The following is a 57,671-nucleotide window of genomic DNA, read 5'->3' as shown; positions in this document are numbered from 1 at the left end:
TTTCCTGCGGCAGCGTCAGCGAGACCTCCGTCCACGCCGCCCTTCTTGCCAAGGGGCGCCTGGAGCAGGTCTACGTCGCAGGGGAGCGGTACCCGAAACAGTAGTCGCAGTATGCTGGTCGCTTCAAAAGAAGAAAAGCCCTCGGAAACCGAGGGCTTTTCTTTTATCAGGTTGCGCTGACGTATGACTTTCAGGTGGTCTTTCTTTCGTAGAAGAGCACACCAACCCGCCGAATGTGGTCAAGCAGTTCGGTATTCGCGATCTCCCGCATTAGTGAGAGGTCGATCTTGTAGGGTAGTAGCAGGTCGTCCAACTCGTTTTCGATGTTGAGCTGCAATAGCACGCGGGGTCGACGGCAAGGCGAAACTGAAGAACGAACTACGGGTGGCGAAATAATCGTTCCTTTTACCCCTGTCTTTTTCCGGGGTGATCTGCTACTATCATTCCCTATGGGCGAACACGAGAAGTTGATCTGCAACAACAAGAAGGCCTTCCACGATTACTTCATCGAGGAGCGTTACGAGGCCGGGATGGTGCTGCAGGGGACCGAGGTGAAGTCCCTGCGTAACGGCAAGGCCAACCTGAACGACTCCTTTGCTATGGTGAAAAACGGCGAAGCCTTCCTGCACAACTTTCACATCAACCCATACGACTTTGGGAACCGGGAGAACCACGATCCGGACCGGATGAGGAAGCTTTTGTTGCACAAGAAAGAGATCGTGAAGCTTTTTGCCAAGATACGCGAGCAGGGGTACACGCTGATACCCTTGAGGGTTTACTTCAAAGAAGGCAAAGTCAAAGCCGAATTGGGGTTAGCCAAAGGCAAGAAGAACTACGACAAGCGTGAAGTCATGAAAGAAAAAGACATGCAGCGCGACATAGCCCAGGGGCTGAAAGACAGAAACAGAGGTGCTAGAGACAGGGATTAACGGCCGTTCAACGTTCGGCGTTCAATCGGACTTGAACCAATGGCGCCTGAACCTGCGACTGCACGTAGCAAAAGAACCAAGGGAGAGCAGGCTGGAGCCGCGGCGAGATGTGGAACGCCAGGCGATAAAGCAGGCGAACATTGAACCTAGAACGCTGAACGTTTTTTAGATTTTAAGGGGGTGTAAAGGTTTCGACGGGGGTAATAAGCAAAGGTTGCATGCCGAGGTCCGGGTGGCTCGTTAAACAATCCGGGACGCATTTAAGCGCCGACAATTACGATTACGCTTTAGCAGCTTAATAACCTGCTAACGTTCTACCTGCCTTCTCCCACGGGGGAGGATAGAACGTCATTCAGTGGGATAGTTTCAGGGAGAGTCCGTGGCCCTGCGGCGAAATCAAGCGGAATCGCCGATCAGAAATCCCGGCCTGTGGAGTTCTGAGAGGTTAAATTAAAAACAGGTATAAGCATGTAGACGCCTTTAGTGTACGACTTTCGGACGCGGGTTCGATTCCCGCCACCTCCACCAATTATCTGAAATCATTGTAGTTTCAGAGACATGAGCCTCGGTTTTTTTCTGTGTAACACCTTTTGCTACACACAGGAAATCGAGGCTTATGTATACCTACCTGCTGAACAGACGCGGACACTACCACTTTCGACTACGTGTCCCTTCTGACCTGTCCCAAGTTATCTCATCGGCCGAGTTAAATAAGTCTCTAAAGACGAAGGATCTCAAAGAGGCACATCTCTTAGCTCGCCACTACCTCCAACGCATCCATACCATTTTCTCACTTTTCCGGGCCGGATACCTTGACCATCAGCATGTCAAAGAACAAATAGACTGTGTTTTGGGGCGTACCCGGAATAAGCCTGAATCCCTCAAAGCTACAGCTGAAGTGCCAGCATCTCTCTCCACCTACCCCACTCATAGACTTTCATCTATCATTTCCAGCTTCATCTCTGACAAGCAAATGGGATGGAGCCTTAAGACTAAAATGGAAAATGAGGCATCTCTTCGGCTTCTGCTGGACGTCATTGGCGATGGTGCCATAGAGAATATTGACCGGAAGACGGCGAGTCTACTCCGCGATGCGCTATGCATCCTTCCAGCGAACGTGTACAAGGTTCTCCCTGGGATTCCGGTTAGTCGGGTTCTGGAGGAGCTGAAAACCGGATGTTCTAGCCATCCTCCCATGAGCACCACCACGGTCAATAAACACCTATCTCGTTTTTCAACGCTTTTGGCGTACTGTGTGAGAGAAGGAATCCTGCGCTCAAACCCGGCAGAGGGGATGACCCTGAAGCGAAAGCGGAAGGCAGATGAAGAGCGCAAAGCTTATTCACCTCAAGATCTTAAGATGATTTTTGAAAATCTGCGATACCACGATAGTGAGCCTGAGAGGTACTGGATACCTATCCTTTCGATGTACACAGGCTTGCGCTTAGACGAGCTATGCCAGCTATACACCGAGGATGTGACGGAGTATGACGGGGTACACTGTATTAGCGTTGCAGACACGCAGGATAAAAAAGTTAAGACACTGTCGAGCCGACGGATAGTTCCGGTTCATCCGAGGTTGGTGAAGCTCGGGTTTCTTGCATATGTCCGAAAGGCAAAAGCAAATGGCCAGCTCAGGTTGTGGATGAATCTGAAACGTAGAGACGCTGATGGTTACGGGAGCGCATATGGTAAAGTCTTCCAGAGATTCAACAGAAAGTACATCACGAATGATCCTCTCAAAACCTTTCACTCCTTCCGTCACACCTTCGCTAACTCCCTAAAACAGCAAGGTGTTCAAGAGTCGCTGATAGCAGAAATCCTGGGGCATACTAATCCCTCCATCACTACTGGCAGATACGGAAAAAGGTTTCAGCCTAGGGTTTTGCTGGAAGCCATCAAAAAATTAGAATTTGAGCTGGATTGATTTCTGGACGGTGGGGATTGCTATCTTCTTGTCCATGGTTCTTTTGGTAGAAAACTATCTTTTTATAGATAACTTTCTTTTTATAGATAACAATCCTTTTACAAATTGTTAATTAAAAAAAATATTATATTGCTTCTCGCTTGGCCCTTCTTTGGGTATATTCATGCGCAACCGGGCCATAGTAAACCACAATACATCGCCACATACCCACTTAAAGGAGCTAACGGTGAAGAAATGGACATATGAAACTGTGACATCCGTACTAACGGCCAATGGATTAGGATTCGCTGTAAGCGAGGTCAACAACGGGCTGAAGTTTTGTCTCCCAGAGGGCACCCCGCTGATCCTTTACACCAGTACCGGCAGAGTAGTGGTCCAAGGTAAGGTCTGTGCAGAAAGGACCCTTGCCACGAGTCTCTTCTCTGCTGACGAAATGCCTGCAGCATCTGAACCGACGCCCTCAAAGCTATGGCTCAAGTTGGCAGGAGCGAAGCGGGAGATTCAAGAGGTTATGGATGAGTTGAAGGTCGAACGCCTAGACTCGTTTACTCAAAATTAGGGCGCTGTTGCTGGCTCTCATTTGGGCCGATGTGGCTACTCTGCCCCGGGTTTGACTCTTGTTGAACCAGCCGTAAGTTCAGCAAGTATCGCATGCACATCCCCTTTTTATCGGTCATTAGCGGGAAAGGTGTTCCGGTAACCAGGAGGAGGCAGAATTGCGCCACTGCTAAGTGGTGGCGCAATTCTGCCTGTGCAACAACCAGAAGCCATTTAGGTCGCGCCGGACCAGCAAGCATCGTGAGTTCCGGGGACGGATCGCTCAGGTACTGCCGAGAGAAGAGCGGCATACCTCGAACCGGGAGCGTTGCGAGACGTAGCCCCCGTCCAAAGGTCGGAAGTGCCGGAATCTGATGTGAGTAAGATGCTGGCAGGACCCCATAAAGTTAGGTTGATTCGTAAGTAAGGTCACATCAACAACGATCTCCCCCGTTCCTGTCCTAACGGCACCTTGGGCCGGTGAGACTATCGACAACTGGGGTTCTTAAACTGATCCTTGTTTCGGCCACGCTTGCCGGGCGCGACCGGGAGGCAAGAAGCCAGCGAGACAAAACTACAAAGGCACGTGCACGATGCCTGAAAATTAATGATAAGGACGGGCTGTCACTGTAATGGGCTATCGTAAATCTATTAAATTCAGTCATTACATCGTCACTGATCCTGACCCGTATGGCGAATTGCTTGGATATATAAGACCACAGTTAAAGGATCTGTCGTCTTTTAAATACTGGAAACCGATCCACGATCGCCATTTGCTCCTAATATTGCAGAATTTGCACCTTGGATATCAGATATCCCCTGAGACATATGTGGCCTACTCCAGGAACAAAAATGACTACTCCAAGCAGGAGGTGCCTGTTCCGCCTGTCAAGGTTGCATATGGCCCCACGACGAGGATCATCGATGGCCTTGCTAAATTCGGATTAATAGAAGGAACCAAAGGAATCTACTATCCCGATCAGCACGTGGCATTCCGAGCCAGGATGCGAGCAACCTCTGTGATGGCCAGTTTTTTTGCGCGAATAGGAACAGGTAACCTCCAACTTAAAGCTAGACACCAACTGATTGTCCTTCGCGACGAGGAGGGGAGGAACCTCCCTTTTGAAGAAACTGAGGAAACATTCCTGATGCGCCGAAACCTCCAGTTCATAAATTCCATAAACCAGCGCCACTTCGTAGGCCTTTGCGTCTACGATGAAGTCTTTGACGAGATCTTTCATCGCATCAATAGTAGTGATACCGGGGGGACTGCGAGCACCGAATTGTACTTCGGAAACACGGATCTCCACCGGTGTTTCTGCAACGGTACATTTTCAGAAGGGGGACGGTTCTATGGAGGCTTCTGGCAAAACCTGCCGAAAGAGTACAGAAAGTTTATCAGGATAGATAACAAGATCATTGTCGAACTGGATTATTCCTGCCTCCATCCAACGTTGTTGTACCTGGAAGATGGCTTGCCTGTTCCAGCGGGAGATATGTATGAGGTTCCCACCTTCCCGCCAGAGGCTCGAAAGTTACTGAAGGTTTCGATGAACATAATGCTGAACGCAAAAAATAGAGCTTCTGCAAAGAAGGCCCTTATCGCAGAAATGAGAAAAAATCCGAACTTTCCCTTACTGCCTAAGGGGTTGAGTATCGATCAGCTATTTGACGGTTTCATGGAGAAGCACAACGGCATAGGCAAGTATTTCTTTTCATCAGCCGGAAGGAGGTTACAACGAGTGGATTCTGATATCGCTGAAGCAGTGATGCTCAAGTTGGTGAAGAAAAATATTTGTGTCTTGCCGCTTCATGATTCGTTCCTTGTAAGCCGTCTCCATCAAAATGAGCTTTCTTGTACAATGGACAGAATAGTGTCAGCAAAGTACGGGACTGAAATCAAAGTGAAAAGGGATAAAACTTCGTGGGATCTGATCTACGACCTTGACATTCAAGACGAGTACCATCACGATATCGAAGCCTTCGAAAGAGAAGCCATCAGGAACGCAGATAATGGTTTCAGCAAGTACCACATTCAGTATAGGAAGTTTGAAGCGAAGGAGGGCGAGCAAAAACGCAAGGGCGTTTCATTGCAATAAGTAGGCCTCTCGCTCACCGAAAAAAAGATTTCTTCGTCTTGTTTTCCCACTACTTACGCACTAGCTCAATCCGCCATATTAGCAATATAGACCAAAGAGGTGACACACAACACCACCACCCAGATTCGGGTCACTGCTGCTCTACATGACTAATACACATTGTCTCGGTTGCTGCCTCTAATGTGTTGACCTGTCCTGTCATTACCGAATTGAAAGCATCCCCGCATTGGTTCTCCCGACCCCATCACATTAGCCGATTTTCTTTGTGGTCTCTTCCCAGCGGTCGTCGCCAAGTGGGCTGGGTTTGGTCATACTTCAAAGACGTTAAATATAAGTGAATATAATGGAATACTAATCCGCAGGAGGGCGAGAGGCCAAAAAACGCAGCACCGGGAGGCTGTTAATGTGCAAAAGCTCAACGCCCGTGCTCGCTCTGTCCCTGTCCCTCGCCACCGCAACCACCGTAACCACCGACGTCGACGCCCTAACCATCGTCAGCAGTTTCCAGGGCAGAACTCCCGTCAACTCCAGGTGGGCTTCACAGCAGCCGCAGCGCAATGGGAGAAGGCCATCCGCGACCCCTTCACCCTGACCCTCAACTACGGGTGAGTCGCCATAGACAGCATGGGGAACCACTTCTCTCATTGCGCCGGGCAGATCACCAAACAGGGAAAAGGAGGGGAATCGTCCGGTTCGATACCGCGTCGAACCCGACCTGGAGCTTCTTCCTGGACCCGACCCCGACCCTCTCCGAGGAGTTCTTCGGCTACCGTGACTACTCGGGGGATCTCGGTGGTGGGATCATCAACACTGGCAGGGGGGATGATCGCTCCACACTGCCAAGTCCCATCATCGACATCTTCTCGGTGGCCCTGCACGAGATCGGGCACGCGCTTGCTGCCAGCCTGGGGAACTGGTCCTGGGTAGCGGAGGCGGCAACTGACGGCGACATTGACATCATGGCACCCGGCATCACTCAGGCACTGCAATTCCAATGAGCTACAACAACTACGGCGTCAGCACCAACTTCCTGGGGATCGAAAATGTGCGCCCCGTCATGTCGGGCCTGTGGTCGGGCAGGTCGCTTCTGTCCGAGTTGGACATCCTGGCGGTAGGCAGGTGGGTCACTTCAGCGATCTTGACTACAACCCTTATGACGGCATCGAGCCGCAACCGCCTGAGCCTGAGGTACCACCTGAGTCAGCACCGGTACCTGAGCCTAGCACTTGGGCGCTAATGACAGTCGGGCTGCTCTTCAGTTTTACCTGGGCGCACAGCAGGAGATCGCAGCGGTAAGACATTAATCTGAAACAGAACTAAATATCTGACACAGAAAAGGTGACACGCTTTATAACCGGGGTCACCTTTTCAAGTTTGACCTAGAAGAAGACGAGCCATGCTACTTAGGATGATAGTGGCCTGCACAGACGCCATCGGGGAGCCGGACATTTACTTCCTGAAGCACGCTGGAGCAGTACGACAACGGCGAGCACTACGGAGCTGCGAAGGAGAGCGCGGACGTTGTGGATATCTGCTCAGCGGGGACCGAAAAAGCATTACTATATCGATAGCCGCGTTAACATTACAGGGAAGCGGCGGGAGTTCGAACGCTGAACAACATGATGGGAGGGTGATATGAATGCACCGTTTACAAAACATGAGGCCCCGTCCTCGCAATGGGAACCCGCCCAGGAGCCTGAACAACCTATGACCGTTTGCTACAACTGTGGGTGGCTGAGGACTGAACACCAGCTTTGCCACAAAATGTCAGCGTCAATCGCGCTTGGCGCAGGAAGACCCTGAGAACTTGAGCGATTTGCTTGAGGTTGGTGAGATCGCGGATCTGGGTGAGAAGTGAGGCGAGATGCCAACTACGGAGGTATAAGCCATGTCCAAAGAAACCTGCACCATAAGGTGCCACCACAACCTGGACTTCAACTACCCCACCTGCTGGCCGAAGCAGGCAGGCATCTGCCCACAACACGACATTGGTCAGTGTCCCGCACAGGTGAACGTGTGTGCCACTGCGGGAAGACCATGGTCGGCTGAGCTAATAGGAGGTAAGCCATGGGAACCTATCTCTACGAACAGACCAGCAAAAAGATCAAGGTGCATCGCCACGACTACGGGGTGATCACCATCAACGAGATCAAATACTACTGCAAGCCGTACTGGGACTTGTGGGAAGGATCTACACCGTTGAACGAGCAGGAGAAGCGCATAGCCGCCGAGTACCGGCGCAAGCAGGCCGTCGCTGCTAAAAGGACGCCCAATGAGTACGTCATGTTGAGCAGTAAAGACGGCACCTATGTGGTCTACAAATGGCGCGATGACATCACGCCGCCCATACTCTTCAGCGACGACGACAACTTCGGGATCAATCTCTTGCGACTGGGGAAGCTGGGGAAGCTGTCTAACGGACACTGGTTTTTCGAGGAGGATAAGCCGAAGCCGGACGCCCAGGCGCAAGCCTTGGAACAGCAGCTAAAGCGAACGTACAAGAAGTACCTGGACTCCATCAGGGAGTCAGGGCGCGTGAACATTTTCGGTGCAGCGCCATACCTCAAGCAGGCGTTCCCGGATTTGTCGGACGCGGACTGCAAGAAAATCATCATCAATTACGTGGACGAAGAGGTGAAGCCATGACCGGGATCGAGATCGAAAAAGATGCGGCAAGATACCGCTGGCTGAAAGAGGCGCTGCAAGTGGCATACGACGGCGAGAACCTTGACTATGACGGCATCTCCGTTTCCTGCCGGATGGCTTTCGGGCGCGGAGAGTACCGGCGCGTCGAGGCGCAGATCAACTTCGGAGACAAACGGGGTGAGGCTATCGACCTGGACAGCGCCATCGACCGGGTGATGCCCCAGGGTGATTCCCTGCCTGTACGAGTTGGACGAGACGGGGGTAAGCGCCAGGCACGGGGATTCCCTTCTGCTCCGCTGACTGCCGGGAAAAGGTGGCGAGTACGACACACCAGAAGTGAGAAAGGGCGCGTGTCTGGTCGGAGACTTCGGGCTCACCCCTCAGTGTAAGGAGTGCGGAAAGGAGGTAAGCCATGCAGGAACCTGAAATAAAAGAAGGTGACTTAATCACCTTCCGCGCCAGTCTGCCGCTGGAGAACCCGACCGATCACCAGATTTAAGCTTTAACGGTCCTGCAAGTAAAATTTAATAATTGGCTCCAGTTTTTTCGCAAAGTCCACTGCGTCTTTTCTACGTGCGGCTGCTGCTTCACTCTTCGACAGCGACTTGTACTTGGGGTTCAGGCACTGGGGATTGCCCCATCTTGCACCTTTGGAGTTGCGGTAGTCGGGGTCTTTGAGTCGGGCCTGGATCGCGGCTGAGGTCCGGGCGGCGATCACCCGCGCCTCGTGCTCGGCGAAGCTGGCCATGACGTGGAGGATGACCGGCTGTGACTCGGGAAAGTCCAGGGCGATGAAGTCGGGGTTCTCCTCCATCAGCGTTGCGATGAACCGGACGTTCCTGGCCAGACGGTCGAGCTTGGCTATGAGGAGCGTGCCTTTGACCTTCCTGACCAAAGCTAGAGCGTCGGCAAGACCTGGGCGGTTGCCTTTCTTGGTGCCTGATTCGACCTCGGTGAAACAGGCGTAAAGCACAGCCCCTTCCTGGCGCTCGATGAACCTCGTGACAGCATCCCTCTGCGCCTGGATGCCGAGGCCGCGTTCGCCCTGCTTGTCGGTGGATACGCGGTAGTAGGCTATATATAGTTTAGGGGTCATCTTCTTGCCCTCCGCTTCGCGTCGAATACCGCGTGCATCCTCTCGCTCGACTGCCGTTCATGTTCCCTTATCTCCTGTTGATATTCCCATTCCTTCTCGTCTATGTAGCCTCTGATGACGAGCCAAATGAAGACGTAGACGGCGATCCTGAGCCACCCCGCTTGCTCGCTGATCCACCAATCCCCGAAGAACATGGCGAGGGTGCTTGAAATCAGAATGTCGAGGATGAACAAGAAGAATGACCCGAAGATGAACGCCCAAAGACAGAGGTTCGGGTACTGGCTGGAAAAGCTAGGAGGTCGATTTTCGCGGCGCAACCTGCTCCCTTCCTGCAACATCTGAGTGGTGATGCTGGCGAGGATGGAAGAGCCGGATCTGGTGATGGGTATGTAGAGTCTTCTTCTGGGTGTCATTTTCCTTCCTCCTTAACCACGGCGGCACTTTGGTGCCATACGCTGCTATCGTTCACGCGCTCCCTCATTGTTGATGCCATTTTTCCCATTCCTCTCTTACTTCCCCTTCGGGAGGTCTTTCGTTCCCATACGACATTGCTATGATCCTCCTCGCCTCGGCCCTCCTCTGATCCTCTGCCTTATCGCGGATCTGCTTCAGCTTGGCCCGGTCTCGATGGTTCAGGTAAGCCATGAGGCTCAGGTAGGTGACGGTGCATGAGCCGTACGTGAGCCATCCCGCTGGCTCGGTTCTCCACCACGCGAGGTGCTGGCCCAGGAAGGCTGCAATGTTAGAGAAGACGAACATGAAAATGAACCAGATGAAAAAGTAGATCCCGAGGTGCTCTGGACAGTCGTCGTAGTACGTCTTTTTCTGGTGGGTGCGTGCGCTCTGCTGCCAGAGTTGGGTCGTGATGCTGGCAAGGATGGAGGAGCCGGATCTGGTGATGGGTGTGTAGAGTCTTCTTCGTGACATGGTGCACCTCCTGTTAGGTTGGTGCCCCCCTGTGTGGATAACAATTCAGTTTTGCTGCTGCTACTGCTACTGCTACTGCTACTGCTACTGCTACTGCTACTGCTACTGCTACTGGTTGCTGCCCTGCTCGGTGGCCGTACTGCTCGGTTGAGCAGTTTTACTGAACAGGATTACCTCCTGACGGGCGAAGGCCAGTGCCTCCGATTCCAAGGAGCCACCGGGGCAGGGACCGTTGCCGATCCAGGAACGCTCCTGGTAACGCTGGAGGCAGTGCTTATAAAGATGCGCGGCGTCAAACAGTACATCCCAGAACCTCCTGGTGGCGGTCACGGTGACGTGGAGGGTTGCACCTGTTCTAGTGCATTTAGCTGCTGCTGTTTGTCCGGTTTCGTTGAAGATCAGGTCCACAGGTTTATTTAAGTCATGCCTGTTTTTTAGAAAAACGAGGAACCTTATGCAGAGATCTTGTCGCTTGGTGATCATGATTTAGCCTCCTTCCGTCAACCAGTTCGTTGTCCTTTAGCTTTCGATTTCGCGGCCAAAAACTTAGGGACCACCTCTCGGGCGAACCGTATGGCGTCACACTCTGTCTTCCCGTATTAGGATATCCCTTTTTAGCAGCCTAATCTGTTTCATCTCCAATAAAGCTAAAAGCTCCTCAACCGGCGACCCCTTTGGTCCGTGCCCTGAGTGTGCCGACCGAAACACCGAGTAACGACGCCTTTCTATGCAGGCAGTTGCCGAAGTGCTCTCTAAACTTCACAGGTGTGGGGAACATTCTGAGGCAGTAGCTGCAGGTTCTTTTTTGTTCTTCTATCGTGGTCATGGTTCAGCCTTGCTGATCGAGACGATGATCTCGACGGTCTTGATTACCAGACCCTGATCGTTGTTCCGGTAGCGCACGGCTAAAAGGTCTTCGCCGTACTTCTGATACTCCCGCAGGGTTCCCTTCTGCCCAGGCTTCCTCCCAGCCACGCCAAGCAGTTCTTCACCCCGGTCGGCGTCAGGTTACCTTGCCGGTCAATGTGGGGTGCTGTAAACGGGTTAATTCCTGCGCGATCTTATGCAAAACTGCTGTTTAGAACCGCCTCCGTCTAAAAAACAGCCAACGATATTTAATACGGACCCTGACGGGAAAGTGTCTGGCTGGGTTAGCCAAGTGTAGAAAGGGATGGGACTTTACCCCCGCCGCTAGTTATTGGCAATCCGGTCACCATTCCTGTATCATCTCTAGTAAATGAACCTCCACAAGACTTGTGACAGCGGGATTGATACTGCACGGGGGGGAGCCATGGTAACCAATAAATTCGTAAGCTACATCCGTGTTTCTACAGCTAAACAAGGGACCAGCGGCTTAGGTTTAGAAGCTCAGCGAGAAGCCATCGGTCGTTTCCTATATGAAGGCCAGTGCGAGCTGTTGCAAGAGTACCGCGAGGTCGAAAGCGGAAAGAAAGCAGATCGCCCCGAGCTTGCAAAGGCGTTGAGGCATTGTCAGGTGACTGGTGCAACGCTGGTGATCGCGAAACTAGATCGACTGAGCAGAGATCCGGACTTTCTCGGTGTATTGATGAAAGCAGGGACTGATTTTGTGGCATGTGACATGCCCGACGCTAATAAGCTGACAATCCGTATCATGGCCGCCTTTGCCGAGCACGAGAGGGAAGCGATAAGCCAGCGAACAAAACTTGCCCTACAGGCTGCAAAGGCACGCGGCATAGTGCTTGGACGGCCAGGAAACCTCAGCAAGCAAGCAGCCGACAAAGGGCGGAAAATGGGGCGTGCGGCAAAGCTCGCAAAGTCTGCAGAATTTGTCGCACACGTTCGCCCGTTGATAGAGGCGATGCGTCCTGATACGAGCCTTAGGCAGATCGCTGTACGTCTAAATCAGGATCATGTGAAGACAGCAACTGGCAAAGGAAAATGGACAGCAACCGCAGTCATGAAAATACTCAAATAGACGATGGCGTTATTAAACCCTTTTATTGTCGTGGGTGTGACGACTCCCCCCGGTGCAGTCAGCATAATTTTTCCAATTACTGTAATTTGTGCTTGAAAAACTCCTTACGGAGGTCTATCGTGTGTACGTTTGGTAATGTTTGGAGGTTATAAAAGATGACACAACTCGTAACTCTTGCTGAAGCTGCGTCTTATTTGGGGGTTAGTAAAGCCACATTACGGAACTGGGACAAGGAGGGGAAACTCAAGGCACACCGACATCCATTGAATCGGTACCGGGCTTATGACTTAACTGAGCTTCGCGCATTGAAAGAACAGGCATCACTACTCCCGGAGTTGGAACCTACACCAGCGGTGGCTGATGGCACTCAAATTGTTGACCTACGCAGCGTCAAAAGGGTTGTAGCACGTCTTCATGCAATCCTTCGTAATACAGATGGTGATAGTAGCATTATCCAGAGATTTGATGAACTGACGAAACTACTGTTCCTGAAGCTAGTTGCTGAACGAGATGACGAACCGATCTTTGACATTAACTCGAACGAAGATACGGTCAGTTACGCTAGACGTATCAAAAAAATCTACCATGACCACTCCCTACAATACCCAGCTGTCGTTCCCCAACGTTTTTCAGAATTGACAAGTTCGGATTCGGCCATCAGGCAGTGTGGTGCTGTTCTAAGTGCAGTGTCCTTTGCAGGGGCCAATTTTGATGTAAAGGGGGTCGCCTATGAGGAGGTTATCAGAAACACCTTCGATAAGAGCGACCACCAACAGTTCTTCACTCCGCATCAAGTTGTCACCTTCATGGTGGAATTGCTCCGGCCGTTCCTGCACGGCGCCATCGGCGATCCAGCGTGCGGCACGGCTGGGTTTCTGGCTGAGGTAGTCAGGACAGGCGTTGAAGTCGGAAGCATCAGTGGTTTCGAAATCGACGAACGGTTATCCTGGGTCTCAGGTATAAACCTACTTCTTCACGGAGCCAACAAATTTGAAATAAAGTACTTCAACTGTGGCGGGACGCTGGGACCTCTAGCAAAGCCCTACTTCAATACGCTGGATGCAATCATTACGAACCCACCATTTGGCAGCGACTTCAATGATGAGGATGCATTAAGGGACTTCTCTCTTGGCCAAGGAAAGCTTTCGCGCCGTCGGGGAATTCTGTTTATCGAGCGGTGCTGGTCCCTCCTAAAAGATGGCGGCGTGGTCGGCATTGTTATCGATGAAGGCGTTCTGAACCTGCCAAGCGCGACGGATGTGCGCCAATTCATCCTCGACCACTTCGATATCATGGCGATTGTAAGCCTGCCGGAAACGGCCTTCATGCCCTACGCCAACGTCAATGCTTCTATCCTCTTTCTCAAGAAGACCACTGAGCAAAATCGTTCAACTGAGGTGTTCTTTGGCAAGGCCGACAACATTGGGCGCAAGTCCAATGGCGACGATGACACTCTTTACGATGATTCTGGTAATGCCCGTCCCAACAGCGAATTGCCCCAAATTCTGGAGCAGTGGCAGCGGAAGCTCTTGGGCAAGAACATCCAGACCACGGACAATTTCTTCTTGGCTAATGTGGTAGAGAACCTGAAAAACGATGGAAGCTTGCGCTTTGACTTCCGATATCATCACCCGTCTCGGAACCGGAGCCAGGAACTTCTACAAAACGCCAAGCACCGGCTGTTCTCTATAGCCGACCTCTGCGAAGAACGGAACGAGAGCGTGATTCCCTCTTCCGATATGGCAGACCAAGTCATTACTTATACGGGTCTTGCCAACATTGAATCAAGAAACGGCGTGGCCCATCAGGTGCCGACTCCTGCTGCATCACTCAAAAGCGCGGTGAAGCGTTACGAGCCAGCGGATATCGTCTTTGCTCGGATGCGTCCGAATCTTAGGAAGGTCGCTCTGATGGTGTTTCCGGAAGGGGGGTATGTCTCGCCAGAATGCGCCGTGCTGTCAGTACGAAAAGGGAAGGATGACCAACCGCTGGTAAAACCGGAAGTGCTAGCAGCAATACTTCGCTCGGACTTAGTGTTTGGACAAATCATGCACCTCATCTCGGGAATAGGACGTCCTCGATTAAATTCCAAAGACCTTCGCAAAGTCCTTATCCCTGTACCGCCAAGTGCCATACAAGGAGAAGGGAAACACGAATTCGAAGGGCGTCTATCGTCGGCCCGCGACCTGAGAGCTAGGGCAAATGCCCTGTTCGAGGAGGCCGAATCCCTTGAGTTATCTGCTGTCGAAGAACTCGCCAAAAAAATGATCGAGGGTTAAGCCATGACCAGAGAAGAATTATCCCGTATGCTGTCTGCTCAAGCGACGCCGTTAGAACTTGCAATCTGGTTGCGCCAGAGATACCTACCGCTCCTTATCCAGGCTTTCAACACCCCAGGTGCCCGAAAGCGTCTCGGTCTCTACCAAGGGGAGCGGATACCCGACAACGAAAGGAACCTTACCGACGCCCGTAACCGCGTTAGTCTCATCATCGAGTATGAGCTTGCCCGCCTGTCCAACCAGATTGTCGAGGAGCGAGGCGAGACCGACCTTTTCTGGTCGTATGTAGTGGCCAACCGTTTCCCAGACTTGGAAGTGCGCCGCCGGGATGGTACCCGTAGTCTCCGCATCGAGGTGAAATGCCTGCAGAGCATCGCAGAGGAGAAGGCAGCTAATTTTGACACCTTAAAGAAAGATCTGAATCCCGCTACTGATTTCGTGGTTGTGTTCCTATGGGAATGGGCCTATGACGGCGATGAGTTCCAATGGGACAGGTCCCCGAAGCTTCATAATTGTTTTGTGTTCCAAGCATACTCGCTCGCTGAGCTGCGCGACCACTACTGGTTGAACAAGCCTCCTGGAGACCTTGGAGGAGGATATCAGGGCTTTGACCTGCGCTTTGCTGTGAACTGTAAGAATGGCAGCTACGCCGAGGAGGAAGGGAATTATGGCAAGCTCCTCCGCATCTGGAAAGAAAACTTCGAGTACCGTCCCGAAGATACCCCTATTCTGCTGGACACGGAGCAGGAATACTTAAAGTTCCAACGGGAGGTAACGCTGGAAGGGTTTAAGAACCTTTGCGACTACCATTTGCCGAGATTGTCACAGCAGGATACTGTGACCCGGATTGTGAAAGACGGGGTTGAAATCGGAGCCAGGGCTGGGCGGTTTGCGTTCTTCTCAAATTCTCTGCTGGAAACTAGGAACGTAAAGCCGCTGTTGGTTGAGAATGAAGTTACCTACTGTGTGGTGATGACCGATAAGTACGTTTGCTCTGGGTCCAAAATTGACAACGGACAGTTGGTGCAGGTCTTTAGGGGGCTAAAGCCTAAGCTTCTTGACCGTTCTCTCTTTGGTCTTGCCTGAGATTTACAACGGTCTGGCAGTGGTTAAAGATTTCCGCGTCAAATTGTCGCCCAGCAACGTGGTTGATAAACCTGATGAGCTGAGCTGCATCGAAGGTGCTGACTTGGCTCTTCTCAAAGTCACAGATGTGATACAGGGCACCGTCTCTATTGATATGGAAGAAATAGCCGCCTCGCTGTTCGTGTCCATTACTGGAACGGACACAAAGGGAAATGGTAGATGCGGCAGCGAAAAGTGGAGCTATATCTGCAATGGTAATTGGCCGGTCCAAATCTAATGTCCGAACAGTATAAGGGGCTGCACCTATAACATTTCGCGGCACGTAGAGACTCCTATCTTGACAGTGGAAATAGTAGGACAGATTTCTTATGCTGATGCTGTATAAGTCGGCGCGGATGTTATGACATTTGATATAATAGGTCAATGCATTTTCATTACATAACCTGACTATTCGATTCCGGTAGGAACCAAAGTCGTCCCCAAAAAGCAAAAGGGCGGCAGGCAATGTCAGCCCGGAGCCTTTGCTGGGGACACCGGCGAGTTTTGTCAAACCCGCAGCCTTGACATGGAAGCGATTTTTTCGGTATCTTTCGGATTGCTACACAAAATGCTACACAGGAAAGCCACAGCTCAAGGGGTAATAAGCAAAGGTTGCATGCCGAGGTCCGGGTGGCTCGTTAAACAATCCGGGACGCATTTAAGCGCCGACAATTACGATTACGCTTTAGCAGCTTAATAACCTGCTAACGTTCTACCTGCCTTCTCCCACGGGGGAGGATAGAACGTCATTCAGTGGGATAGTTTCAGGGAGAGTCCGTGGCCCTGCGGCGAAATCAAGCGGAATCGCCGATCAGTAATCCCGGCCTGTGGAGTTCTGAGAGGTTAAATTAAAAACAGGTATAAGCATGTAGACGCCTTTTGTGTACGACTTTCGGACGCGGGTTCGATTCCCGCCACCTCCACCATTTAAAGGATCATGACGATCCAGAGAAGACCTAAAGCTCTTGAGAAATCAAGGGCTTTTTCTTTTTTCTTGTCCTGCATTGTCCAACAAAGTATATTGAAACCCGATGAATCTGGGGGTACGGCTAGGGGTATCTCAATTTGCCTGGGGGTATCGTCAAAAAAATCGGGGGGTATGTCATGCCACTAACTGATATTGCTGTGAAATCTGCAAAGCCAAAGGAGAAGGACTACAAGCTATCAGACGGTGACGGCATGTACCTTTTAGTAACTGCGGGGGGCGGTAAGAGATGGCGGCTTAAGTACCGCTTCTTAGGCAAAGAAAAATTACTGGCTCTTGGCACCTACCCCGACATATCACTTTCTGAAGCTCGAAACAAAAGGCATGAGGCGCGAAAACAGCTAGGGCATGGAATCGACCCCGGCGCAGAGCGCAAGGCGCTGAAAGAGGTACAGGCACAAGAAGCCGCAGAAATCAAAAACAGCTTCAAGCTGGTTGCTTGCGAATGGCACAGCAAGTTTTCTGGAACATGGTCAAATGGGCATGCAGGAACGATCATGGATAGGCTGACACGTGATGTTTTCCCTTGGCTCGGTGATAAGCCGATATGTGAGGTAGAGCCGGTTGATATTTTGGGTGTGCTACGGCGTGTCGAAAGCAGGGGAGCGCTTGAAACGGCGCATAGAATCAGAACCATATGCGGCCAGGTTATGCGCTATGCCGTTGCAACCGGAAGGGCTAAACGAGATTCTGCGGCTGATTTGCGTGGAGCATTGCCACCAGCTAACGCGAAGCATCATGCTTCTATGACAGATCCTAAGGAAGTAGCCGAACTCCTAAGAGCGATTGACGGTTTTAAGGGTACATTTCACGTCAAATGTGCCTTGCAGCTTGCGCCGTTGTTGTTTGTTAGACCGGGAGAGCTACGGCAGATGGAATGGGCCGAGCTTGATCTTGATGGGCGAATGTGGAATATCCCCGGCGTAAAAATGAAAATGGGGCAGCCACACATTGTGCCACTGGCACATCAAGCGGCTGAAATTCTCGGTCAATTAAAACCGTTAACGGGTGCTGGCAGGTACGTGTTCCCTTGCCATCGCTCACCGCTTCGGCCTATGACAAACAATGCCGTTAATGCAGCGCTTCGCCGCATGGGGTACACCTCGGATGAAATGACCGGCCACGGATTCAGAGCAATGGCGCGAACTATTCTTGACGAGGTTTTACAGGTACGGCCTGATTTCATCGAGCACCAGCTTGCACATGCCGTTAAAGATCCTAACGGGCGTGCTTACAATCGGACGGCTCACCTAGCCGAGCGGCGGAAGATGATGCAGACGTGGGCGGATTATCTCGATGGTTTGAAGAAGGGGGCAAAGGTCATACCGATGACGAGAGCAACCGCAGCCGAATAACCAGAAATCTATGTGCTATGTTTTCGAGAGCTAGCGCGACGGCGTGAAAAGCCAGACCCTCCTGGTCTGCTCTCGAAGTTTCATTGAGGTTACCGCACAAGGGGGCGAAAATGGCCGAGAACTTCCAACTACAGAAGCATGGGATCACCAAAGATAGCTTGTTGACCAAGATAGGTCTAGCTAAGGACGAGGACCAAGCCGAATTTTGGGATCTCATTATTGAACTTACAAGACCTCTTGAATGGCTCACAGACGATCTTGCAGAAATAGAAGATCCATATGTTAGAATAAAAGAAATAGAATGTTCTTTAAAAGAGCACAGGGTTGTATTCTTTAGGGATATAGCCAAAGTTAAAGATCCTTCTTCAATTGACCAAATACAGTTTTCACTAGATGGTTGCTTAATAGACCATGGTGATTTGACAATACCTCACATGATTAATAGTGAACTTAAACTTATAGATGTTTTATTGACCGAAGCTTCAGGCAATGAAACTATCTTACGGGGCTTGGCAACTCATAGTGCATCGACACTGTTGAATATAAATAGGCTAATAGTTAACAACTTTTTTAATAAACCGCTCGCTACCGTTGATCTATTAGAGGACAATGCAGACAGACTCAGAAGGAATGGTACGGCACCCGCAAGAGAAAAAAGACAAGCAGACAGCAATGCCAACCGTGAAAAAATCATTCAAATATATAATGAGCTTAAAGAAAAAGATCCGAAGTTATCTAAGGATGCAGCTTCATTGGTGATTGGAGCAATCGGGAAGCTACAACTTACCCCCAAGGTTATCAGGAGATATCTTCCGAAGGGGTAGCAAACCCCCTCCTTACTGACAGTGAGTATATATTGACTGACAGTAGGCATATACCCTCTGTTATTGCGTGTATTTATGTAGCTAACACAGGCTGTTATTGTCCAGAGCAGGACGTAGGAACACCCTACTAAACTGCAAAAGGAGATAACGGCATGAACAGCACCCTACCCGAAAACGGCTTAGTCCGGCTACCCCAGATCATCGGTAACCCCAAAGCAGACCCGCCAATTCCCGCAGTTTTTCCCGTATCCAAAAGCTCATGGTGGGCCGGTGTCAAATCCGGCAAGTATCCCGCAGCAGTCAAGTTGGGACCGCGCACAACGGCATGGCGTGTTCAGGACATTCTCAAGCTGATTGAATCGGCAGGGGAGTAGCCATGACTACCAGACCGGCAGAATCCCAGACCTCAGACCTTGACCTTAGCGCCGCTATCATGACCGCCACCGGCAGGACCCCGGCGATCTTCCGCCAACCAGGGCAGGCGCTCGTTTCGTTTGAGTTTAAAGACGATGAGGAAAGCAGGGCCGTTATTGTCGCTTATGCAACCGGAGAGCTTGTTCAGCCGGTTAGACGCTTCGCCGCTTGTCGTGCTTGGCTGTATCGGCAGGCAAAGGGGGTGAAGCCATGACAGACGCTCTTGTTTCATGCCAGCACCGGCAAGCGGTAACAACAAGCGTTGTTGTGGCTCAGGTTTTCGGGAAAAGACATAAGGATGTTCTTAGAGCGATCACCAACCTGCTTGCAGACCTTGAAGGGGAAGGAGTTTCGCGGCGCAGTTTTGCGCCACGAGATTATACCGATGAAAGGGGCAAGACTTACCAAATGTACGAAATGGACCGTGACGGCTACAGCTTGTTGGCAATGGGATTTAATGGACGAAAGGCTCTTAGATTCAAAGCCCAGTACATCGACGCGTTCAACAAAATGGAACGGGCGCTACTCCATCGGGAAAATCTTTCTTGGCAAGATCAACGTACCGGAAACAAGATAGGGCGCAGGGCCGAAACAGATTCGTTAGCGCGTTTTGTTGACTACGCTACGGCGCAGGGTAGCCAATCCGCAAGGCTCTACTTCATGAACGTAACGAAAATGACGCACCAGGCGCTTAACCTTGTGAGGCAGGCAGCGCCGCAATCCCTACGGGATACCATCGACTCTATGGAGCTTTCCTTCCTGACTACGGCTGAATATCTGGTTCAGCAGACCATCGAAGAGGGCATGGCGGCGGGGCTTCCCTATAAGGAAATTTACCGACTGGCGAAAGACAGAGTGACGACCTATGCCGAGACATTGCCAACACAGCGCCGCATTTCGGCATAGGGGGGCGTTCAATGGGAAAACATACAAAGGGTAAGCGTTTAAACAGACTCCCCCCATTCACCCCAATATTCAATGAGGAAATGGATTCAACGGCATATTTGGAGCTATCAGGGACGGCTGTTAAGGTGTTCACGTGGTTCAAACGTATTGACGGCAGGCTAAGAGGAAAGGACCGCCTCGGTTACAATGGGATATTCGATTTCACCTACAATGAAGCTAAACGGTATGGGTTCGCCAAACGGACTTTTTCAAGGGCCATTGATGAGCTTGGGGAAAAAGGTTTCATTGAAGTTGTATCTGTAGGCGGCTTGCGTGGGGCCGGACGGTCTAACTCTAAATACAAGCTGTCGAGTAAGTGGCAGATCTACCGGCTAGAGCTAAAAGTCAAAGGTGCATGGCGCAGCAATCCCTCGGAGCTTCGACCGCAAGAAGCCTGGAACTGACAACCGGCAGCATCTTTAGTTGGAGGGGAATATGGTATTAGATATGTACTGTTCATTTTTGGCTACAGTCAGACAGACAGAAAGACACTCTACAAGTTCAAAAGTGGCTCATTGCTACCATACCACCGTTGCCAAAAGTGAACCTGTAGGGCATCTGACTATTGCCAAAAATGAACTTGGAAATATTTTGTAAGGGGGGGCGTATTAGGTCCCTACGGCTCTCAGATTGATTACCGTGTTGTTGCACACGCTTTCACCAGGGCAGTTTCAAAAGTAAATTCAGGCTAATTGCCTAATGATTTCGGCAAGACAAAAGCGGAGGGGATAATGGGACGCGGTTCTTATTGCCGATACAATGCGAAGATCAGCACAGAAGATCTACTGAGCGTGAGCCTAGCAGATATGAAGCGGCATGGGGCTGTTAAACCTGGCATCGGCTATACTTTGAAATGGAGCCGGGGCGGAAGGCAAACCGGCGCGATCAATTATGACCTTGCAAAAGACAGCATGACTTTCAGGTATACTAACACACCCTACGGAGGCCCACCGGTGCCGGTACGTGTGGTAATCCAGTATGCCTTTACCGCATGCCATTATGGAGGCCAGCGGAAATGGTTTAAGTGTGGTTGTGGTAGATCCGTGGTCAGGCTATTTATCAAGGGGCAGCGGGTAGCCTGTCGGCATTGCCTCAATCTCGCCTATGGTTCACAGAGAGAAGATTTACTGGACCGCTTGCACAGAAAGATCGAAAAGGTGCAATCCCGGTTGAAGGATTGTCAATCCAAGCCAAAGGGAATGCACTGGCAGACCTTCAAGGAGATACAAGGTAAAATCTACCGGCTAGAGTCACTGAAATGGAAGGTGCTTGAATCAGAATATGCTCGTCGATTTCCTGGCATGACCTTTTGACAAGCTCAGAGAACGCGCAAAGGATGTTGCGAATCGGAAAGATTTCTTCTACACTTCGCCATATCAATAAAGTATCGTGGAGGCGGCATGAGCAAGACTCTTGCAGCAGTTATTTGTATTTTGGCATGTTTTATAGCAAAACCATCCTTTGGCAGTTCCGACCGCCTTTCCCAACTGTTTGAGAGCAAACTGTTTTGGGAGAACTACAAGTGGGGGATGGTGGAGGACAGCCAGTTATACAAATCAGCAGTATGGCAGCCTAAAACACTGCTTGTTTCCGATGCTATACGGTACTTTTATCAAACAAAATCTCAGTTCAATTCTTATGAAGCTGAAAATACTATTGAAGTAAAATCAGATGGAAATGTAGTTCTTTACAATATTGTACTCAATGGCAAAGGAGTAAGTAATTACGACTCAGTGCGCGGAATGTGTATTAACCTATACGGAACCGTTATTAGTGAATATGACAACACTATCATATGGCCAAAAGGAGAAAAAATACGTTTTAAATCCAGCAGCTGGATAATTAATGAAACTATTATTGAGTTAACCTTGATGGATATGGATGTTATAAATCCCTCTTTAACAATAGTGTTCAGAAACAAAGCAAAAGGCAAGGTTGAAAAGCCAACCCTTAGCTTAGTGTGCAGAGATATGTTGTTCCATGCTAACTATGGACCAAGAAGTGACTCTATACCAGATGTTGAATTAATTATTGATGAAAACCGTAACATGGTAACTAATATGGATAATACTCTTACTGACTTTGTGTTAACTGCTTCTGAAAACGTGCTTTACTTGAAAAGAACGCAGAGTAACCATTTCACATCCTACAACATCAGCCGAATTACTGGCAGGTTGGAAGGGATTTCAAGTGACAATAGTGGAGATAGTAATAGGAGTTTTCGCTTGACCGGTAAATGTGAAAAGATGGACCCTGTGAAAAAGAAGTTTTAACCGAATTGAACACAGCAATGCATAGATTATAGCGGTGCTTTGAATTGTTTTTGTCCCCTTTGTGGTGAGACATATGTTGTGATGTTTCTGGTCGTTGGACGGTTCGTAAAAATCGAGCTAAAAACATTCGGGGGTACATTTGGGGGTATCGTAAAATAATTTATATTTATTACTCCATCAAAACAGGTATTTGTGATGCTAGTGCTATGGACGCCACCTCCACCAACCTTCGCCAAGGCTCCGGTTGGCTCATCAGAGCCGACCGGAGCCTTTGGTTTTGGCGAAGGTTGTCCACCGTAGCTGTTCGCCGAAGTGCAACGAAGGCGGACGTTTAGCGAAGGTGGACTCTCCCCATTCAGCAAACCGTCCCCCAAACAAAGGCTTCGGGCGTGTCTCCACGCCCGATAAAACTTTGTTTAACGGCCTCCGGCCGTTAAAATTCCATCCCCAACGGCGCTTGCTGGGCGTGTCTCCACGCCCAGCCTTTATTGCCGCCCCGAAAAACCCAGCTAAACTTCCCCAACCCCAATCCCCCCCCAAAAAATGGAGCCCCAGATGAAATACGTCTACCTCCTCCAAAGCATCCCCCATCCCGACCGGCACTACGTCGGCCTCACCTCCGACGTCGACAAGCGCCTTGCCTCCCACAACGCCGGTCAATCCCCCCACACCTCAAAATACCGCCCCTGGAGAATCATCACCTACCATGCCTTCGCCGACGAAGCCAAAGCCTCCGCATTCGAGAAATATCTCAAGACCTGCTCCGGCCTCGCCTTCAGGAAAAAGCACTTTATGTAAAATTTTTGGTTCTCTGCCCACCTGTTCCCTATCTTCGCACTTCCGGTGACAGAGGCGGGAACTGAAAGCTGGAGACTCGCAAGCAACCGTCAATTACCAAGAATTTTTCTGAGACATAAGTGGTTGCTCGTGAATTAGAAATCTGATAGATTCTCCTTCGGTTAAAACCTTCTGTTTGAAGTAGGGAAAGAAGATGAGTCAGATGCACCGGGCGAGTTGCTCTGACAGTTAGCGGCCCCCAAAAAAGAAGACGCCCTCTATGATTGATGACGATGAAGAACCTGAAATCCACATGATCGCTCTCTATGCCTGGTGACGAAGGCCTCCTCTGACAGACAATGAAAATAAAATGTAGTAAAATGACAGCAATGTAATGCGCGTGTCATTTTCATGCAATGCACCATCCCCTATATTGTCCGCTCCACCCGGGGCTGTCTTATGCCGGCACCGACGAACAAAAGGAACCCTGGAGTAACATTAATGCAGATTCCGCTGTACGACCGCATCCGGCCAGATGAATCGCGCCGACGCGACCTCCTGATATTAACCCTCGTATTTGGGCTGCTCTTTCTTCAGTTTCTGGGCCACTCCCCGCTCATCGACCCCGACGAAACCCGCTACGCAGAAATCCCCCGCGAGATGCTGGAACGCGGCGACCTGATCACTCCGCTGCTCAATTACGTTAAATATTTCGAAAAGCCAGTGCTTCTATACTGGTTGAACGCACTATCATTCTCCATGTTCGGCATCGGCGAATTTTCTGCCCGGCTCGCCTGCGCGTTGAGCGGCCTCGGCACGGTGCTGTTCAGCTACCACCTGGGGCGCGAACTCTTCGGGCGCCGCGTCGGCCTGCTGAGCGCCCTGGTCCTTGGCTGCTGCACCGGCTTCCTCATCCAGAGCCGGATGAACATCACCGACATCCCGCTCACCTTCACCATGACGGCGGCGCTTGGGAGCTACATACTGGCCGCCCGGGAAGCCGAGCGCCCCAAAGCCGGCTACTATTACCTTTTCTACCTCTTCGCCGCCCTGGCGGTCCTCGCCAAAGGGCTCATCGGCATGGTCCTTCCCGGCGCGGTTATCTTCTGGCATATCGTGCTCACACGTCGCTGGCGGATCCTGAAAGAGATGCGCCTTTTCACCGGGCTGATCCTCTTTTTCGCGGTCGCGGCCCCCTGGTTCGTGCTGGTGTGCCGGGACAACCCGGAGTTCTTCCAGTTCTTCTTCATTCACGAGCATTTCGAGCGCTTCCTGACCACGGTGCATCACCGTTACCAGCCGTTTTGGTACTTCATCCCCATCCTCTTCGGCTTCATGATCCCCTGGTCCTTCTTCATCCCGGCGGCGTTGCGCGGCTTCTGGCGCGAGCGCACCCTCCCCGGCGGGGAGGCGCGCCTATACCTCGCGCTGTGGGCGATCATCATCTTCGTGTTTTTTTCGAAGTCGAACTCGAAGCTGCCTGCCTACATCCTGCCGGTCTACCCGGCCCTCGCCATACTCATCGGCGCGCTGTTCGATAAAGCGCTGAACGGGGAGTTCCGTCCGCTACGCCGCCCCGCGCTCGTATTCGGTTGCGTCCTCATCCTTTTGGGCTGCGCCGCCGTCTTGTACCCTTTGGTGGCGCACGGGCCACTCGTGACATTCGTCGGAGGAAGCGTCATCGGTTCGATATTCCTCGCGCAGGGGATCGTCGCCCTCGCGGCGGCCAGGCGCCGGGACCCGCGCCTGCTCTTAGGCGGCCTCGTTCTTGGCTCGATCCTCCTCTTCCTGGCCGCGCCCCAATTCGTCTTCCCGATCTTCGCGGAGCGCAAGTCGTACCGCGAGCCGGGCGAAATAGTCAAACGGCTTGCCAGCCCGGACGCTGTGCTGGTAAGCCAAGGGCTGCGTCAGGGGCTCTCCTTCTACGCGGGGCGGCGCGTCGCCATCTTCGACGGTGCCGGCGAGATCGAATTCGGCAGCAAGATAGGCGACCAGTCCGCCTGGTTTTTGGAGCGCCCCGCATTCCTCGCGCTCTGGAACGGGCCCAAGCCGGTGTACGCCATGGTTCAGCGGGAAACCCTGGGGGAACTTAAAGCCGGCTCCGTCATCCCGCCGCGCATCCTGTGGCAGAGTTCGAAACACTACCTCGTCACCAACAGATAAACATTCTGGTTCCGGCGCGGTCACCGCAGCCGGAGCGTTATCAGCAGCAAAGGAGAAACCATTGAAAGTACTAATTCTCGGAGTTAACGGCTTCATCGGCAACGCCCTCACCCATCGCATCCTGACCACCACCGACTGGGAGGTCTTTGGCCTCGACATGGCCAGCGATAAGCTGGAGCGTTCCATCGGCAATTCCCGCTTTCACTTCCTGGAAGGGGACATCACCATCAACAAGGAATGGATCGAGTACAACATCAAAAAGTGCGACGTGGTGCTCCCCCTGGTTGCCATCGCCACCCCCATCACCTACGTCAAAGACCCCCTCAGGGTCTTCGAACTCGACTTCGAGGAGAACCTCAAGATCATTCGCCTCTGCGCCAAGTACAACAAGCGGATCATCTTCCCCTCCACCTCGGAGGTCTACGGGATGAGCCCCGATCGCGAGTTCGACGAGGAGAACTCGCCGCTCATGCTGGGCCCGATCAACAAGGAGCGCTGGATCTACTCCTGCGCCAAGCAGATGCTGGACCGGGTCATTTATGCCTACGGCGCCCATGAGGGACTGCGCTACACCCTGTTCCGCCCCTTCAACTGGATCGGCCCGAAGCTGGACTCGATCAGCACCGCGAAGGAGGGGAGTTCCCGCGTCCTGACCCAGTTCCTCTACAACATCCTGGCCGGCGAGCCGATCCAGCTCGTGGACGGCGGAGAGCAGCGCCGTTCCTTCACCTTCCTCGAGGACGGTATCGACTGCCTGATGCGGATCATTGAGAACCGTGACGGCTGCGCCGATTCCGGGATCTTCAATATCGGCAACCCCGACAACGACCTGTCGGTAAAGGAACTTGCCCATAAGCTTGTGGCAATGGTACAGCAGTACCCCGAATACCGGGAGAAGGCGCTTGCCTGCCCCATAATCGAGGTCAGCTCCGCGCAATACTACGGAAAGGGGTACCAGGACATGCTGAACAGGGTCCCTTCCGTGAAAAACGCCAAGGCACGACTGGGGTGGGAGCCGCGCACCACTGTGGATGACGCGTTGAAAGAGACCCTCGACTTCTACCTGATCGAGAAGCGGGAAACCATCCAGCACCTTTTGTAAGCTACCGGAGGCCACGTGCGCAGCGAATTTCTACCCTTTTCCACCCCGACCATCGAGGATGCCGAAATCAACGAGGTGGTCGATTCACTCAAATCGGGCTGGATCACCACCGGACCGAAGGTAAAGCGCTTCGAGGAGGAGTTCCGCGCCTATGTCGGCGCCCCGTTCGCGGTGTCCCTCTCCTCGGCCACCGCCGGGCTGCACCTGACCCTTTTGGCCTTGAAATTCCGGGAAGGGGACGAGGTGATCACCACCCCGATGACCTTCGCCTCTACGGTGAGCATCTGCGTTCTCTGTGGCCTTAAGCCGGTCCTCGTCGATATCGAGCCGGGAACCCTTAACATAGACGCCGGGAAGATACGAGAGAAGATCACCCCGCGCACCAGGGCCATCATCCCGGTGCACTTCGCGGGGCAGTCCTGCGACATGGACCCGATCTTCGATCTGGCCCGCGAGTTCAACCTTACCGTCATCGAAGACGCGGCACACGCCGCCGGCACCGAGTACAAGGGGCGCAAAATCGGCTCCCTGGACAGCATCTCCATCTTCTCATTCCACCCCAACAAGAACATCACCACCGGCGAGGGGGGGATGGTCTGCACCGCGGATGAAGCGATTGCCGAAGAGGTGTCGCTTTTGAAGTTCCACGGCATGAGCCGCGAGGCGTGGAAGCGCTTCGCGGTGAGCGGGACGCCGGGCTACGACATCGTGCTTCCCGGTTTCAAGTACAACATGATGGACATCCAGGCGGCCCTGGGGATCCACCAGCTCCCCAAGCTGGACGGCTTCATCGACCGGCGCACCGAGATCGCCCATTTCTACAACCAAGAGCTTGCCGACGTGGCTGAACTAAGCCTCCCCGCGTACGCCCCCTACAGCCAGCGCCACGCCTGGCACCTCTATACGCCGCTGGTTAAAATCGAGCGGCTCTCCATCGACCGGGACGGCTTCATGGCGCAGTTGAAGGAACTCAACATCGGCACCGGACTGCACTACAAGGCGGTACACCGACACGCCTGGTACCAGGCCAACCTGCCGCAGCCGGAAAACTCGCTCCCAAACGCCGACTACGCCTCCGACCGCATCCTGTCGCTGCCGCTTTTCCCGAAAATGACGCAAGAAGACGCGCGCGACGTAGTTGAAGCTGTAAAGATCGTGATCGCAAGGAACCGCAAATGACCCCCTACCTATCCATCGTCGTTCCCGTCTACAACGAGGAAGGGAACCTAGACAACCTGATGGGGCGCCTCTACCCCGTGCTGCGCGGGATGGGGCGCCCCTTTGAAATCATCTTCACCGACGATGGGAGCCGCGACCGCTCGCTGGAAATCCTGAAACGCATGGCCGGGGAATACCCTGAAGTGCGGGTGATCGAATTCAACGGCAACTTCGGCCAGCACATGGCCATCATGGCCGCCTTCGAGATCAGCCGAGGCGAGATCGTGATCACCCTGGACGCGGACCTGCAGAACCCGCCCGAGGAGATACCCAAGCTGGTAGCCGAAATGGAGCTTGGACACGACGTGGTGGGGTCCATCCGGCAAAACCGGCAGGACACGTTCTTCCGCAAGAGCGCTTCGCGCCTGGTCAACATAACCACGCGGAAAATGACCGGCATGAGGATGACCGACTACGGTTGCATGCTGCGCGCCTACCACCGCAACGTGGTGGACAACATCAACCGCTGCTGCGAGGCAAGCACCTTCATCCCGGCCCTCGCCCAGACCTTCGCGTCGAGCCCTAGCGAGGTCGAGGTGGCGCACGCGGAGCGCAGCGAGGGAGAGAGCAAGTACTCGCTCTACAAGCTGGTCCGCCTGAACTTCGACCTGATGACCGGCTTTTCCGTGGTGCCGCTGCAACTCTTCGCCCTTACCGGCATCATCACCGCGCTCGGTGCCGTTGCCTTCGCCCTGTTCCTCATGGCGAGGCGCTTTGTGGTCGGCGCCGAGGTGGAAGGGATCTTCACCCTGTTCGCCATCCTGTTCTTCTTCATCGGCGTCACCATTTTCGGGATCGGGATCGTGGGAGAGTACGTGGGGAGGATCTACCAGGAGGTGCGGCGCAGGCCGCGCTACGTGGTGCGCAGGATACACGGAGGAAGCGATGAAGGATAAGGTCGTAGTTTGCGCCTACCACAACGTGGGCTACCGCTGCCTGGAGGAACTGATCCGCCAGGGGGCCGACGTCCGCCTCGTCTTCAGCCACGAGGACTCGGCGAGCGAGGAGATCTGGTTCCGCTCGGTACGCGAACTGGCCGCCCGCCACGGCATCCCTTGCCTGACCGGCAACGTCAACGATGCCGAAAACCGCGAGAGGATTGCCGAACTTGCCCCGGACTTCCTCCTCTCTTTCTACTACCGCAACATGATTTCGCCCGAGGTGCTGACCCTGGCGAGACGCGGCGCCCTCAACCTGCACGGCTCCTACCTCCCGCGGTACCGCGGACGCGTCCCGATCAACTGGGCGGTGATCAACGGCGAAACAAGCACCGGGGCAACCCTGCACTACATGGTGGAGAAACCGGATGCCGGCGAGATCGTCGACCAGGAAGCGGTGGAAATCGCCTTTAAGGACACGGCGTTCGACGTCTTCAACAAGGTGACCGACGCCGCCGTGACCGTGCTGCGCCGCGCCTGGCCGCAACTGGTCGCCGGAACCGCACCGCGCATCCCGATGGACCTCAAGGCCGGCAACTACTGCGGCGGCCGCAAACCAGAGGACGGCCGCATCGACTGGAACCTGAGCGCGCGCCGGATCTACGATTTGGTGCGCGGCGTCACCCACCCCTACCCAGGCGCCTTCACAACCCTTGCCGGCCAAAAACTGCTTGTATGGCAGGCCTTTCCTGTCGAGGGAGCGGGAGAGCCGGGACGCGTGGTCTCCACCCGGCCGCTGCTAGTCGGCACAGGGGAGGGGCTACTGGAGATCCGAAGCCTGCAGCTTGAAGGGGATACGGAACTCTCAGCTTCCGATTTCGTGGAAAAGACCTCCTGCAACGGCGAACTCCTCGCCTGATCCCAGCCACCAAACGGAGCCCTCATGCCTCAACAGCAAAGTCCGACCCTCGCCCTCAAGGTCGACGTAGACACCTTCTGCGGCACCCGTGACGGCATCCCCAACCTGCTGCGGATCTTCGAAGAATTCGGGGTGCGCGCCACCTTCTATTTCTCCCTAGGCCCCGACAACTCGGGAAAGGCCGTGCGCCGTCTGCTGCACAAGGGGTTCCTCGCCAAGATGCTGCGGACCAAGGCTCCCGCTATGTACGGGCTGAAGACCATGCTCTACGGCACCCTGCTTCCCGCACCGCTCATCGGGGCAAACCTGGCGGGGGTCATCGCGAGCGTGAAGGATGCGGGGCACGAGACGGGGATCCACTGCTGGGACCACGTACACTGGCACGACCACCTGCGGCAGCTTTCCCGTGAAGAGGTGGCTGCTGAGCTCGGACGCGCCAGTTCCGCGTTCCAGGAGATCTTCGGCTGCCGCGCGGCGACAAGTGCCGCCCCCGGTTGGACCGTAACCTCGACATCCTTCGAGGCCCAGGATGCGCTCGGCTTTACCTACTGTAGCGACACAAGGGGAGAGTTCCCGTTCTATCCCGTCTTTTCCGGCAAGCGTTTCAAGACCCTGCAAGTCCCCTCCACCTGGCCCACGATGGACGAGTTGATCGGTGAAAACGGCGTCACCGCCGCCACCGTCAACGATATCTACCTGAAGCGTCTCAAGCCCGGGCTGAACGTGCACACCATTCACGCGGAACTGGAGGGGAATGCCCTTCTCGCCACCTTCCGGGAACTTCTCGTTGGGTTGTCCGCGAGCGGGGTGCGCTTTGTCACACTTAGCCAAGCGGCCACCGAGTATGGCGCCGACGCCCCTGCCTGCGCGGTAGAGATGGGTCCTATCGCCGGCAGGGCCATGCCGGTCGCGCTGCAGGCGCCCGCTCTTTAGCTGCAAATTGATGACGAGCAGCCGAGCCGTCGAACTTCACCGCCAGCGACAGGTAGATTGGGATACTGAGCGGCGATCCGGAAGATCAGTGAAGATGGCGACCCACCCCCTGCAACCACCTCTCTGTCTCCTGCAACAAAGCATTCCACAAGATCCCACGGAAGCATATACATCGGGATGCTTTCGTCTTACCTCATCGAAAATCAGTTTTAGACTCTCAACAGCAGGGCGTAGTCCGTGTACTTTAAATCGCCCTAGGTTCGACACTAAAATCTGCGAAGACATGCCGGGACCGAAAACCTAGAGGTTTGACACAGGGAATAATGTTCCCTATACTGCGACCGCATGGCATGTCTCCAGCACAACCGAAACAGGAAGATAGACGTTTTCGGCCGCGAACATGGCACTCCGCATTCATCTGCACTATTGGAACAGAGGATGACGTTATGACTCAACAGATGATCAAATCGGTTGCCGCCGAGGCGCCGTCGAGAGTGACCATAGTTTGGCGCTCCGGCAAGCATACTACGGTCGAACTGGCGGAATATCTGGACTCTCCGGGGTACGAAAAACTTAGAGAGCCGGCATTTTTTATCAGTGCCGCGGTGGAGGAATGGGGACACGGGATAGAGTGGGGCGACGGTGAACTCGGTATTGACGCGGACACCTTGTACCGGTTGGGGAAGGAACAGGCGGGGCTCGCTTATGTTGATGCCATCCTTAAACACCATCCCACCGTCCAGGCAATCTATCTCTTCGGTTCTTATGCTACTGAAGACGAGCGAGATGACAGCGATGTCGATATCGCTCTGCTGCTCAGGCCAGAGGAATCGAAGATGGTGGGCTCGCTTTGCCAGAGCCCATTGCACCTTGAGCTAGAGCGTCTACTTAATCGCAACGTCGATCTTATCAACCTTCGCAATGTCTCGACGGTGCTGCAGAAGGAAGTGATATTTGCCGAGCGCCGCATTTACGATGGCGACATGTATGCCGCTGACGAGTTCGAGATGCTGACAATGTCCCTGTACCAGAAACTAAACGAAGAAAGGGCGGGGATACTCCAGGATGCCATTCGCGGAGGGAGATTGCATCAAGTATGACTGACATCATTCTCAACAAGAAAGACAGCATCGAGCGGTGTGTCGGGCAGATAAGAAGTTACTACAGGCTTCCTTCCGATGTTCCGTTCGAAGAAGATTATCTAAGGCAGGACGCCATAGCTCTCAACCTGCAGCGAGCCTGCGAGCAATGCATAGATCTCGCAAACCACGCCATCAAAGTCGGTAAGCTGGGGCTTCCAAAGGAGAGCAGAGACAGCTTTCGCCTTCTGGCCGCCAACGGCGTGATCCCCAAGGATCTCGCCGCACATCTTGAAGGCATGGTAGGGTTCAGAAACGTGCTGGTTCACGAGTACCAGCACCTCGACATAAAGCTGATGGTAGATGTTATTGAGAACAAGCTGGATGATCTGCTTATGTTCGTAGACACGATCGTGGAGCACTACCTGAATAAGGCCTGAACCTTAATTGCCCCCTGGTCCCACCACACCCATTCTTGTTACTGCCTCTTGACTAGTCACCACGATCTTCTCTTCCAAGCTTCTCATCCTAATCTCCCACAGACCCCAAACCTCCTAAACGCTAGCTACACCGTCTATTTCAGTAACGCTGACTTCAAAAGGCTCCTGCGTAAGCCCTTTTTGTCGAATGACATGCCACATCCTCCGAATGGCTTGCGCCAGCGTGCACCTCAAGAAGGCAGAGTTTGTTTTGGAAATAACTAATATTAAAAATATTCCTTAGGATTTGCTGTCGGAGTATACATTTTCCTGTCTGCCGACTAGCCGTGGCTTTCGGAGGGGAGCGGCGAGAGAAGCGGTGATGAGAAATATGTCCATGGAACTTTCTTGAGGTGGGCTGCAGGGTTTTGCTTATTCTCAATCTCAATCTTAATCTTAATCTCAATTTCCTCGGCCTCAAAGGTACTGGTAAATGCGAAAGCTTTGGCTGTTTCTGTTGACGATCTTTTGCAGCGGTTGCACGACGCACAGCGATGTGAACAGTGAACGGTTGAAGTCGCTGCCGTACCATTATTCGCAGTTCGACCTGGCCTTGGCCTGGGAGATCAAACAGGCGGGGATGGAGACGGTTGTCGAGGGTGTGGCAAAAAATCTCCGATACGCCTACATGGAAGGGATCGAAATCTGGGTCACAGCAATAGATGCCGCGGGCAAAACAAGAGCACGGAACGTATGCTTCGTCATCCCACACCAGATCAAACAGGATGGGATCTTTCCCTTCGACATAAAACTTCCGATTCCATTAGAACCAGGCATGATGCTGAAGTTCACCTACAAGTACAACGGTTCCGACGGGGGTGACGGAGGCGTGAACTGGATGCAGACTTTCGACTGGGCTGTGCCGTAGTTGTAAATGAGCAAGAGTTGACCCCAAGGCTCTGACCCAAGCCTCAAGAAGGGGGTGAATCACAGCCCCGTACGTATAGTTAAATCCAATTTAGCGCAGTTTTGCTTCTAATTCATAACGTGTTGCCACCAGAACTGCCCCTTGGAATGATAACCAACCAGGTATCTATTAGCTCGGAGGTGAAGTATGGTAACAAAAAGTATCGCTATGAAGAGTTTTGCCGAATTTATTACGGGCACTGAAGCTGCGAGAAAACGAATATTACGTGGGTACAAATATCCTGATGATGAGGGAATGGCCATGGCTAAATACTACTGGCCAGCCAAATCAACAATTGCAATATTTCATCAAAATTGCCACAGCATTGAATGGCTTTTGGAAAAAGCCTCAGAATTGGAAAAGCATTCATTGTCACCGAGCAAATCTTTGCGTACTAAAATGCTGAGTAATGCTAGGTCACTAAGGAGCTACGCAAAATATTTCGGATGTACTAAATTTGAGGTGCTTGGAACAGGTAAATTTCCATTCCATCTGGGTGGAGTGACCATAAATGTAACACCTGATATCCACGTGGTTGACACCTTGGGTAAGGAAACATATATAAAATACAACTTTTCACAAAAAAAGATGAAGTATGAATATGTGAGAGCAATTATAGGTTGCATGAGTTATGGGGTTCATGTCAATTTACAAACGAATAGTCCAGATACAGTTGCTTTTGTTGATGTACCAACGGGAACAGTACACCAGGGAATTCCAGTAACCGATGCTCTTCGCGGAGAAATGATTGCTCGGTGCGAGGAGCTGCAAGATGAGTGGAACGCTTTGTAGTTCTCACAGAAGGAGTTCCCAGCGGGCGGCGCCTGATGCTGAAATAAGATAGAACCCTCCTGCACAAATTACCAAGAATCTCACAACGCCCTCCGGTCGGCCTCACGGCAGTCTCTAAGGGGCCAGAGGGTCTGGACATGGACAAACGCTGAATCGGTGGTTGATGACCCAAAGCTTGCTCGAGAAGTCGCCGTGCATTTCCGTCCTCGCAATAGTTGCGAGAGGTTGAGGAGGGTCGGCGCTCACTTCGGGTTTGGAGATTCTACAGTGTTGAAGGCAAGCACGAGACTAGAAGCAAGATTCAACAGCGAAAAACAGCCGTCCGCGAAAAAGTCAAAGCGATTCTGCAATCCCTGGGTCGTGTCCAGGTCCAGACCTGACCCCTCAGTCTCTCGTATGCTTCGTCATCCCGCACCAAATCAAACAAGATGGGATATTTCCCTTCAGCGTAAAACTTCCGATTCCAAGGGAACCAGGCATGGTGCTGAAGTTCACCTACAAGTACAACGGTTCCGACGGAGGTGACGGAGGCGTGAACTGGATGCAGAGTTTCGAATGGGCTATGCCGTAGTTGTAAATGAGCAACAAGAAAGAGTTGACCCCAAGGCTCCCAGTCTGCAATAAAAACCGACGGTGGTCCTCCTCCAGGCCATATTCGCCAGGAAAGGTAGTCATGACAAAAAAACTACGTGAACAGCAGGAGAAAATCGCAGCTCTTAACAAAGCTGCAAGTAGTTGGTTTAGACAGCCGGGGCAATCTGAAGCTGAGCGAAAACTAAGTGAGCAGCAAAAAAGAATAGCAGACTTTGACAAGGCAACAGCCAATTGGTTTTTTCAGATGCAAACCGAACAAGCTGACAGTAGACGAAAACGCCAACCAATAGCAAGAGCAGTTCGAAATGTGGTTTGGAATAGAGATGGAGGAGTTTGTGTTGAATGTGGTTCAAACGAGAACCTTGAATTTGATCACATCATTCCCCACAGCAAAGGTGGAAGCGACACCGAAAGGAATATTCAACTGCTTTGCATGAAATGCAATAGGACAAAATACGACAAAATATGAATCACCAGGCTTGTTTCTATATAGGACGCCGGGATCCTAAATGAAATGCTTTGTCTAACCATTCAGTAACTAGTTGGCTTGATAGAGCAGGAGCATCTTTTTGAAGTGGTCAATATGAGCGCAATCGATATCACAGACACTCTGCTGCAACAGTACGCAAAGCTAAGTCCTGAGGACCTAAAGCGTACACCGGCAGAACCGCCACTTGATCTGCATCCGCAAGCTGCAGAGATGTTTGTCAAAATGGCAGAACACGCGGTGCACCACATTGGCATAGGCAGTGCCGACTACGAGGATTACACGGTGCCTGTCACGGGATTGGCGCTCACGAACTGCCTCGTTGCTTGCGAAAAGGCAACGATCACTCCTTCATTCGAGAACCCACTTCGGCCAGACCCGTGGGTGCGGGAGACTTTCATTCAGCAGTTGATGGCTGAGCTAAATCTTGAACAGGCTGCGCGACTTCGGCATGGTATCTGGACTTGCTGGTACGACCCACAATCTGACCGTGCTCACCATCGCCTTACGCGGCGCCGGCGCCAATCGGCGCTCCTATTGCTGGACAAACTTGCGCAACCGAATCTGCTTCAACGTTTACTGGGACGTTCGCTGCAGGACCTTTCTCTTGATGAACTCTGCCATGTGCTGATGGCTAGCCCTGAGGTGCTGTACTTCGTCACCCGAACAGACCCTGCTGGCTGGACGAAATTTGAATCTGCAATTGGGGTCAACACTGAGGAAATGGCGGCGCTGGCCGGCTTTCTTGTGTTTCTCTCTTTTGCCGCAGATACTGTCGGGCACTCCTACTGGTACGACGAGCCTTTTCTCGCAAAGCTCTGGGACATCTACGTCCAAGCCTACCCACAGTACAAACCCATTAGCAGCACCTTGCTAATTAAAGCCGTGAGCGGCTTCAGTATGGCGCCGTCGGAAGCTGCAAAGACCCTGATGAATCCACCGTTTTTTCGGTTGTACGACAAATTTCTTCGCAACCCATGTTTCCTCAAGGCACACAATCTCGTGGCTGGAATGCTAATTATTGCAATTCGCAGGCATGAGCGGGCGTGGAATGAAACTTTAGGTTCCTCGCTAGCGCGAGCGGCGGACACCCTTGGGTCTATGTTACCGCAAACTCCTCGACTTAAAGTGACTGTACGCCGCAACTATTCAGGTGGAGACGTGGATTTAGCCCTGTATGACACTCAAACGAGAGAACTGCTTCTCTGTGAGGTAAAGACGGTTTATGACAAGCACCGTACCGACAGCCTCCTGCACCGGTTTGAGGAGGCGAAGGTAAACGTTTCCCGCGCTGTTTCCCAGCTCCGTTCAACGGAGCGGACCATCGCCAGTGGACACCTCACAATGAAACAGCTCTTCGGGATTGATGCCCCACCACCAAGTCGCGTGCACATGGCCCTACTTACGTGGTTTGACCCAATCGATATCACAATGGAAACTCCTGACGAGGACATCCTTAGCCTGAACTTCGCCACATTCTTGTGGTTAGTGCAGGAATCTGTAGGAGATGTACAGATGCTCGCTGTCGCAATTAGTGAACTACGCAATATTTGGGCATTAGCGCTTCTTCGACCGCTGGATCTAGGTCAACCAGAGTTGACTGCTGATGTCGAGGTGCAGAGCAGTTTATTGGACAAACGAGCGAGTTTAGCTACTTTACCTCTTTCGCCAATGACTCGTCGAATAATACTACAAATGCAAACAGTTGATGACGTTATGTCTGATGGTGAAGCGTCACCGTGGATCTCGTACCTTGAAGATACGCGCAGTGTTCTAGCAGGCCGTTGAAAAAAACTGACTGTTATTGGCAACCGCCTTCCGTGGCGCTTGCTGAACTGCAATTGTCATGATTTTTGTTCTTTCACAACCGGTTGTGCTGCCGAATTTTCAGTCCCATGAAGGGCCTGAGAGGCTTTCAGGTGGCACCAAGGCCCAAGTTGGACATTCGTACCAGGTTGTAGGCGACTGCATGTAGGTCAAGCTGCATTGCGATCTTCTCTACTTCTCGATACATCGTCTTGCGCAGCCGGCCCACGGTCTTCATCCAGCCAAAGCCTTCTTCAATTCGCTTCCTGATCCTCTGGCTGATGGTGTAGCTAAGAAGGCTCGTGGTTCTGCCGTCGATCGCTGACCTTCTCTTGCTCTTGTTCTGCGCGACGTGCTAGATGAATATACTTTTATATTGAAGGACTTCGTGCTATAAGAAGCGGTTATATGATTAGACTGCTGTTGGATAGGGGGCTGCAGTGGGAGAGTGGTCGAAGAGGGTTGGGGAAAAAGGAGAAGATGTCGTTGGCAAATTCCTCAAAATAGTTGGATGGGGGGATTCTCTCTCTGGAACGGAAATCCCGTGTATAAGGACACAGAAGCATGGTGCAGTTACAAAAACACATGGAATTGACTACTTGTTCTCCTATAAATCACAACTTGTAGATCGTACTGTTAACCACGTATGTATGTCAGTGAAATATTCGGCATCTTCATATCCAACTAGCCCCAATGCGAAATTCAAAGGCTTTTTTGAGGATTTAGCCACCGCAATAGAGTGTTTCAAAAAATCAGAAATTAAGCAAACACAAAACAACCGGTTCAGCGGCATTGATGATGCACAAGATGTTGGAGTCATATTTTGGCTCACTAACACTAATGACAGGTCAGTCAATATCACTGAAAAAGTATCCAACATTAGGCAAGTTAGTGATTATAATTACGATGCAATCTATCTCGTTGACAATTTAAAAATAGAGTTTATTTATAAAACTATTTCATATTTGAAACTAATAAAGCCAGCGTCGAGTATTGAATTTTTTTATATCAATACTGGACGAAATATTAATAATACTGATAAGTTTACATCTGGCACAGTTATGCCGGTTGAATATATCAACTCTAGTGTAATACCATTTAAAATAAACAACTCAGATGGCACAAAAACGTTCGTGTTATCATTATTCGATTGCTTCCACCGTGACAGGTTGAAAAGACTTATAGGCCTTGCCCACAATATTACTTCTGACTTTACTTCGGATGTTCTTATTCTGTTTCCCGATTACAACGAGTTGGTACATTTAAACGACGTCATGTCTGCGCGGGCTGGGTTTAGTGATAAAAAGTTTACCGAAACCATCACTGTAGCTAATTACTGTAATGATTACAGGGAGGCTGGTATATGAATCAGCATCCGAAGGACATCGACCAATTTCTTCCTTATGGTGAAATGCTTCGCGGGTATATGGAGCAATCATTTGTTAACAAGTCCGACCTCAAAGACTTGTTACGAATGAAAGGTGTCTTCATTCCGGGCTCCGAAAAACAAGATACAATTCCACTTCTTATGTCCCTACTTCTTAGTCCTGACGAATTTGATTATCTAAGAGAATGTCAAAGCACTAAGGAAGACAACCCCAAATATGTCTTTCAGTCTCTAAAATGGGACTGCGAACAATCGCTGATTGAGGCCGTGCCAGACGATCTTGATTTTAAAAAAATAATAGATTTGCCATTCTCAAATTATAGTGTTGTTGGCAAACCTAATTTTGTTCAAATCGATAATGATCCCAATCATATTGTTATAAAGTATAATATAGAACGCAAAGATTATTCAAAGAACTGGGCTTCTAATAAATCTACCTTTCCCGGGAGCATTGAGTTAACAAGGAACACTGCTGATAACACGGTTAGAATTGCTATAGCTCATACCTCTTCAGAAACTAAACAAGTAGCTTTTGCTACCGCTAAGCATTTGGAAAAACATTTTAAGTCAAGTGGATATGTGAATGACAAGAGTAAGATAGAAAAGATCTTGTTCTCAGACTTTACCAACAGTAGCAGAATAGGATTTTTGTGGTCTTTAACTATAGATAATACTTCCGATTTCTTCTTATTCGATGATATTGTTGATCTTGAGTTTGGGCCAGATCCTGATCTTTCGCTTCCTGAAGATATAGGTTGGATGGAGAAAAAGATAGAGCGTTTAAAGTTGAATGGTAAGTCGCTGCACAACACCTTTTTTGTTGAGGACACTAAATACCATCATTTTATATGTTTGTACCGTCTAGATGCCAAGTTTAAATTTGACATAAAAGGGTTTAAGGGTGAGTGTATAATTTCTGTTTCTTTCCCAGATTACTCAAGATGCAAAGACCAGAATGCTGAAATCGAAGTTAACGTAAAGTCACTGGCTCTGGATTTAATGCCAAAAGGGATCAACTTGTATGAAATAAAAAAGTTAATGCTCAAAGAGTTAGAGAGTAAAAAGCATGAAGGCTATGCTAAATATACTACTGTTAAATGTGTCGCTTGACCTTCGTATCAACAGGTTTGGTTCCGATTCCATTCGCTGTAAAATACAATGTCAGTGCGTGAGAGGAGTGACAAGTGGAGATTGAAGACGTGCCAGAAGTTTCATGGGTCGATCCAGAAGAAGATGTTAATGGCATTGCAGAAGATATAAGCTTCACCGAGTATGACATCTCGGCATCGCCTAATGACTTCAATATAAAGACTCTTTTCGATTTCATTGGGTCAGGTGTCGTCAAGATTCCAGGTTTCCAGAGAAATTACGTCTGGGACATTAAAAGAGCATCTAAGCTAATAGAGTCGATTATAATCGGGATCCCCATACCACAGATATTTTTATATGAGGAGGCAAAGAACAAATTTATGGTTATAGATGGTCAACAACGATACATGACTATCTATTACTTTATGAAGAAGAGGTTTCCGCGGAATGAAAAAAGACTAGAGCTGAGGGTTATATTCGACCAGAACAAAGGAATACCCGAGACAATACTTAACAACAACGAATATTTTTCAGATTTCAACTTGAAGTTGCCTAGCGCTCAGCCTAACCAAGTAAACAAGTTTAATGGTCTTAACTATTTCACGCTTGATGACGCTGACAAAATATCATTTGAGTTGCGCACCATCCGAAATATTATAATCAAACAAAACGCACCTGACGATGAACATTCAGTAGTCTTTGAAATATTTAACAGGTTAAACTCTGGCGGCATCAATTTGAAGCCTCAAGAAATTCGTACTAGTTTATTCCATTCCGCATTTTATGACATGCTATATCGGTTGAACCTCTCACAGAACTGGCGTGCCTTAACGCCTTCGGCTACCCCGGATCTCAACATGAAGGATGTCGAGATTCTTCTCAGAGGGTTCGCAATGTTGGTAGATGGTAATACTTATAAACCATCTATGACTAAGTTCTTAAATAGATTTTCTCTGAAAGCAAAAATGTTCCCAGGAGAAAATATCATATATCTTGAAAGGCTGTTTGAGAGGTTCTTAGAAAATGTACCAACTGAGGATAAAATATTTCATAGTAAGTCTGGTCGTTTTAATATCTCAGTTTTTGAGTCTATTTTTGTTGCAAGCTGCGTAGGCGCTTTTTGTAATAGAGATTTAAATGTGTCCCCAATTGGCATAGAAAAAGTTTTAAGCCTTAAAGAAGATGAAGGATTTATCGAGGCGACGCAATTCGACACTGCTAGCGAGAAAAATGTGAAGTATAGAATAGAACGGGCTAAAGAGATGTTGGTGTAAACATGACCCCAGTCGAAATACTGAACGAAGAATATAAGTGTATTATTGCTTTCCTTGATGGAAGTGGCCAGCCGTCACTATCTAGTGATGTGAACAAGTACTTTAAAAAAGTGATCACCTTGTCTTCAGCGAGTTATTTTGAACATAGGATACAAGAAGTACTGGTTCGTTTTATCTCTCAAGAATCGAGTGGCAACACCAAGGTTGTCAGCTTCTTTAAGAAGAAGGCTATTACTATGCAGTACCACACCTATTTCGATTGGGGTGAGAAAGATAATCCTAATAAACCAGGAAAAAATGCCAACGTTTTTTTTGCATTATTTGGTGAAGAATTCAAAAGATTGGCTTCGGAAGAAATAAAGAAAGACCCCATACTAGAAGAATCCATGAAAGCTTTTCTAGAACTAGGGCACTTACGCAATATCCTTGTTCACAGCAACTTCGCTGCTTATAGCTTTGACAATAAAAATACCGAAGAAATCTTCCTGTTGTATCAGGCTGCTACGAAATTTGTTAAATTTATTGAGGATAAGTTGACACAGGTGGTTTGGTTTCCAAGTTAGTGGGGCAGAGGGGCCACCGCGTGTTGCGGGGTCGGACCAAGGCAACGTGTTGTAATGACACGATAAAGACAGACAAAGTCCATGTATTTTACCCTTAAAAGCATGTTTTCACCGGCAAAAAGGGGCCAATAAAGCATGGCGCGAGCTAACAGGCAGAGCGTGGCTGTTGGCGATCGGAAATTTATTGAGGAGGTCCGGGCGGGGTCGGACCAAGGCAACATGTTGTAATGACACGATAAAGACAAACAAAGTCCATATATTTTACCCTTAAAAGCATGTTTTCACCGGCAAAAAAGGGCCAATAAAGCATGGCGCGAGCTAACAGGCAGAGCGTGGCTGTTGGCGATCGGAAATTTATTGAGGAGGTCAAGACCCACCTCAGAGTTGAAGCCATTGGAAGAAGGATTCGGGAGCAAGTTGGGAACCTGCTCACTTTGCGCGAGCGGTCACCTGCGTAGCCCCCCAAAGCCCCAAAGCCCCTACGGGCGCTCCGCCGGTCACGCCGAGCCGTTGGGACCAAGTAAAGAACACACTTATGCCGCTTCAGTTCAGTTCCATTATCCTTTACTCTTGACGACGCCGACTGGTTTAGGCTATGGGGCGGGGCGGCGGGGCGGGGTCGGACCAAGGCAACGTGTTGTAATGACACGATAAAGACAAATAAAGTCCATGTATTTTACCCTTAAAAGCATGTTTTCACCGGCAAAAAAGGGCCAATAAAGCATGGCGCGAGCTAACAGGCAGAGCGTGGCTGTTGGCGATCGGAAATTTATTGAGGAGGTTAAGACCCACCTCAGAGTTGAAGCCATTGGAAGAAGGATTCGGGAGCAAGTTGGGAACCTGCTCACTTTGCGCGAGCGGTCACTTGCGTATAATGCTGATTTTGGCATCAAAAAGGACCCCAACCATCGGGCGGTAGACGGTCTCCGTTCCGCTGACGCTTCACTACGGATATTCCGGGGACACAATACCAATAATTCTGCAACACATGAGGCGCAGAAGAATTCAGTTCTCTTTTTCACAGATTGTTTTCCAGGCAATGCTAAAGCCGCTACCGACTAAGTAGCGGCTTTTGTCATGGTGAGCGAAGGGGGGCAGGACCCGGGGGCTAGAGGGGCTAGAGGGGCTAGAGGGTCAGGCCTGGACATGGACAAAGGCTGAATGGATGGTTGATGACCCAAAGCTTGCTCGAGAAGTCCGGTTCTAGTTGCTGCGGTGCAGAACATCGGAAAGCCGGATGCGGGAAAACTGCACGTCCGTTTTGATGAGGTTTGACCCCTCTGGTTGCCGGAACTGGCGGGGAAAGCTGGACCGCGCTCAATAGGTAGCAAATTTCCCCTGCAGATCCTGACTAAATCTTCAGGATCTCTTCAGTTGAAGAATGGGTTCCTCTTCCGAATAATAGACTCAAAGAACACGTCTCTGATGGTCGTGGATGGCATGGCTGATTGTTGACGTGTTAACACAATGGGAACGGGGATAACAGGCCCCAGAGGAGAAAACAGACCATGAGTAACATCGAGTTCGCTAAAATTTTTATCATGACCCTGAGTGCTGCATCCGCTACCGTCGTCGCCATCCAGTGCTACGCGTACACCCGCTGGTATAAAATTACGAAACCGAGTGCACAACACGTATATAGCGGCTTCAAAGACAACGCTGGGGGGACCATGTATGAAGGGGTGCATCGGAGTAGCCACGCCTAGCCCTTTTCACGACCGGTCGAATACAGCACTGCGTCCTCGTCCATAGGCATCCTAGAAGTACGTGATGAAAATTCCGCAAAATAGCGGGAACAAAATACCGATAATTCTGCAACACATGAGGCACAGAAGAAGTCAGTTCTCTTCTTCACAGATTGTTTTCCAGGCAATGCAAAAGCCGCTACCGACTAAGTAGCGGCTTTTGTCATGTTGAGCGAAAGGGGGCACCCATTAAAAGGCTGTCGGTCAAGGGCAAAAGCGTCCCTAAGCGAGTACAGGCTGCTTCAAGCCCTATGCTGTCGGCCGTGGCCATCTGTACATTACCGTTATTTTTTTCCTTTATAATGTCAGCCTTTGCTGCACCCAGTCACCCCTCCAGGACCAAGGCCATGTTGGAAGTTTTGGTAGCTGGCCCCTTCCGCTTTTCGCGGACCAGAAAACCTTCGGTTCCAGGCCGTGTCCAATCTTCGCGGTAGATAAGAGCTGGGCGGAAGCTGAAAGGAGCCGGGCGCTCCGATTCAGTTCCCTTATCCTTTACTCTTGACGACGCCGACTGGTTTAGGCTATCGTGCGCCACCAACAAAAACAGCTAAAGTCAGATAACGACAATACTAAACCATCCGCGAGGGTGGGACGGAAAGCCTACTGGGTCTCATAGAGACAGCCGGGTCGCCGAAATATCTCAAGATATTCTGGCCCCGGCTTTTTTTGTGCCCGTTTGAGAATGAGTGAATAAACAGTGAGGTGCCGAATGATGAAAACGAGCAAAATCCTGGTCGCAGTCTTGGTATTGGGTAGCATAGTCGCCGGTGTTTGTGGCTGCCGAAAAGAGGGGCCCGCGGAGCGTGCGGGTAAGGAGATCGACAAGTCCGTCGAAAAAGCCGGCAAGGAAATCGAAAGAGCCGGAGCTAAGCTTAACGACGCCATTAAGCAAATGAAAAAATGATGCTCCGTGCAACCCTCTCTTCTCTGAGATTCGTGCAATGGGAATACCGGCACTGTTCAAGGCACGATCAACAAAGACATCTCTTGCCGCTCGATCTTCTTACTTATGGGAAGCACTTCAGCCGTTCGGGGAGGGCGCCAAGACGAGGTGCATTGACAGCGTGTAGCCATCTGGCTACAATACCGCTATGACGGAGATACGCAAAACTGAGCGGTTTGCCAAATGGCTTGATGACTTGCGGGATATTCAGGCTAAGGCTCGTGTCCTCGTCAGAATTGAACGCCTCTATAGGAGCTTCAAATGCCAAAAACTGGTACCAGTCGTTACGATGTTGCCGAGCACCTTCGCACTCCAGAAGAAATGGCGGCTTATCTTGAGGCATGTCTCGAAGAGGCTAATGGCGATGCTGCCTTTATTGCCAAGGCACTTGGTGACATCGCACGCGCCAAGGGAATGTCGCAGGTAGCGCGAGATGCCGGTCTCTCAAGAGAAAGTCTTTATAAGGCCCTTTCAGGCGAACGGGTTCCTGGGTTTGATACCATCCTCAAAATCATCTCAGCGTTAGGTCTTAAACTGCACGCCGACGCTCGTTAATGCATGAGAGGACAATATGGTGCATCCGCGGAAAGCTGGAGCTTCTGACGCCTTGCGTTACCCTCGTATCAGAATAGTTGTCGCTGAGGCGCCAGGTGTCCGTCAGCCCCATTCTTACTGGGTGGGCAGCTACTTTGCAGATTCCCAGCCTGATTAATCAAAACCGATTCCGGTTTGCACTGTTCCGAAAACTTTTTTTGCTATTTCCATTTCGGTTTTGACTATTTCCAAACTGAAATATGCTATTCCTCCGGCAAAACTCGCTATTCCCAACTCAAACTTTGCTATTCCCTAATCGATTTAACTATTCCGGCGACAGAATAAGCTATTCCTGAATCGATTTAACTATTCCGGCGACAGAATAAGCTATTCCCGAATCGATTTAACTATTCCGGGGACAGAATAAGCTACTTCGATTTCGAAATATGCTATTTCCATTTGGGATTTGCTAATTGCATTTGGAACTAACAAATTTGTATCCGGACTGTATATTCGGGATGAACGGCGGGAAGGGAGGGCGACCGTGTCGGCCGGGATGCGGACCGGGGAGGGCGGCGCTTCAACACCGTTGGACGCTGGCTTTTGCACTTTGGCGAGAGGGATTTCCACCTTGTGAGGTACTTCGATATAGGGGAGGGGGGATTCGTGGGAAGATGACGGCGGCTGCACCGGGATGCAGCCGCCTTTTTCTTTTCAAATGATGATGAGTTCGACAGTCTCGGACCAGGGACCGACGCCGGCATCCTTGAGCAGTCTGGCTCTGAAGTAGGCCCTGCGGGCGGTTTCCAATCCTTCCACCGTGAAGTTGCAGTGGTGAGCGATTTTGAGCGGCTGCCACGACTCTTCCAATCCGGGGTTGCCGAAGCAGATCTGCATATCGACACTCCCCTTACCTTCCCAACTGCTGACATGAACCTTGATGGAGCCGGGCTTCTTGCCGTGGGTGACGGTGAACTTGTAGAAGCTCGTTGGCGCCTTGATGGCTGAGTTCCGAGGGGCTCTGTGTGCTCTATCCACCCCGATGGTGTCCAGCAGGCCGGGGTTGTCGGTATGCTCCGAATACATCACGACATATTGACACGAGAACTTTATCGACTGAATCATCTTCTCCCGCGCAGCCCGCCTTTCGGGCTCCTTCGATGGATCCAGCCTTGCCGCAGTCGATGTCTGCTTTACCTGTTGCGCGTCCTCCCTGATTCGGGTCGGACCCGGAATGCAAGAGGGAATGGTTTGATCCTTGAAAGCCTCGTGGTCCTCCATGAGATCGGCTATGTTCTCGCCCTGGAGGGCCAAGTCACCGTCACCGAGATCCTTAAGCCCTTGGATGTCGAATACCTCGCTCATCGTTGCCTCCCGTGCTTGGCGTTGAATTTATGGGGGCAATTATTAGCGCGTATTAAGTATTGTCAAGCAGTTTTTTCTTACCACCCGCGGCACCCTCTGCTTCTTCATGACTCTGAGTTCTTCCTGCTATTTTCTAAACCGATGATCAGCAGCAAAGTCATAGATAATATGAATTTGACCATATTGCACATCTCAAATATATTTCCTCCGCTGTTATCTGAATACACAGGAGAAAACATGAAGAGACTGTTGATTTATCCTGCTTTGTCGCTGGCACTCGTTTCGACGGCCATAGCCGCCAGCTACAATTATGTGGAGCCCGCTGATTTCAAGAAATGGCTGGAGAGCAGCAAGCCGGTGAAGATCGTCGACATTCAGGTCCCTGCCGAATTCCGCAAACATCACTTCAAGAACTCGCTGGAGACTAATGCCTTTCCGGCCAAATCTGCTGACGACAAGAAGAAGCTTGATGAGGTGGTCCCGCAGCTTCTCGCTGGGCGCGAAGATATCGTTATCGTCTGCCCTCGTGGCGGCGGTGGCGCAAAAAACACCTACGAGCATCTGAAGGGAAAAGGGGTAGCCGAAAAGCGCCTGTTTATCCTGGAAGACGGGATGCAAGGCTGGCCTTACAAACAGCTTACGCTTAGCGATACGAAGTAAATCTACACCTTCCGCATCACTTCTTTGAGGGCTTTGAGGGTGTACGGCTTCTGGATGAATCCTGCCAGCTCTTTGCCGGGAAATTTCTGGACTACGTCTTGTTCGCTGAACCCGCTGGACATGATCACTTTTACTTCCGGATCGATCCCCCGCAGTGCGCGGAAGCACTCTTCGCCATCCATTCCGGGCATGGTCAGGTCCAGGATGACGGCCTGTAGGTCCTGGTTGTTCTTGAAGGTTTCTATGGCCTCGGCGCCACTGCCGGCAACAACAGGCGTGAACCCCAGCTCTTTCAGCAGCTCGGCCGCGACGGTTCTCACTACCTCCTCGTCGTCCACGAGCAGAATCCTTCCCACGCCGCTCCAGCCATTCTCGATTTCCTCCGGGACCGAGACCTCCACCGGTGTGGGCTCAGAGGTCGGCAGCAGCACTTGAAAAGTGGTTCCCATGCCGGGCTCGCTGGATATCCTTATCCCGCCCTTGTGACCTCTTACTATGCCGTGCACTGCGGCTAGACCCAGCCCCCGGCCGGTGAACTTGGTGGTAAAGAAGGGATCGAAGACTTTGTCGAGCACTTCCTTCTCCATGCCGCAGCCGGTGTCTGTGACCTCCAAAAGCACGTAGCTTCCTTCGGCCAGGGTTTCGCCCAGCAGCACGTTCTGCAGGCTCTCCCCGTCCTGTACGCCGTCATCGGTGCTGATGATTATCTCGCCGCCGTTTTCGCCAAGCGCCTCTACGGCGTTCATAAACAGGTTCATCACTATCTGCCGCATCTGGTTGGCATCCCCTTCGACCATCGGGAGCGGCTTGTGCAGCTTCAGTGTCAGGACGGCGTTGGTCGGTAGCGACGGTTCCAGGATCGGGTGCAGCTTTTCGATCAGCCGGTTCAGGTCCAGCTTTTCTATGACGAATTTCCCTTTGCCGGAGTAGGCAAGCATCTGCTTGGCAAGATCGGCCGCCCTCATTGCAGCTTTCTCGATGTTGCGCAGATTTGCGGTGATGGGGGAGGCCTCCTCGATCTTCATCAGTGACAAGTCCACGTTCCCTATGATGGCCATCAGGATGTTGTTGAAGTCATGTGCCACGCCGCCGGCCAGCACTCCCAGGCTTTCCATTTTCTGGGCGTGCAGCATCTGCTGTTCCAGTCGGGAGCGTTCTTCAGCTGCTTTCTTCCTCTCAGTAATGTTCTGCCCCACGCCCTGAAACTCGGTTATGCCTCCGTGGTCGTCGAACACCGCCCGATTGGTCCATTCGTGCCAGATTACAGCTTCATTGGGACCAACCATGGCTTGTTCCAGTGTTTGGGTCGGGTTTTGAGGCGAAAGGGCGTGCAACCCCAGCCTGACCGGCTCCCGGTACTCCGGCAGGAGAAACTCGAAGAAGCTTTTTCCTAAAAGGTCTTCCTGGCGCTTTCCCAGGTCGTGGGCCAAGGCGGGGTTTACATATGTGAGCGTGCCATCGGGAAGGAAGGTGGCAATATAGGCGGGACTGTCTTCCGAGATCTTGCGATAACGCTCCTGGCTTTCCTTAAGTGCCTGGGCTGCGGCGATGGCGCCGGCATGTGCGGAACGGAGCATGAATGCGATGACCGACAGCAGGATGCTGACGGTAATGCCGACGATCAGGTAGTTTCTGGACTGGGTTTTCCTCTGCTCCTGGGCCGTGTGCGGCAGCGACTCGAAGGTCAACAACCAGTTCCGGCCGAACCCTTGAAAGGACCGGGTCGCCTGCAGTTCGCCCCGGTAGTTTTCCGGAAGGTTGAGGTTGGAGTCGGAGACGGAGTCGTAGAGGAGCCCCGCGGGGTTCGGCTCCTTGTCCGTGTAGATCCTGAAGCCTATGTCTTCCGGCATTCTGGGGAAGGTTGCCGAAAGGAAATTCTTGATCCTGATCGGGCTAAATGTATATCCCTGCACCGCGATCCGCCGCTGCGCTACGGTTTCCAAGGGGAGACCCCGCTTGTACACGGGGAGGTACATCAACACTCCGGTCTGCTTATCCCTCTTTGTTTCCTGCACCAGTGTCACCGGACCGGTTACCACAGCTTCTCCCAGGTCGCGGGCTTTCGACATCGCCTCGCGTCGGTGGGGGGCGGAGAACATGTCGTAGCCGAAGGCACGCTGGTTGCGCCAGTCGAAGGGTTCCAAGTAGATGATGGCGGTATATTCCTGCCGCTCCCCCTCCGGCCATAATCTGTAATCGGGGAACCCTTCTCGCCTTATCCGCTGGATATGGCGCTCCAAGTCCTTGGGACGGACCACCTCGGCGAAGCCCAAACCCTGGAAACCGGGAAAGTGCTTATCAAGCGACAGCGACAGGGCATAGCGCCGCCACTCGTCGCGCGTCACATCCTCACTGGCGTTGAAAAGTCCGGCCGCCCCCCTCAGGATCTGTTCGTCATCCGTCATTCTGGTGAAGAACTTACTCTTTATCTCATCGACGCGATCGTTGAATACTTCCTGGGATCTGATGTTCAGGCTGTGGTCGTACTGGCGCCAGAAGAAGAAAGTCAAAAGAAAAGAAAGGGCCATGACCAGGTATGGCAAAACATGTATGGTTTTTGCCCAAAGGCTTGTGGAGGGTGGGTTGTCGACTGGTGGCGGGGTGGTCGGCATGCGTTATCCTGTCATTATGGCTTGCTTGGGGAGCTTCTTTCGACGCTAAGTTTACTTGAACAGGTGGGGAATTCAATGATGCCGCTGCTATCTTGCCGACTTCAACCGGGACAATGAAAAGCCCCTGTTCCTGAAAGGAAGCAGGGGCTTTGGTATGCAAAGAGATCCTGAAAGATCTGCCTACGTCAGTGCGAGAAGTACCTGAGATCCACGCGAGGGGAGGAGGGGACGACCATTTCGGTGTGTGTGACGTACCCAAGCCCGTTACACATGGAACAGGTCACCACGCCGCTTCCGTAGCAATCGCAATCGTATTCCCAGATGTCGAGTACCGGGACAAAGTACTTATTTCCTTTGCCGTCGCATTTGGCACAGGCGACTACCTTCTTACCTTCACATTCCGGGCATTGTGTCATGATCTGCTCCTTGCAGCTTCGGGCTGGTGTTGCGTTTGCCGTAAGCTCAATGATTTCGGCGTTGAGGGACCCAGTATAAAATCAACTAAGAGGATGTCAACCTGGGAACTTTAAAAAAATCTAATTTGCCTGCGATGCCTTTCTTGACAGGGTGCCGGCGAAAGACCTATCCTAAAGTGGTAGCATGAGGCGAAAGCAGTGATAAATCAGGAGGTTTGTCATGATAAGGCCGATCCCGGAAGGATATCATAGCGTCACAGCGATGTTCATGTTCAAGGATTGCCGCAAGGCAATCGAATTCTACAAAAATGCGTTCGGAGCCCAGGAGAGGTATGCCATGCCAGGCCCGGACGGAAACGGGGTAATGCACGCGGAGGTGCAGGTAGGCGACTCCATCATCATGATGGGAGACGAATGCCCGCAGCAAAATTGCAAGAGCGCGGAAAGCATGGGAGGTTCGCCGGTCGGTTTCTACCTGTACGTCGAGAACGTGGATGCCGCTTTCAGACGGGCAGTAGAAGCGGGAGCCACGGTTGAAATGGAGGTACAGGAGATGTTCTGGGGCGACCGTGCCGGCTCGCTGCGGGATCCGTTCGGTTACAACTGGATGTTGGCGACCCACACCCGCGATCTGAGCCCTGAGGAGATCCGCGAAGGTGCCAACGAGGCGTTCTCGCAGATGAATAAGTGATGATGCAGGCGCCCATGGCCATGCCCTTCGCATGCCGGCCATGGGCGTTTTTGCATTGTGGCGCTATACTGCAACAGGCTCCGCCTTGGGCAGGACCGACATCACCGACTTGGGCAGACACGGAGGCATCATGCGGAATATAAAAGATATGGTTATTCTCGTCACTGGCGCCACCGACGGTCTGGGGGAAAAGGTTGCCGCCGATCTGGCAGGGACGGGGGCAACTTTGTTGCTGCACGGCAGGGACCGGGACAAAGGACGGATGGTGCAGGCGAAGATCCACAAGGCGACCGGCAACGACCGTCTCTATTATTACAATGCAGACCTCTCGTCGCTGGACGGGGTCGATTCCCTCGCCGCTTTGGTAACCAAGAGGTGTTCCCGGTTGGATGTGCTGATAAATAACGCCGGCGTCGGCGCCGGGCCCGACCCGACGCGCCGTCAGGCAAGCCCCGACGGGTTCGAACTGCGGTTCGCCGTCAACTACCTTGCGCCCTTCCTGCTCACCCGCAGGCTCCTGCCGCTGCTACGGCGCACGGCGAAGGAGGCGGGAGAGGCGCGTATCGTCAACGTCGCTTCGGTGGCGCAGCGGGACATCGATTTCGAGGACGTGATGCTGGAAAAGGAGTATGACGGCATGCGCGCCTACGCCCAGAGCAAACAGGCCTTGATCATGTTCACCCTGGATCTGGCTGAAGAACTGGCTGGGACGGGGGTAACGGCGAACGTGCTCCACCCGGCCTCGCTCATGGACACCAACATGGTGCGGGAGTGGTTCGGAGCGGCGCGTACTACGGTGGAGGAGGGGGCGGCTCACGTGGAGCGCCTGGTGCTCTCCGAGGATTTGAAGGGGGTAAGCGGTATCTATTTCGATCAGAGCCGGGAATCGCGCGTCGCGGAGCAGGCCAATGACGTGGAAGCCCGCAGGCGCCTGCGCGAATTGAGCTTCAAATGGACCGGAGCCGGCAGCCAAAACTCTTCGCGGTTTTCTTCCTGGTCCAGCACCAGTTCCCAGACATCCTCATCCAGGTCGTGCCAAGGCGTATGAACCAGTAACCGTCGTCGCCGCCGATCATGTTGTACCTCCGCTAACCTCCCCCTTTAGTCCAGCCTTTTCCGGTCACACGGAACCTATTCGGAACGAGAAAACATAAAACCCTGAAAAGCTTTTACAGGGATGAAGGGGATAAAGGGGATAACTGCAAAGGCAAAAACTTTGGTTAAAACCAGAAGCTATTTGTCTGGTTTTATCCCTTTCATCTGTTTTTATCCCTGTTAAGCGCCTTTGAAGTTCATCTCTTGATATCCTCCAGAGCCAGGCTCGCGGCGTGGTAGCCGCACATGCCGTGGACGCCTCCGCCCGGCGGGGTGCCCGAAGAGCAGAGGTAGAGTCCTTTTAGCGGCGTCCGGTACGGTGAAAAAAGCGTCGGCCGCGCCATGAACTGGCGCAGGTCCTGTATCCCTCCGTTTATGTCTCCACCGATCAGGTTTCGGTTGTAGCGCTCAAGCTCCGCGCAGTTGCGGGTATGGCGGGCCAGCACCAGGCTGCGAAAACCGGGTGCGAAGCGCTCCACCTGCGCCTCGATCCGTTCTGTCATGTCGACGGTGGAGCCGTGGGGGACATGGCAGTACGCCCATCCCACATGCTTTCCGAGCGGCGCCCGGCTTTGGTCCACCAGCGTCGGCTGCGCGAGCAAAACGAAGGGGTGGTGCGGATGTTTTCCTTGCGACACCTCACGCTCGGAGCGGGCAAGCTCGTCCGCGGTCCCGGCGAGATGCACCGTCGTCGCGCGGCGGCACCCTTCCGACGCCCACGGTATCGGAGCGTCCAGCGCCCAGTCGATCTTGAAGACGCCGGGGCCGTAGCGATACGCCTCGATCTTCTGCCGGTACCGTTCCGGCAGGGGGGCGTCGATCTTCAACAACTGGCGCGGCGTCAGGTCGAGCATGGTGAGGCGGGCTTTGGGGAGTTCCGTCAGCGAGTTGATTCCGGTATCGGTGACGATCTCCCCTCCCAAGGAGCGGAGATAGGAGGCAAGTGCTGCGGCTATCATGCGGGAGCCTCCCTTTGCCACCGGCCAACCGGCCACGTGTCCGAGGGCGCCGAGAACGAGGCCGAACGCAGAGGATAGAGGCTCGGTGAGCGGCAGGAAGGAATGCGCGGCCAGCCCGGCGAAAAGGGCGCGCGCGGCTGGCTCTTTGAAGCAGGAGTTGCCCATCCGCTGCGCGGAGGTGATCCCTCGCAGGCCGAAGAGCAGCATCGCCAGCGGGTGCTGCGGGTAATGCAGCGGCGCGAGCAGATCGGGGGCCAAATCGTCCCACTGCCGCACCAGAGGAGACATGAGCCGCAGGTAAGCTTTTCCGTCGCTCCCCAGGAGTTCAGCGGTCTTGTCTATGGAGCGGTATAAAAGGGCGGAGGTGCCGTCGGGCAAGGGATGTGCGAGCTGGATCTCAGGGTAGATCCATTCCAGCCCGTGTTCATGAAGGGGGAGCGAAAGAAAGAACGGCGAGGCTACGCCCAGGGGATGGACGGCGGAGCAGACGTCATGCCAGAACCCGGGGAGGGTGAGTTCCTCCGTCCTGGTTCCGCCGCCGATGGTGCGGTATTCCTCGAAGACGGTCACGGAAAGCCCCGCTCGCGCCAGGGTGATGGCGGCGGCGAGGCCGTTGGGTCCGGAACCCACCACGACGGCATCGGGCGTGCTGTTCGGCGGCATAATCTCCTCCTAAAACCAAAAAGCTTTCACCACAGAGGACACAGAGGGCACAGAGGAAAAACAGAAGCAGGAAAATCACAAAGCTCAAAAAAACCTTTCACCACAGAGGACACAGAGGACACAGAGGAAAACCTGAAACGAGGAAATCCTTAAACCTTTTTTTGGGGGGGCTTTTCGCCGTTGCCTCTGTGTTTCCTCTGTGAACCTCTGTGGTGAGTACCTTTGCTTTTCCCTGAAAAAACCTCTGTGCCCTCCGTGGACCTCCGCGACCTCTGTGTTCCGCCTTTCGGTTCCGCCTTTCGGTTTGAAATCAAAGCCGCGCCAGCTCCTCCAGCAAGCGGGGGATGCCCGGTTGCCCTGCTTGGACCTGGCGGATCTCTCCCTTCTTGTCGATCAGAAAGGTAACCCTCCCCGGCGCGTACAGCTTCTGCACCGCTCCCCCCTGATCCGAAATGAGCGGGAAAGAGAGCCCATGCTCCTTGGCGAACTGCGCGTGCGTGTCGAGGTCGTCGCTGCTTACGCCCAGGACCTGGGCGCCCAACTCTTCAAAACGGTGGATCCCGTCCTGAAAAGCCTGTACTTCGGTGGTTCAGCCGGGGGTGAAGTCGGCGAAGTAGAAGGCGAGCACCACGTGTTTCTTACCCAAGTAGTCGGTGAGCCTGATCTCCCCCGCGGTGGAAGGCGCCTCGAAAGGGGGTGCCGGGTCACCGACTGCCGGGGCTTTGGCGCCTATGCTTCCCAGGGCCACCATGGCGGACGTGGCGAGAGTTCCCAAAATCGATTTTCTCATGATGACCTCGTTGACGCTTGTCAAGGGGGACAGGCACCTTGCGGAGCCAGTCCCCCGGACATCTCAAGGGGGACAGGCACCTTGCGGAGCCAGTCCCCCGATTTGCCTCCGAACGCCGGTCAGGCTAGCACAGAACGGGGAGTGGATAAAGGAATCCTTGCTCCCCTCACTTGACCCGGTTGCAGGAGGCCAAAAGAGCGTCCTTGTGCTTGGCATATGAGGCGTTGTTGCCGGGGCTGCCGGGAGGCATGGTGAATTGGATCGCTTTCGGGAGGATGACGCCGCAATATCCGGGGGTGTCGGTGGACAGCGTCGGGAACCTGCGGCCGGGAGGCTTATTGTGGCAACTGAGACAGGAGTCTTCGCCGGGGTTCAGCACGATGCCGTTGAGCGCGCTGGTCGGCCCCTGGTTTTGCGGCCAGGCGGGATGGACCAGCGGATCGGACCAGGTTTTCGGCAACAGGTTGGCGATATCCATGGGCTGGCCTGGATACACTATGAACGGGTTCTCCCCGGCATGACAGTCGGTGCAGATACCTCCGGAGCCGTTGAAGAGGTCGGCGCCGCCGGCGAAGCCGGAAAGCGGCACCGGCGTGTTCTTGGGGATGCCGAACTGCATCTTGTTTTTCTGGTTGTCCCAGAAGCAGGATTTGCTGGTATCGGTCCCGAGGCAGATGATCCCCAGGAGGGTGATGGTTTCTCCCGAGGAGCGCGGCAGGGCGAAACAGACTCCTTTCGGGGCGTCGCTTTCGAAGGCATAGAGGTCGGCGTCGACGCCGGAGCTGATGAACTTGGTCCCCAGTTTGCCTAAGTACTTCCAGCTCGAACTTCCCCAGTCAGGGGGAATAGGGACGCCTGCGGCGCGGCACTGCTCGATATAGGCGGGGCCGCCCACATTCGTGGAAAGGAAGGTAAGGAGACCTTCGCGCCAGAGCAGGGCGACGAGGTCCTTCCTGACCGGACCGCCGCCGTTGGGTACCTCATCCAGTTCGCCGTCCTTGAACCGGATGTAACGCTCCAAAAGCGCGCTGTTCTTGCTTCCTATCTGCGCCGCGTCCCGCGGTTTGACCGCTTCCACAAACCACCCCAGCAGCGCTGCGTTCACCAGGATCTTCTCAGACTTGTCCTGAGGCTTGATTTTCTCGATGCTGCGCTGTTTTTGCTGGAACAGTGCCTTTTGTTCACTGCTTCCCTCTTGGTAAAGCCGTTTCAGGTAATACCTTTGCGCGTGCAGGACGAAATAGGGTGAAACCTCGACCTCCTTCCCCTTCCCATCGAACACCCCGCCATGCCCGACGGAAACGACCGGATCAGTGGCGGCGACTTTCCACTTCTCGATCTTGCTGTAGCGCTCGGTAGCACATCCTGTCAGCGCTACGGCGATGAACAGCAGTGAAGCGATCATCGTTCTCATGATAACCTCCGTTACGCAAACGCCCCGTCCTGCCGATGGATGCTGGAGGAGACACTGCATGAAAGATGGGGGGATTAAAAGTTTATTAGAATGTAGCGACCTTTGTGGTTCAGTCAAGGCAGGAAGAAGCGTGGCGCTTTGCGCTCGGCGGCGCCGGAGGCGACGTGGAGGGGATGGCGGCAACGGCAAGTTGGGCAGGAAGGTTAAAAAATTAGGAGGTGCATCACGCCGCGCAGCAGTATGCCGAAGAGGGCGCCGATGACGGCCGGACGCACCACGGAACTGCAGCGGGTACCGGCGGAGGCGAGGACGGCAACGCCGACTATGTCGCAGGGGTTGGTGAGGAAGCCTGCCATCCGGTTCAACTCGGTGACGGTGATGGCGCCTTCCTTCACCAGGTTGAGCGTCACACCCATCATGGCGGTCCCTCCGGCCAGATATTTGGTGGCCAAGGGGAGCACCGCCACCGCGGGGAAACCGATCAGTGCGAAAAGGGGGCGCAGCGCCGTTTCCAAAAGCGCGATGGCGCCTATCTCCTTAAGCACGTTCACCAGGAAGATGGCCAGTATCAGCATGGGGATGGCGCCGAGGATTACCTGGACCGCCTCCTGGCCGCCTACGATCATCAGGTTGAGGGCGGTGCTTTTCTTTGCGGCGGTGGCGGGGACGCCGTGGTCTTCATGCTCTCCTCCCTCGTGCCCCAGCGAACGGGTGAGTAGGTAATAGGTGAGCGCCGCCGCCGCGAGTCCCCCCGCGAGCGAGGTCATCATGATGGTGGCAAGGTCGAGCCCCGCTGACACCATGGGGAAGACCACGTTGGCCTGCGACATGGTGAGGACCATCGCCAGCGTAGCGGCGATGGCCCGCTTTGCGGTCCCGTCCTTCTCCATCACGGAGAAGGTGGCGACCGGAGCGGCGAAACTGACCAGAAGCAGCTGCAGCATGGCGAACGCCCCGGCGCCGGGGACGCCGAAGATCCTGAGCACGGGGCGAAGCCACTTGGCGACCAGGGCGAGGATGCCCCGCGCCTCCACCAGCTTCATCATCGCCATCATCACCACCAGCACCGGCAACAGGGTGTAAAGCGCCAGGTCTAGCGCCGACTTTCCAGAGAGCAGTATGATCCGTATCGCTACTTCCATGCAGTCGCTCCGATGAAGGGGGGCTGGGGCACCCGGGAAAAGCTCATCATTAAAATAAAAGTTTTGGGAATATACGGGAAATTTTTCAGCATTGCCAGCAAGAACGAAGGGGACTGGCTCCGCCAGGTGCCTGTCCCCCTTTGCTTTGCCAGCAAGGAATGCTTTATCCGCATGCTCGACATCGGCTAGTCCCGTCATCTCGTTCCCAAGGTCCACCTTGGGAACGCAAGGCCTGCCGAAGCTCCAGCTTCTTTCTGGATGCAAAGCTGGAGCTTTGCGCCGCATTGGGTTCCCAAGCTGGAGCTTGGAAACCAGGAGGAAACTAATGGCGGCCGCTCTTTAGACTTGCCTATTCGCTAACGAAACAATACATTTGTGCCGATTAGAAAGAATCCGCCCCACCGATGGGGATTGCACTCTGCCGCCTTCAAGCTGTTTCCAGCTCTCCCCCTCCCTTGACGGGAGGGGGCAGGGGGGTGGGTGAACTTGCCGGCTTAGCGAATGCACGCCGATTAGCTCTATTTATGCCGTTGCAACCAACCCGGCGGGGAAGCCCCCGCGAAAGGACTGTTTAATGCCGACAGTACTGGTGATAGAGGACGAGAAGGACCTGGCGGATCTGGTGGCTTTCCACCTGGAGCAGGAGGGATATTGCTGCCTCGTGGCCCACGACGGCGCCACCGGGCTCGCGGAGGCGCGCCGCTGCAAGCCTGACCTGATACTGCTCGACCTGATGCTCCCGGGGATGATGGGGACGGAGGTCTGCCGCACCTTGAAGGGGGCGGAACTTACCGCGGGCATTCCTGTCATCATGCTCACCGCTCGCGGGGAGGAGATCGACCGCGTGGTGGGGTTCGAGATGGGGGCCGACGACTACGTGGTGAAGCCTTTTTCCACCCGGGAGCTGATGCTTAGGGTGCGGGCCGTCTTGAGGAGAAAGCTTCCCGCTTCCGAAGTGGCCACCATCTCGCTGGGGGCGCTACTAATCGACGTGGAGCGCCACCTGGTCCGGGTAGCCGGGGAGGAGGTACAGCTCACCTCTACGGAATTCAAGCTCCTGATGAACCTGGCGGAGCGGATCGGACGCGTGCAGAGCAGGGAACTTCTCTTGCAAAACGTCTGGGGATACAGCTACCTGGGCGACACGCGCACCGTGGACACGCACATGACCCGCCTGCGCACGAAGCTTGGAGCGGCGGGGGAGTTGATCAAGACTGTGCGCGGCTTCGGCTACAAACTGGAGGAGTCATGAAAGGGGGCTTTCGCTGGAAACTGATGGCCTCGTACCTGCTGCTCGTGCTCCTCTTGGGGGCGGGACTCTATTTCTACCTCGCCGCAAGCCAGGAAACCTCCATGACCCAGGGGACGCGGCAGCATCTCGAGGACGAGGCCCGCATCGCTTCGCTCATGGCGCAAAAGGAGATCCGGGACCTGAAACAGGATGCGCCGGCTTTGACCGCGGCGCTGTCGAAGGCGATACGCTCGCGCGTCACCGTCATAGCGGGGGACGGTGTTGTGGTCGCTGACTCCGGCCTGGCCCCGGACGAGTGGGGCAAGCTGGAAAACCACGCCAACCGCCCCGAGGTGCGGCAGGCGCTCAAGGAGGGAATCGGCAGCGCCATCCGCTACTCGGCTACCCTCCACACCGACATGCTTTACGTCGCCGCTCCTTTCGGGGACCATGGCGTGGTACGGCTCGCGCTTCCGCTCTCGGAGCTGGAGCAGGCCAAAGAGCGCCTGAGAAGAAGCCTGGGCGCCGCCCTCGCCGTCGCGGTCCTCGCTTCGCTTCTTTTGTCCTACTTCCTCTCCAATCTCAACTCCAGAAACCTCAGAAGGCTCGCGACCGGCGCCCAACGCATCGGGCGGGGCGAGTTCGG

The 57,671-nt window shown here is 52.8% G+C and carries 56 protein-coding genes, 2 other RNA genes, 2 pseudogenes and 1 riboswitch (2 of these 61 running past the window's edge); of the genes and pseudogenes, 47 read left to right on the top strand and 13 right to left on the bottom strand.

What is annotated here, in order from left to right; all coding sequences use genetic code 11:
• From GBEM_RS15020 to GBEM_RS14975, 11 genes and pseudogenes are all read left to right on the top strand, one after another.
• Positions 1-104: the end of an amidohydrolase family protein gene (locus GBEM_RS15020; RefSeq protein ID WP_012531442.1), read on the top strand. Its footprint begins 1,141 nt before the window's first position; 104 of the gene's 1,245 nt are visible here — the last part of the coding sequence; the start codon falls outside the window, past its left edge; it ends in the stop codon at positions 102-104.
• Positions 105-449: 345 nt separating this feature from the next.
• A complete protein-coding gene (gene smpB, locus GBEM_RS15015) occupies positions 450-929 on the top strand; it encodes an SsrA-binding protein SmpB (RefSeq protein ID WP_012531441.1) in 480 nt (159 codons plus the stop codon).
• A 176-nt stretch (positions 930-1,105) separates the two neighbouring features.
• Positions 1,106-1,457, top strand: a transfer-messenger RNA (tmRNA) gene (gene ssrA, locus GBEM_RS20845).
• A gap of 88 nt (positions 1,458-1,545) precedes the next feature.
• Positions 1,546-1,719, top strand: a pseudogene (locus GBEM_RS22115) (DUF6538 domain-containing protein); the annotation flags it as partial.
• Between the two features lie 207 nt (positions 1,720-1,926).
• Positions 1,927-2,856, top strand: coding sequence for a site-specific integrase (locus GBEM_RS15010; protein WP_169308690.1), 930 nt, complete (start codon positions 1,927-1,929; stop codon positions 2,854-2,856).
• 226 nt (positions 2,857-3,082) lie between these two features.
• Positions 3,083-3,415 carry a hypothetical protein gene (locus tag GBEM_RS15005; protein ID WP_041262807.1) on the top strand — a complete coding sequence of 111 codons (333 nt, stop codon included), beginning with the start codon at positions 3,083-3,085 and terminating at the stop codon, positions 3,413-3,415.
• Between the two features lie 610 nt (positions 3,416-4,025).
• On the top strand, positions 4,026-5,492 hold the full coding sequence (locus GBEM_RS15000; RefSeq protein WP_012531438.1) for a hypothetical protein: 1,467 nt from the start codon (positions 4,026-4,028) through the stop codon (positions 5,490-5,492).
• 644 nt (positions 5,493-6,136) lie between these two features.
• Entirely contained in the window at positions 6,137-6,490 is a 354-nt protein-coding gene (locus GBEM_RS14990) for a hypothetical protein (RefSeq protein WP_041262804.1), read from the top strand.
• Positions 6,491-6,560: 70 nt separating this feature from the next.
• Entirely contained in the window at positions 6,561-6,788 is a 228-nt protein-coding gene (locus tag GBEM_RS21960; protein WP_404813010.1) for a PEP-CTERM sorting domain-containing protein, read from the top strand.
• Between the two features lie 771 nt (positions 6,789-7,559).
• Positions 7,560-8,138, top strand: a complete 579-nt coding sequence (locus GBEM_RS14980) for a hypothetical protein (RefSeq protein ID WP_012531433.1) — start codon at positions 7,560-7,562, stop codon at positions 8,136-8,138.
• Positions 8,135-8,527 (top strand): hypothetical protein, encoded by a 393-nt coding sequence (locus tag GBEM_RS14975; protein ID WP_012531432.1) that lies wholly within the window; start codon positions 8,135-8,137, stop codon positions 8,525-8,527. Before GBEM_RS14980 ends, GBEM_RS14975 begins: the two co-directional genes overlap by 4 nt.
• A 113-nt stretch (positions 8,528-8,640) precedes the next feature.
• Here the strand turns inward: GBEM_RS14975 and GBEM_RS14970 are convergent, their stop codons facing one another.
• The 5 genes from GBEM_RS14970 to GBEM_RS21510 form a co-directional block, all read right to left on the bottom strand.
• Positions 8,641-9,234, bottom strand: coding sequence for a recombinase family protein (locus tag GBEM_RS14970; protein WP_012531431.1), 594 nt, complete (start codon positions 9,232-9,234; stop codon positions 8,641-8,643).
• Positions 9,231-9,647, bottom strand: a complete 417-nt coding sequence (locus GBEM_RS14965; RefSeq protein WP_012531430.1) for a hypothetical protein — start codon at positions 9,645-9,647, stop codon at positions 9,231-9,233. Before GBEM_RS14965 ends, GBEM_RS14970 begins: the two co-directional genes overlap by 4 nt.
• Before the next feature lie 64 nt (positions 9,648-9,711).
• On the bottom strand, positions 9,712-10,161 hold the full coding sequence (locus GBEM_RS14960) for a hypothetical protein (RefSeq protein ID WP_012531429.1): 450 nt from the start codon (positions 10,159-10,161) through the stop codon (positions 9,712-9,714).
• A gap of 108 nt (positions 10,162-10,269) precedes the next feature.
• Positions 10,270-10,644 carry a hypothetical protein gene (locus GBEM_RS21515; RefSeq protein ID WP_012531428.1) on the bottom strand — a complete coding sequence of 125 codons (375 nt, stop codon included), beginning with the start codon at positions 10,642-10,644 and terminating at the stop codon, positions 10,270-10,272.
• A 339-nt stretch (positions 10,645-10,983) separates the two neighbouring features.
• Positions 10,984-11,136 carry a hypothetical protein gene (locus tag GBEM_RS21510; protein WP_012531426.1) on the bottom strand — a complete coding sequence of 51 codons (153 nt, stop codon included), beginning with the start codon at positions 11,134-11,136 and terminating at the stop codon, positions 10,984-10,986.
• A gap of 316 nt (positions 11,137-11,452) precedes the next feature.
• Here GBEM_RS21510 and GBEM_RS14950 point away from each other — a divergent pair, with 316 nt between their 5' ends.
• The 25 genes from GBEM_RS14950 (at position 11,453) to GBEM_RS14830 (ending at position 36,434) form a co-directional block, all read left to right on the top strand.
• On the top strand, positions 11,453-12,118 hold the full coding sequence (locus GBEM_RS14950; protein ID WP_012531425.1) for a recombinase family protein: 666 nt from the start codon (positions 11,453-11,455) through the stop codon (positions 12,116-12,118).
• A 155-nt stretch (positions 12,119-12,273) separates the two neighbouring features.
• Entirely contained in the window at positions 12,274-14,397 is a 2,124-nt protein-coding gene (locus GBEM_RS14945) for an N-6 DNA methylase (protein WP_012531424.1), read from the top strand.
• 3 nt (positions 14,398-14,400) lie between these two features.
• Positions 14,401-15,483 carry a hypothetical protein gene (locus GBEM_RS14940; RefSeq protein WP_012531423.1) on the top strand — a complete coding sequence of 361 codons (1,083 nt, stop codon included), beginning with the start codon at positions 14,401-14,403 and terminating at the stop codon, positions 15,481-15,483.
• On the top strand, positions 15,455-15,760 hold the full coding sequence (locus tag GBEM_RS14935) for a hypothetical protein (protein ID WP_148212920.1): 306 nt from the start codon (positions 15,455-15,457) through the stop codon (positions 15,758-15,760). Before GBEM_RS14940 ends, GBEM_RS14935 begins: the two co-directional genes overlap by 29 nt.
• A 357-nt stretch (positions 15,761-16,117) precedes the next feature.
• Positions 16,118-16,448, top strand: a transfer-messenger RNA (tmRNA) gene (gene ssrA / locus GBEM_RS20835).
• A 178-nt stretch (positions 16,449-16,626) separates the two neighbouring features.
• Positions 16,627-17,862 carry a tyrosine-type recombinase/integrase gene (locus GBEM_RS14930; protein ID WP_012531422.1) on the top strand — a complete coding sequence of 412 codons (1,236 nt, stop codon included), beginning with the start codon at positions 16,627-16,629 and terminating at the stop codon, positions 17,860-17,862.
• A gap of 110 nt (positions 17,863-17,972) precedes the next feature.
• Complete coding sequence (locus tag GBEM_RS14925; RefSeq protein WP_012531421.1) at positions 17,973-18,686, top strand: hypothetical protein; 714 nt, start codon at positions 17,973-17,975, stop codon at positions 18,684-18,686.
• Positions 18,687-18,838: 152 nt separating this feature from the next.
• Positions 18,839-19,060: a helix-turn-helix transcriptional regulator gene (locus tag GBEM_RS14920; protein WP_012531420.1), complete on the top strand. Its 222-nt coding sequence runs from the start codon at positions 18,839-18,841 to the stop codon at positions 19,058-19,060.
• A 250-nt stretch (positions 19,061-19,310) separates the two neighbouring features.
• Entirely contained in the window at positions 19,311-20,006 is a 696-nt protein-coding gene (locus GBEM_RS20475) for a Rha family transcriptional regulator (RefSeq protein ID WP_012531418.1), read from the top strand.
• A gap of 11 nt (positions 20,007-20,017) precedes the next feature.
• On the top strand, positions 20,018-20,449 hold the full coding sequence (locus GBEM_RS14905) for a hypothetical protein (protein ID WP_012531417.1): 432 nt from the start codon (positions 20,018-20,020) through the stop codon (positions 20,447-20,449).
• A gap of 327 nt (positions 20,450-20,776) precedes the next feature.
• Positions 20,777-21,358, top strand: coding sequence for a hypothetical protein (locus tag GBEM_RS20470; protein WP_012531415.1), 582 nt, complete (start codon positions 20,777-20,779; stop codon positions 21,356-21,358).
• Positions 21,359-21,445: 87 nt separating this feature from the next.
• Entirely contained in the window at positions 21,446-22,318 is an 873-nt protein-coding gene (locus GBEM_RS14895; RefSeq protein WP_012531414.1) for a hypothetical protein, read from the top strand.
• A 555-nt stretch (positions 22,319-22,873) separates the two neighbouring features.
• On the top strand, positions 22,874-23,116 hold the full coding sequence (locus tag GBEM_RS14890; RefSeq protein WP_012531413.1) for a GIY-YIG nuclease family protein: 243 nt from the start codon (positions 22,874-22,876) through the stop codon (positions 23,114-23,116).
• A 480-nt stretch (positions 23,117-23,596) separates the two neighbouring features.
• Entirely contained in the window at positions 23,597-25,258 is a 1,662-nt protein-coding gene (locus GBEM_RS14885) for a phospholipid carrier-dependent glycosyltransferase (protein ID WP_012531412.1), read from the top strand.
• 61 nt (positions 25,259-25,319) lie between these two features.
• Positions 25,320-26,360, top strand: coding sequence for a bifunctional UDP-4-keto-pentose/UDP-xylose synthase (locus tag GBEM_RS14880; protein ID WP_012531411.1), 1,041 nt, complete (start codon positions 25,320-25,322; stop codon positions 26,358-26,360).
• Between the two features lie 15 nt (positions 26,361-26,375).
• On the top strand, positions 26,376-27,539 hold the full coding sequence (locus GBEM_RS14875; RefSeq protein ID WP_012531410.1) for a DegT/DnrJ/EryC1/StrS family aminotransferase: 1,164 nt from the start codon (positions 26,376-26,378) through the stop codon (positions 27,537-27,539).
• Positions 27,536-28,474 carry a glycosyltransferase gene (locus tag GBEM_RS14870; RefSeq protein WP_012531409.1) on the top strand — a complete coding sequence of 313 codons (939 nt, stop codon included), beginning with the start codon at positions 27,536-27,538 and terminating at the stop codon, positions 28,472-28,474. The genes GBEM_RS14875 and GBEM_RS14870 overlap by 4 nt, the downstream gene beginning before the upstream one ends.
• The gene (locus GBEM_RS14865) at positions 28,464-29,375 is read left to right on the top strand and encodes a formyltransferase (RefSeq protein ID WP_012531408.1); all 912 of its coding nucleotides are present in this window, start codon (positions 28,464-28,466) and stop codon (positions 29,373-29,375) included. The genes GBEM_RS14870 and GBEM_RS14865 overlap by 11 nt, the downstream gene beginning before the upstream one ends.
• Before the next feature lie 24 nt (positions 29,376-29,399).
• Positions 29,400-30,308: a polysaccharide deacetylase family protein gene (locus tag GBEM_RS14860; protein WP_012531407.1), complete on the top strand. Its 909-nt coding sequence runs from the start codon at positions 29,400-29,402 to the stop codon at positions 30,306-30,308.
• A 446-nt stretch (positions 30,309-30,754) separates the two neighbouring features.
• Entirely contained in the window at positions 30,755-31,408 is a 654-nt protein-coding gene (mntA, locus tag GBEM_RS21845; RefSeq protein WP_012531406.1) for a type VII toxin-antitoxin system MntA family adenylyltransferase antitoxin, read from the top strand.
• Entirely contained in the window at positions 31,405-31,827 is a 423-nt protein-coding gene (gene hepT, locus GBEM_RS14845) for a type VII toxin-antitoxin system HepT family RNase toxin (protein ID WP_012531405.1), read from the top strand. The genes mntA and hepT overlap by 4 nt, the downstream gene beginning before the upstream one ends.
• Before the next feature lie 472 nt (positions 31,828-32,299).
• Complete coding sequence (locus tag GBEM_RS14840) at positions 32,300-32,734, top strand: hypothetical protein (protein WP_012531404.1); 435 nt, start codon at positions 32,300-32,302, stop codon at positions 32,732-32,734.
• Between the two features lie 186 nt (positions 32,735-32,920).
• Positions 32,921-33,565: a hypothetical protein gene (locus GBEM_RS20825; protein ID WP_012531403.1), complete on the top strand. Its 645-nt coding sequence runs from the start codon at positions 32,921-32,923 to the stop codon at positions 33,563-33,565.
• A gap of 673 nt (positions 33,566-34,238) precedes the next feature.
• Positions 34,239-34,628 (top strand): HNH endonuclease, encoded by a 390-nt coding sequence (locus tag GBEM_RS20820; RefSeq protein ID WP_201764283.1) that lies wholly within the window; start codon positions 34,239-34,241, stop codon positions 34,626-34,628.
• Between the two features lie 114 nt (positions 34,629-34,742).
• Positions 34,743-36,434: a hypothetical protein gene (locus GBEM_RS14830; protein WP_041262800.1), complete on the top strand. Its 1,692-nt coding sequence runs from the start codon at positions 34,743-34,745 to the stop codon at positions 36,432-36,434.
• Between the two features lie 127 nt (positions 36,435-36,561).
• Here GBEM_RS14830 and GBEM_RS20815 read toward each other — a convergent pair.
• A pseudogene (locus GBEM_RS20815) lies at positions 36,562-36,807 on the bottom strand (transposase); the annotation flags it as partial.
• An 85-nt stretch (positions 36,808-36,892) separates the two neighbouring features.
• Here GBEM_RS20815 and gapS4a point away from each other — a divergent pair.
• From gapS4a to GBEM_RS14795, 6 genes are all read left to right on the top strand, one after another.
• The gene (gapS4a, locus tag GBEM_RS21305) at positions 36,893-37,819 is read left to right on the top strand and encodes a GapS4a family protein (RefSeq protein WP_012531400.1); all 927 of its coding nucleotides are present in this window, start codon (positions 36,893-36,895) and stop codon (positions 37,817-37,819) included.
• Positions 37,816-38,949: a GapS4b family protein gene (gene gapS4b / locus GBEM_RS14825; protein WP_012531399.1), complete on the top strand. Its 1,134-nt coding sequence runs from the start codon at positions 37,816-37,818 to the stop codon at positions 38,947-38,949. The genes gapS4a and gapS4b overlap by 4 nt, the downstream gene beginning before the upstream one ends.
• Before the next feature lie 74 nt (positions 38,950-39,023).
• Positions 39,024-40,202, top strand: a complete 1,179-nt coding sequence (locus GBEM_RS14820) for a DUF262 domain-containing protein (protein ID WP_012531398.1) — start codon at positions 39,024-39,026, stop codon at positions 40,200-40,202.
• A 2-nt stretch (positions 40,203-40,204) separates the two neighbouring features.
• Complete coding sequence (locus GBEM_RS14815) at positions 40,205-40,765, top strand: HEPN domain-containing protein (RefSeq protein WP_012531397.1); 561 nt, start codon at positions 40,205-40,207, stop codon at positions 40,763-40,765.
• Positions 40,766-43,068: 2,303 nt separating this feature from the next.
• Positions 43,069-43,145: riboswitch (cyclic di-GMP riboswitch) on the top strand.
• Positions 43,146-43,219: 74 nt separating this feature from the next.
• Positions 43,220-43,414 carry a hypothetical protein gene (locus tag GBEM_RS14800; protein WP_012531392.1) on the top strand — a complete coding sequence of 65 codons (195 nt, stop codon included), beginning with the start codon at positions 43,220-43,222 and terminating at the stop codon, positions 43,412-43,414.
• Between the two features lie 300 nt (positions 43,415-43,714).
• Positions 43,715-44,008 (top strand): addiction module antidote protein, encoded by a 294-nt coding sequence (locus GBEM_RS14795; protein WP_012531391.1) that lies wholly within the window; start codon positions 43,715-43,717, stop codon positions 44,006-44,008.
• A 693-nt stretch (positions 44,009-44,701) separates the two neighbouring features.
• On the opposite strand, the gene GBEM_RS14790 is transcribed toward GBEM_RS14795, so the two are convergent.
• The gene (locus tag GBEM_RS14790) at positions 44,702-45,352 is read right to left on the bottom strand and encodes a hypothetical protein (protein WP_012531390.1); all 651 of its coding nucleotides are present in this window, start codon (positions 45,350-45,352) and stop codon (positions 44,702-44,704) included.
• Positions 45,353-45,589: 237 nt separating this feature from the next.
• Between GBEM_RS14790 and GBEM_RS14785 the strand changes: the two genes are divergently transcribed.
• Positions 45,590-46,012, top strand: coding sequence for a rhodanese-like domain-containing protein (locus GBEM_RS14785; RefSeq protein ID WP_012531389.1), 423 nt, complete (start codon positions 45,590-45,592; stop codon positions 46,010-46,012).
• A 2-nt stretch (positions 46,013-46,014) separates the two neighbouring features.
• Here GBEM_RS14785 and GBEM_RS14780 read toward each other — a convergent pair whose 3' ends face one another.
• Positions 46,015-48,624, bottom strand: coding sequence for a CHASE domain-containing protein (locus GBEM_RS14780; protein ID WP_012531388.1), 2,610 nt, complete (start codon positions 48,622-48,624; stop codon positions 46,015-46,017).
• Between the two features lie 185 nt (positions 48,625-48,809).
• Positions 48,810-49,040, bottom strand: a complete 231-nt coding sequence (locus GBEM_RS14775; RefSeq protein WP_012531387.1) for a hypothetical protein — start codon at positions 49,038-49,040, stop codon at positions 48,810-48,812.
• 220 nt (positions 49,041-49,260) lie between these two features.
• Here GBEM_RS14775 and GBEM_RS14770 point away from each other — a divergent pair, with 220 nt between their 5' ends.
• Together GBEM_RS14770 and GBEM_RS14765 are read left to right on the top strand one after the other, a co-directional pair.
• Positions 49,261-49,731 carry a VOC family protein gene (locus tag GBEM_RS14770; RefSeq protein ID WP_012531386.1) on the top strand — a complete coding sequence of 157 codons (471 nt, stop codon included), beginning with the start codon at positions 49,261-49,263 and terminating at the stop codon, positions 49,729-49,731.
• A 130-nt stretch (positions 49,732-49,861) separates the two neighbouring features.
• Complete coding sequence (locus GBEM_RS14765) at positions 49,862-50,779, top strand: SDR family NAD(P)-dependent oxidoreductase (protein ID WP_012531385.1); 918 nt, start codon at positions 49,862-49,864, stop codon at positions 50,777-50,779.
• A 244-nt stretch (positions 50,780-51,023) separates the two neighbouring features.
• Here the strand turns inward: GBEM_RS14765 and GBEM_RS14760 are convergent, their stop codons facing one another.
• From GBEM_RS14760 to GBEM_RS14745, 4 genes are all read right to left on the bottom strand, one after another.
• Positions 51,024-52,448, bottom strand: coding sequence for a phytoene desaturase family protein (locus tag GBEM_RS14760; RefSeq protein ID WP_012531384.1), 1,425 nt, complete (start codon positions 52,446-52,448; stop codon positions 51,024-51,026).
• A 310-nt stretch (positions 52,449-52,758) separates the two neighbouring features.
• Entirely contained in the window at positions 52,759-53,238 is a 480-nt protein-coding gene (locus tag GBEM_RS14755) for a peroxiredoxin (RefSeq protein WP_012531383.1), read from the bottom strand.
• 166 nt (positions 53,239-53,404) lie between these two features.
• Complete coding sequence (locus GBEM_RS14750; protein WP_012531382.1) at positions 53,405-54,652, bottom strand: hypothetical protein; 1,248 nt, start codon at positions 54,650-54,652, stop codon at positions 53,405-53,407.
• Between the two features lie 203 nt (positions 54,653-54,855).
• Positions 54,856-55,794, bottom strand: a complete 939-nt coding sequence (locus GBEM_RS14745; protein WP_012531381.1) for a nucleoside recognition domain-containing protein — start codon at positions 55,792-55,794, stop codon at positions 54,856-54,858.
• 574 nt (positions 55,795-56,368) lie between these two features.
• Here GBEM_RS14745 and GBEM_RS14740 point away from each other — a divergent pair.
• Entirely contained in the window at positions 56,369-57,046 is a 678-nt protein-coding gene (locus tag GBEM_RS14740; RefSeq protein ID WP_012531380.1) for a response regulator, read from the top strand.
• Positions 57,043-57,671, top strand: partial view of a two-component system histidine kinase PnpS gene (gene pnpS, locus GBEM_RS14735; RefSeq protein ID WP_012531379.1) — the beginning only. Its footprint extends 1,126 nt past the window's final position; the window shows 629 of its 1,755 coding nt (coding positions 1-629); the start codon lies at positions 57,043-57,045; its stop codon lies beyond the right edge, outside the window. The genes GBEM_RS14740 and pnpS overlap by 4 nt, the downstream gene beginning before the upstream one ends.

This window comes from Citrifermentans bemidjiense Bem (genome assembly GCF_000020725.1).
Classification (GTDB): domain Bacteria; phylum Desulfobacterota; class Desulfuromonadia; order Geobacterales; family Geobacteraceae; genus Geomonas; species Geomonas bemidjiensis.
The sequence above is the reverse complement of the archived record's forward strand: the minus strand, read 5'-3'. Positions and strand labels throughout refer to the sequence as shown.

Bases quoted from the DNA above. Each gene is read 5' to 3' on its own strand.
- smpB (WP_012531441.1), top strand. From the start codon at position 450: ATGGGCGAACACGAGAAGTTGATCTGCAACAACAAGAAGGCCTTCCAC.
- GBEM_RS15010 (WP_169308690.1), top strand. From the start codon at position 1,927: ATGGAAAATGAGGCATCTCTTCGGCTTCTGCTGGACGTCATTGGCGAT.
- GBEM_RS15000 (WP_012531438.1), top strand. From the start codon at position 4,026: ATGGGCTATCGTAAATCTATTAAATTCAGTCATTACATCGTCACTGAT.
- GBEM_RS14980 (WP_012531433.1), top strand. From the start codon at position 7,560: ATGGGAACCTATCTCTACGAACAGACCAGCAAAAAGATCAAGGTGCAT.
- GBEM_RS14975 (WP_012531432.1), top strand. From the start codon at position 8,135: ATGACCGGGATCGAGATCGAAAAAGATGCGGCAAGATACCGCTGGCTG.
- GBEM_RS14970 (WP_012531431.1), bottom strand. From the start codon at position 9,234: ATGACCCCTAAACTATATATAGCCTACTACCGCGTATCCACCGACAAG.
- GBEM_RS14965 (WP_012531430.1), bottom strand. From the start codon at position 9,647: ATGACACCCAGAAGAAGACTCTACATACCCATCACCAGATCCGGCTCT.
- GBEM_RS14960 (WP_012531429.1), bottom strand. From the start codon at position 10,161: ATGTCACGAAGAAGACTCTACACACCCATCACCAGATCCGGCTCCTCC.
- GBEM_RS21515 (WP_012531428.1), bottom strand. From the start codon at position 10,644: ATGATCACCAAGCGACAAGATCTCTGCATAAGGTTCCTCGTTTTTCTA.
- GBEM_RS14950 (WP_012531425.1), top strand. From the start codon at position 11,453: ATGGTAACCAATAAATTCGTAAGCTACATCCGTGTTTCTACAGCTAAA.
- GBEM_RS14945 (WP_012531424.1), top strand. From the start codon at position 12,274: ATGACACAACTCGTAACTCTTGCTGAAGCTGCGTCTTATTTGGGGGTT.
- GBEM_RS14940 (WP_012531423.1), top strand. From the start codon at position 14,401: ATGACCAGAGAAGAATTATCCCGTATGCTGTCTGCTCAAGCGACGCCG.
- GBEM_RS14930 (WP_012531422.1), top strand. From the start codon at position 16,627: ATGCCACTAACTGATATTGCTGTGAAATCTGCAAAGCCAAAGGAGAAG.
- GBEM_RS14925 (WP_012531421.1), top strand. From the start codon at position 17,973: ATGGCCGAGAACTTCCAACTACAGAAGCATGGGATCACCAAAGATAGC.
- GBEM_RS14920 (WP_012531420.1), top strand. From the start codon at position 18,839: ATGAACAGCACCCTACCCGAAAACGGCTTAGTCCGGCTACCCCAGATC.
- GBEM_RS20475 (WP_012531418.1), top strand. From the start codon at position 19,311: ATGACAGACGCTCTTGTTTCATGCCAGCACCGGCAAGCGGTAACAACA.
- GBEM_RS14905 (WP_012531417.1), top strand. From the start codon at position 20,018: ATGGGAAAACATACAAAGGGTAAGCGTTTAAACAGACTCCCCCCATTC.
- GBEM_RS20470 (WP_012531415.1), top strand. From the start codon at position 20,777: ATGGGACGCGGTTCTTATTGCCGATACAATGCGAAGATCAGCACAGAA.
- GBEM_RS14895 (WP_012531414.1), top strand. From the start codon at position 21,446: ATGAGCAAGACTCTTGCAGCAGTTATTTGTATTTTGGCATGTTTTATA.
- GBEM_RS14890 (WP_012531413.1), top strand. From the start codon at position 22,874: ATGAAATACGTCTACCTCCTCCAAAGCATCCCCCATCCCGACCGGCAC.
- GBEM_RS14885 (WP_012531412.1), top strand. From the start codon at position 23,597: ATGCAGATTCCGCTGTACGACCGCATCCGGCCAGATGAATCGCGCCGA.
- GBEM_RS14870 (WP_012531409.1), top strand. From the start codon at position 27,536: ATGACCCCCTACCTATCCATCGTCGTTCCCGTCTACAACGAGGAAGGG.
- GBEM_RS14865 (WP_012531408.1), top strand. From the start codon at position 28,464: ATGAAGGATAAGGTCGTAGTTTGCGCCTACCACAACGTGGGCTACCGC.
- GBEM_RS14860 (WP_012531407.1), top strand. From the start codon at position 29,400: ATGCCTCAACAGCAAAGTCCGACCCTCGCCCTCAAGGTCGACGTAGAC.
- mntA (WP_012531406.1), top strand. From the start codon at position 30,755: ATGACTCAACAGATGATCAAATCGGTTGCCGCCGAGGCGCCGTCGAGA.
- hepT (WP_012531405.1), top strand. From the start codon at position 31,405: ATGACTGACATCATTCTCAACAAGAAAGACAGCATCGAGCGGTGTGTC.
- GBEM_RS14840 (WP_012531404.1), top strand. From the start codon at position 32,300: ATGCGAAAGCTTTGGCTGTTTCTGTTGACGATCTTTTGCAGCGGTTGC.
- GBEM_RS20825 (WP_012531403.1), top strand. From the start codon at position 32,921: ATGGTAACAAAAAGTATCGCTATGAAGAGTTTTGCCGAATTTATTACG.
- GBEM_RS20820 (WP_201764283.1), top strand. From the start codon at position 34,239: ATGACAAAAAAACTACGTGAACAGCAGGAGAAAATCGCAGCTCTTAAC.
- GBEM_RS14830 (WP_041262800.1), top strand. From the start codon at position 34,743: ATGAGCGCAATCGATATCACAGACACTCTGCTGCAACAGTACGCAAAG.
- gapS4b (WP_012531399.1), top strand. From the start codon at position 37,816: ATGAATCAGCATCCGAAGGACATCGACCAATTTCTTCCTTATGGTGAA.
- GBEM_RS14815 (WP_012531397.1), top strand. From the start codon at position 40,205: ATGACCCCAGTCGAAATACTGAACGAAGAATATAAGTGTATTATTGCT.
- GBEM_RS14800 (WP_012531392.1), top strand. From the start codon at position 43,220: ATGATGAAAACGAGCAAAATCCTGGTCGCAGTCTTGGTATTGGGTAGC.
- GBEM_RS14795 (WP_012531391.1), top strand. From the start codon at position 43,715: ATGCCAAAAACTGGTACCAGTCGTTACGATGTTGCCGAGCACCTTCGC.
- GBEM_RS14790 (WP_012531390.1), bottom strand. From the start codon at position 45,352: ATGAGCGAGGTATTCGACATCCAAGGGCTTAAGGATCTCGGTGACGGT.
- GBEM_RS14785 (WP_012531389.1), top strand. From the start codon at position 45,590: ATGAAGAGACTGTTGATTTATCCTGCTTTGTCGCTGGCACTCGTTTCG.
- GBEM_RS14780 (WP_012531388.1), bottom strand. From the start codon at position 48,624: ATGCCGACCACCCCGCCACCAGTCGACAACCCACCCTCCACAAGCCTT.
- GBEM_RS14775 (WP_012531387.1), bottom strand. From the start codon at position 49,040: ATGACACAATGCCCGGAATGTGAAGGTAAGAAGGTAGTCGCCTGTGCC.
- GBEM_RS14770 (WP_012531386.1), top strand. From the start codon at position 49,261: ATGATAAGGCCGATCCCGGAAGGATATCATAGCGTCACAGCGATGTTC.
- GBEM_RS14765 (WP_012531385.1), top strand. From the start codon at position 49,862: ATGCGGAATATAAAAGATATGGTTATTCTCGTCACTGGCGCCACCGAC.
- GBEM_RS14760 (WP_012531384.1), bottom strand. From the start codon at position 52,448: ATGCCGCCGAACAGCACGCCCGATGCCGTCGTGGTGGGTTCCGGACCC.
- GBEM_RS14750 (WP_012531382.1), bottom strand. From the start codon at position 54,652: ATGAGAACGATGATCGCTTCACTGCTGTTCATCGCCGTAGCGCTGACA.
- GBEM_RS14745 (WP_012531381.1), bottom strand. From the start codon at position 55,794: ATGGAAGTAGCGATACGGATCATACTGCTCTCTGGAAAGTCGGCGCTA.
- GBEM_RS14740 (WP_012531380.1), top strand. From the start codon at position 56,369: ATGCCGACAGTACTGGTGATAGAGGACGAGAAGGACCTGGCGGATCTG.